The organism is Bacillus sp. FSL K6-2431, from assembly GCF_038005165.1.
In the GTDB taxonomy this organism is placed as follows: Bacteria; Bacillota; Bacilli; order Bacillales; family Bacillaceae; genus Bacillus; species Bacillus pumilus.
In genome coordinates this window covers 2,590,462-2,648,132 of record NZ_JBBOSQ010000001.1, presented here as the reverse complement: position 1 = coordinate 2,648,132, position 57,671 = coordinate 2,590,462, and the positions used below count along the sequence as shown (strand labels likewise).

Sequence of the window (57,671 nt, the reverse complement as noted above, 5' to 3'; positions counted from 1 at the left end):
GTTCGTTGTTTGTGGAATACGTAATATCAGCGGCATACGCTTCTCTTTTTTCATCTTTGTCTAAGCTGTTTAAGTTTAAGCCAACCGTTAAGCCAAGAAATTCAAAAATCTTGCCCATTTCCTCTGCATCACGACTTGCCAAATATTCGTTGACTGTCACAATGTGGACGCCTTTTCCAGAAAGAGCATTTAAATAAACAGGCATTGTTGAAGTCAACGTTTTACCTTCACCTGTTTTCATCTCAGAGATGTTGCCTTCATGAAGCGCGATCCCCCCCATGAGCTGCACCTTAAATGGGAACATTCCTGTCACGCGGCGTGATGCCTCGCGAACCGTTGCAAATGCTTCAACCAACAGGTCATCCACGGATTGTCCTTTTTCAAGTTTTTCTTTAAATTCGATCGTTTTATTTCGTAAAGCCTCGTCAGATAATTTCTCGAAATCTTGAGCGAGAGCTTCAATTTCATTTGCTTTTTTTTCATATTTGCTGATCGTACGTTTCGTAGGATCAAACACTTTGTTTAAGATTCCAAGCATATAATAACGCTCCTCTATTTCATGCAATTTTTCGGCATGTCCAAAAGATTGACAGGTCCATATTTACCTGCATTTATCATACCATACCTTCCTTCATTTCCAAAGAATTTGCAATGATTTCACACAAAAAACCCGCCCCTCATAGAGGGAACGGGTTTACTTTTTTTAGGTTATTTTTAGATCAGATTAAGCGTTTGGCTCAATGAGTCCATATTTTCCATCATTTCGGCGATAGACCACATTGGTCAAATTTGTCTCAGCATTTGTGAAGACGAAGAAACTATGACCTAACATGTTCATTTGAAGGATGGCCTCTTCGCTATCCATCGGTTTTAAATTGAAACGTTTTTGTCTGACGATTTCTGTTTCATCAATTTCTTCGTCATCTTGAACAGCTACGTCAGCCGTCCCATTTCCTCCAGCAAATAAGTGCTTTTTGGCACCTTGTTCGCGGAATTTACGGTTTACTTTTGTTTTGTGTTTTCGAATTTGACGTTCTAATTTACTGGCTGCTAGGTCTACTGCATTGTACATATCTTCATTATGCACCTCAGCTCGAAGTGCTAGATCAGTCATTGGAATGGTAACCTCAACTTTAGATTCTTGATCATTGTAAAACTTCAAGTTCACGTTGACTGAAGCATCTACGTCTGTCTCAAAATAACGCTCCAGCTTTCCAATTTTTTTCTCGACATGATCTCTTAGTGCAGGTGTTACGTCGATGTTTTCTCCTCTGACATTGTAATTCATGTAAAGAACGCCTCCTTTAAAATTAAGGATATGTAAACCTATTTCTACTTTTCCCTCCTTTTCTCCTGCTCAAACGTAAAAAAAATGTGAATTTTTATTGAAATTTGTCGAATTTTGCGGTGCATCAATTGTTACTTGATAGGTGATGAATATATATTCGGCTCATTCTTGAAAAAGACCAGCGCACATTTAAATGGTGAAAGATGATATTGATGTTTTCAGCGATTGAGATAAGGTTTTTAAATCCTCCGCCGCTGCTTTCATTTCTTCATTTGCTGCCAATGATTCTTCAACAGCCGCAGACATGTACTCCGTCTCTTCTGAATTGCGTTTGGCTCCTTCTTCAATGACCCCAACCGTCTGAGATATTTCCTCTGTACTAGCTGAAATCTCCTCTGCAGTAGCTGAAAGTTCCTCTGCTTTCATCGAAATATCACGAATAGATTCCAGGATTTCATGAAAGCTCTGTTCTGACAATTGCGATACTTTCACACCTTCTGCTACATCCTGCTCAACCTTTTTCATCGAATGTGATGATTTTTCAGTATCTTTGTTCACGTTCGCGAGCAATTGACTAATTTGATCTGTCAGCTGACTAGATTCTTCCGCCAGTTTCCTCACTTCATCTGCTACCACCGCAAAGCCTCTCCCATGCTCTCCTGCTCTTGCCGCTTCAATAGCAGCATTTAAAGCAAGCAAATTCGTTTGATCAGCGATGGCATGAATATGACCTAACAAATCTTCAATGCCTGTAAACTGGGCTTGTACATGAGCCATTGTGGAATGGTGCTCATTCACAGACGCTTTGATAGAGCTCATTTGTTTTACGAATTGCTGAATAAGCGCTGCACCCTCTTCAGCCTTTTCAGTCACTGAAATTGAGTGACCCGAAACATCGGATGTGTGTTTAGCTGCATTTTGCATACCAGTCGAGACTTCTTGAATGGCAGAAGCTACTTTTCCGACCGCGTCTGATTGTTCACGTGAAGCTTCACTGACCTGTTCAATCGAGCTAGATGTCTGCTCACTTGCCGATATGGTTTGATGAATCGTTTCCTCAAACTGAGTAGCAGAATCAGCTAATTGTCTTGATCCATGTTGCACCTGTAAAATGAGCTGACGCAAATGCTTTGTCATTTGATTAAAAGCAGTACCGAGTTGACCAATCTCATTTTTAGAGGTCACTTCAATCTCTTCAAGTGTAAGGTCACCATCTGCCATCCTTCTCGCAGCATTTGTGACAGACACAATCGGCTTTGTCATACGATAAACGAATCTTGTCCCAATCAACAAAAAGCCAACAATAATGACCGCACTAACTAGAATGAGAGTAAATAGTAATTGATTACTGTCTTGGTTGAGCTGATTGATTTTTTGGTCACGTTGCTTCAACTGGGTTTGAGCAAATTCTTTTGTAAAGGTATGTATTTCTTGTTCGATAGGTTGTAATTCTTGATTGAGGCGTGTGTTGAATTCTTTTTGATTTTGCATATTCAATGAATTAAATAGTCGGTTCGTTGAGGTGTAGTAGAGATAATTCTTTTCTGAGATTTGATCTAATAGATTTTTTGCTTGTTTGACAGAGCTCATTTTTGTAGCTTCCGTTGTTTTTTTATTAATCTCTTCATATGTTTGCTCAATTTTCTGTAAATTTTCAGCATCTTGCACGACAACATATGTTTTAATTTGTGCTTCCTGCTTTTGCAAAAGTGCCTCTAATTCCAGTGAGGTTTGATAAAGCTTTACTTCTTTGCTAAGAAGAGTCTTATAGGATTGATCTGTTTTGTAATAGATAAAGCTTGAGAACCCTAAAATACTGACAAACAATATACATATGACAATAAGCCCAAATAAAAATTGATTTTTTAGTCTCATAATTTCCTCCGAAAGTCTGAATTGAACAAAAATTAATGAATGACATACGGCCTCATACAGGCATGTATTTCATCCATCCACTTTCTATATTCAGGTATAAAATATGCTTTAAGGAATGATTGGAAGTGTATTGAAGGGAATGTATAGAAAGCTAGTATATCAAAACTTAAAAAAATTTGATCAAACGAACGAATCGTTTTGGCAAAGTGCTCATTTTCTATAATTGAAAGCAGAAGGGGATGTGTTGTCTCTAAATGAAAGAAGGCATGGATCAGATCATTAAAGATCCGATCCCCTTCTGTTTTAGCAAAATCCTTCTCAATTTCATCTAAATATTTTAGACTCTCTTCTATCGTAAATAGAAGTTCATAATATGTGGTTAATAAAATATAGTCATCTGAACGATACGCCACAGGTCTCACCTAATTATTTCCGTTTATCGTAATATACGCCGTCACTCGTCATAGGCTGGTATGGATTTTGATAATTCAGCTGTTTCGTTTTCTTTTTTTGAATGGCTTGAATATCTGCTCTTATGCCGTTTTGGATCACAGTTAATTGCTTCGCCATCTGTTGATCTGTTTGGATGATTTCTTTGATTTTTTCTTTTTCTTGATCCGTCAGCTCATGCTGAATATCTCTCATTAATTCATCTCTCTCAATTAAAAAGGCATCAAAGTCTTCAACCAAGGTGTCACTTTGCGGATTTGCCGTTATTTCGGCTGCCATTTTTAATGTTTGGTCATGCAGCTGGTCCACAATACTCATAGAGATCCCCCGATAGAGTGGTGGCGCCCTTTTCGATCGGTTTGAATAACTTCCTTCCACGCATCACGAAAATCAGTTACGTATTGCTCTACTTCATTCAACATCTCTTCGTCATTTTGAAGATTGGCTTCAATCAATCTGCGATAAATGTAATCATACATACTTGCCATACTATTTGATACGTCATAAGAACGATTTAAGGTGACATTTAATTCTTGAATGATGTTTTGAGCCTTTTTCAGGTTCACATTTCTCGTTTCTGCATCCTCTTTTTGAATGGCATACTTCGCGAGTCTAATGAACTTTAAGCAACCTTCATAAAGCATAAGCGTCAACTCGGCAGGTGTTGCAGTCTCAATAGAATTTTTCTGATAGGCGGCATAAGGGTTCTGAATTGCCATATGTTATAAACCTCCAATTATTGTCCAAGCAGTTGAGAAAGATAGCCCGATTGGTTGTTTAGCTTTTGAATCGCGCTATCCATGGCGTTAAACTTTTTGTAGTAACGGGCTTCAACCATCTTCAAACGGTCTTGGAACGTACCCATTCGTTTGGTCAAAGAATCAAGGTCCTTACCAAGTCCGTATTCCTTTAATTCCATCGTTGTGCTTCCCGCCTTTGTTTGAATGCTCTTCGTGAAGGCAGTTAAGGAATTTTTGACACGATAAATGATTCCTTGTTCTTGATATTGCTGCTGGGCTTTGTCTTTATCTTTTGAATCCACATTTAAACTACCTGAGATGAACATTTGTCTGACTTTCTCCGGGTCTTCTTCAATGGCTTTTCTTAATTTCTCTACTCCATTAAGATCCTTACTAAATTCCAGCTTTCCACCATCTTTATACTTGGATGATGTCTCAATACCAATTTGTGTGAGGTGAATTTTATTCGCATCACTTGTCGTAATATTAGCATAAAAATCACTTCTTATTTTAGAGGCACCAGATCGTAAAATGGAATCACTTCTCAGCAAGCCAGACTTCGCGGTCGTTTCCCATAGCTCTATTTCTTTTTCAGACATCCCTTTTTTCTCTTCAGCCGTTAATGGTTGATAGTCTCTGTTTTTCTTTTCATTGACTTTACCATTAATTTGCTCAACGAGCTCATTGTATTTATCAACAAATTGTTTAATTTTATCAAAGATTGCATCCACATCTGTTGAAACGTTTAAGCTGACAGGCTGATCCGTTGTTCCTTTAAGTTCGTACGTAATATCAGCCTGTGTGAATGTGTTGTTGTTATTTTCCATTTTCAGACCGTTAATCTCGTATTGTGCCTTCTGTCCTTGAGTGGTCGCAACTAATTTGTTATCTCCATCTACTTGGAATCCTAATTGCGTTAAAAATGAAGCCGAATTGCCATCAGCTGCTTTAATACTGACACCCTCACCAGTTATCCGAGAAGTAAGAGCAATTGTATCCACGTAGTTCGTTCCATCAAAGATTTGGCCTTTGTAAGCCGTCACACCTAATTGCGCGTTGTTTAGCTTTGACACAATGTTATCAATTGTATCGGTATCAGAAGTATTGATCGTCACCATTTTCGGTTTTGTCGAATCTGGTGTCGTCACCTCAAAAGTAAACGTGCCGTTTGCTGGTGTAAATCCAGATGTACCAGAAGATTTGAAGACGGAAGCTGTCGCTAGTTGAGTGACATGAATAGAGCCAGAGGTCGCATTTGTTGACCCAGTTGCTGTGACAGCAGATTCATTAGAGCTTGTCACCTTTTTTGCGCCATATGTACTTGGACGCGTTAAGTTTAAACTGTTGATCAAATCATCTAATTCTTTGATTTTCGAGTTAACCTCGCGATAGCTGTCTCTTTGCCATTCAAGTGTTTGTTTCTGGCGTGTCATTTTATCAATTGGTGCTTGCTCAGTTTTCATGAGTTTTGATACGATTTCATCAATATCAAACACATTTGAAAATCCAGTAATTCGATTGACCATTTTTTATGTTCTCCCTTCACTTACATTCTTTTATCTACAAATAAACCGACAATTTCTGTCATTGCCGCATAGAAATCAAGCCATTCCTTGGAAGGAATTTCTCTAATGACTTCTTCTGTTTGGTTATCTACGACTTTGACATAATATTCATTGAGTTTTTCATGTAATTCAAATTGCAGATGAAATTGAGTGGGTTCAATCAGCTTGTTTGCGCCTTGAAGCGTTTTTTCAATTTCTTCTTTTGAAACGACCTTGCCATTTGCTTGTAAATCAGAGTTTGCATTGTCATTCTGGTTATTAGAAACACGGGTTTGAAATGCATCGATAATTGGCTCTAGCGATGTCAACTTACCAACAGACATAGTTATTCAGCTCCTGTGCTTTAATCTACCTTTTATATCGGCTTGGAATTTTCAAATTAAATATAGATGGACCGATTTGTTAAAGTTTCATATAGATGGTGAACATCCACACAGAAACGTGGAGAAGGATAGCTGAATCAGATAAAAAAATCCTCACTTTTTTTGTGAGGATAATTGAGAGAGGAGATCTACGGATAAACTCGCAGCACGACTGTTCTCTTCTTGAATAGACAGGTACACTTCTTTCCTGTGAATATCAATGTGCTTAGGAGCTTCAATCCCGATTTTCACTTGATCGCCTTCGATCGAAATAATCTTGACTTCAATATCATCGCCAATTTGAATCGACTGGTTTAATTTACGCGAGAGAACTAACATGAGGATGCCACCTCTAACAAATGTTTTGTATGATAGGATGAATCATGCAAAATCACCTGCTTGGCTTTCATGTTTTTCCGGTTCACAATAATAGGCGCTCTTAAATTGGCTGTCGTTTTTTCAATAGAAGATTCCATTGTTAAAATCACCATAACTTCCACATCATTGGCATCTTCTACTTCTAGAATATCTACGACCGTTTCGTCTAGATCGAATTCATATTGATTGAAAAATAAAAACGGACTGCTGACAATAAAGCCTAACTCTGCGTTTTTCAATGATTGAAGAACTAAAAATGGAGACTCTTCTGATAAAGGTAAAATGACAAACTGTTTTTGATCCAGAAATCCTGGTATTCCATTAGAGAAGTTGATGATTTGCTCCTCTTTGATTGTCACTTCACCATGGTATTTTGTTTGAATGATCATAATTCACGACCTTTTTCATTTTTCTTAACTATACCTTATCACCATTTTGGCCCGTTTCGTCAACTTCTATTTTTAAATCTGGGTATTGTAACATATCAATATTGACCTTACCTGGCTGGTAGTTAACGATTGGTTTATGAGGCGTTGCCTCTATAATAGCTTTTTGAGGCTCCACTTCAATTTGAAGCTCAGATGGCTGATAGTGAATTTTCACACTAAAGAATGAAGGGATCACACCAATATTGAATTGTTTGGCTGGAGGAGTGCCATTGATTTTGGCAAACTCGGCAATTGCATTCCCACCATTCTCGATCTTGATGAGTTCACTGCCTTCTTCCGCTCTTCGGCCCATTCCCTCTCCAACAGCACGTTTCCCCTCAGCTGCCCATTCTTCAGAACGCCTAAAAATTGACTTGATATCCATATCGGCAAATGCTTCGGTTTGATCTATTGTTAACTTTGACGGTGTCCTTGTCATATTCATGACGGCTCTGGGCTGCTGAATCTCAAGGTCTGCTCTTGGCTGCTCTACTTCTTGCCGAGAAGGAGTTGTCGACATTTGCAGCTTTGCATAGGTTTGTTGCATTAACAATCTAGGGATTTGCATATAGGTTCACCTCCATGATGCAAAAAAGCACCCAACGGATGCTTTTTATTATCTTAAGAAATCGACAAGGGATGGCTGAATAACTTTAGCCGTCGTTGCTAAAGCAGCTCTATTCACAGTCTCTTGTTGAAGAAGATCAATAATTGCTTTTTCACTTTCTACATCTTCATTATCTGATTTGGCATTTTTCAGTACTTCGAATTGTGAAGTCAAGCGACTGCCTACTAAGTCAACACGATTTGAACGGGCTCCTAAGTCCGAGCGCTCAGCACTCATCACTTCTTTAAACTGATCGATACTTCCTAACGCATCATCAGAATTTGCGAACGTTCCATTTTTCAATGAGTTTTCTAAATCCGTCAGCATTTCAATGACATTTTGACCGCTGGCAGACTGTCCACCAAACGCTGAAATTGGATTTGAGTTCACATTTAAAGTGATACCATCAGAAATGTTCGACTTAACAGAATTTGCATCTGTATAGTTTTCAAAGTTAAACGTAAACGTACCATCTGCGTTCTCAACAACTGGTTTGACATTTGTATTTGTTCCATTAAATACGAACTTACCTAACATCTGAGTGTTCATCGCGTCAATGATTTGTTTCTTCATCTGACCAATTTCCACGCCGACAGCTGCTAAATCTTCTGGCTGCTTTGTTCCATTAGCCGCATCAAGCACTTTATCTCGTACATTTGACATAATATCAATGATTTCAGTGACACTTGTTTCAGATGTATCAATCCAGTTCTGTGCTTCATTTAAGTTTTTTTGATATTGATCATTTCGAAACATTGCTGTGCTATATTGAAGGCTTTTTACTGCTGCAACGGGATCATCAGACGTTTTTGTGAAACGTCTCCCTGTTTGTGCTTGCTCATTTATTTTAGAAAGTTTTTCATAACTTTTACTAATATTACGAAGTGAGTTTTGAGAAATCATACCTTGTGTGACTCGCATCAGTTATACCTACCTTCCTACGACACCCATGCCGTTTATTACTTTATCCAATATTTCATCTTGTAATGTCACAACTCTCGCAGCTGCATTATATGCATGCTGAAATTGGATCATATTCGTCATTTCTTCATCAATGGAAACAGCACTCGTTGACATTCTACGCTCATTGGCTGAATTGACAAGAGCGGCTGAACTGCTTTCTAGCGTTATGTTCTTTTTCCCTTGAATCCCCATCTCAGCAATGACATTTTGGTAGTAATCCTGGATCGTCGTTGTATTGCCGCCGATTGGTACCTTTAAGTCTTGAATACCAGCTAATTTCGTAGCATTCGAACCGTCACCTTTTGTTTGATTGAGAGATGCTGCAATATTATCTGTTGATGCTAAAATAACATCACTCACTTTGATACGAGCAGCTAAACCTTTATTCAGATCATTATTATTCTCGATATCAAAAAAGTCTTGTCCACTTGTGCCATTTAATGTGTAACCCTGCTTATGCACATCATTAAATGTATCCATGAAGACTTGTGCTACTTCATCAAGCTCTGCAAGCATGTCTGGATACATGCCTTTTTCAGCACCATTTGACATGTAGCCATAAGCCTCAACAAGTGCTTTTACTTTACCATTCACTTGAAGCTGATCTGCTGCAATGGTTGTTGTTCCGAATTGAAGTGAGTTAACAAGTCCCGTTGTATTATCATACGAGATTTGCAGTTCAGATTTTTCGTTCGTAATGCCATTCAAAATCGTTCCAGCAGATTGTCCATTTGCACCGATAATGTCGATGTTGACAGTTCCTTCTGCAATTTTGAGTGCATTTCCGCCAGATGGATTGTAGCTCACTTTAATATCAACAAGTGAAGATAATTGATCTACCAACGCATCACGCGTATCATATAGATCATTTGGAAGATATCCGTTTGGCTCAACTGCTGCAATCTGTTTGTTCACTTCATCTATTTGAGATAAAATCGTGTTCACATTTTTGGCTGTTGAATCGAGTTCTGTTTTTAAATTCTTCTGTATCGTTGTTAAAGAAGAATTAAGTAGACGGAATTGATCTACTAAAGCCTGTGCACTGGTTTTAACAACTGTACGCGCAGACGCTGTATCAGCATTTTTGGTTTCGGATAGGACCTGCAATGATTTCCAAAGGTTATCAAAAGCTCTGTTTAAGCCTTCATCCGTCAAATCATTCATGACTCCCTCCATTTGCGAAAGGGCATCAGATTTTGTTGAGTAGTAGGACAAGTTATTGTTATGATCTCTGAATTGCAGATCTAAAAAGCTGTCTCGAATTCTTTCAACGGTTCCAACTTGAACTCCTGTCCCCATTTGGCCATATGTCTTGCCGTCATAAACTGAAATGACTGGATAAGGATTATCTGCTTTAAAGGTAACTCTTTGTCTTGAGTAGCCATCTGTATTTGCATTGGAGACGTTGTTTGATGTGACATAAAGCCCTGCACGCTGGGCTGTGATTCCTCTTTTTGCCGTTTCTAGTCCCATGAATGTAGAACCCATTGGTATCCTCCTTGTTTACGCCTTTGAATCAAACAAAGCCCTCTGCTGTTTAGGCTTTGAACTCTCAAGACCATTTTGTCCGTAATTCATATTTTCTTTATTAGGGTTAACGAGATCGAATGTCAGTGAAATAAATTGAAGCGACTGCTGAATGAGCTGTTTGTTCAGTTCATTTACATCTTTCAGTTCCACCATGATGTCTTTTAATTTGTCATATAACGAAATGAGCTCTTCTTGATCCGAACCTTCAGCCTTTTCGATACAAGCGGTGATGGTTGGCGGTTCATCATTTTGTAAAAATTGAACTGTCGCTTCAATTCTTTTTTCTTCTAATTGAGAAATGGCCTGAATATATTTTTGCTCTAAATTCAGAACCTCTGAAAGAGCATCAATCTCATTACTTTTCAGCATTTCTGTTTTATCTTTCGACAGCTTCAAAAGCTGTTCATGCAATCCATAGAGACGATGCAGCTCTTCAATGATTATTTTAACTGACATTCACGCTACTCCCTTTTGTTATTGTTGTTTATAAAAATTCAGCATTTTATCAGCAATGCCCTTTGTATCTACTTGATATGTTCCAGCTTCAATGCTTTTTTTAATTTGGTCTATTTTATCTTGGCGTTCTTTCATGATATTCGGCACCTTTTGCATTTCGATTGCCTTTTTAGAAATTTCGACTTTATCAGTTGATTTTGCTTGATTTGATTGCAACGTTTGTTTCTCATATGTTTTCTTGTAAGGATTTACTGGTTGTGTTCCATATCGATTAATTTTCACGGGATTCCTCTCGCTTTCCGTTACAGTCTGTCTTGATTCTATCCATTTTATCGACCAAACTGCAACTTAGTTTAGGGAATCAATCGTTTTTAGGATTAATGGCATAATAGGTGTCTTTTTTCCTAGATTCAATCTCCCTTTTACGCTCTTCTTCTTGGTTCATTTGACTCATTTGCGACTGAATGTCCTGTTCACATTGACTGCACAGCTTGTTTTTTCTGATCGGTTGGCCACATCTTTCACAAGGATAGTTGATATTCGGAAATTGGCTAATTTGAAGTCTTTTCAAACGGATAAATTTCAAGATTAATTCTTCATCAACTTCTGTTGCATCTACTATTTCAGCAATGGTTGATTGTCTATTACTTTGCTTTCGCAAGAATTTATAAACGATATCAAAAGAACGTTCTTCTTCTTCAAAGCATTTGTTACAAACCGTTTGGATGGTCGTTTTTAAAAACAGCTGATTACATTGCGGGCAGTTTGCCAATTGATTCATAACCAAAACCCCTTACGTTATTTTCTCTTCTTATTATCGGTTAATTATCCTGAATTTTAACTACGGATCAACGTAAAAGAGGAAACACTTTTGGCACCTGCTTCTTTTAAAATTCTCGCCGCATCATAAATGGTGGCCCCTGTTGTATAAATGTCGTCAATTAAGATAACATCCCTTTGAACGATTTCATCTGCCTGCTTGATTTGAAACATTCCTTTTTGATCTAAACGTTCATTTTTCTTTTTCTTGGACTGTTTGCTTTGATGTATTTTTACAAGTGGCTGAAGGATCGGCTCACCAATCAAGGAAGCAAGTATGACGGACTGATTAAACCCTCTTTCCTTTAGTCTTTCTTTACTTAAAGGAATCGGGATCAGGACAGGTTCTTTCATTAAAAAAGAGCGCTTAAATACTGCTCGGACATCTTGTTTAAAAAGCTCAGCTAAAGCTGTATCACCTCGAAATTTAAAGCGGGAAAGGACATCTTTCATCAAATCGTTGTAAGCATAGACAGACCTATTTTTCACAAGTACTGTAGTAGAATCAGGGCGTTCTTTCCACATAGAACAGTCTTGACATAATTGATCGTTCGACTGTGCTCTCCCGCAGGCTGGACAAATCGGGCGTTGAATTTTTTCTAGGTGATGCTTACATGCTATACATAGACGATCATCATTTAATAGAAGTAATGATTTCCATGTAAAAGAAGCGACAAAATGCCCCTCACAAATGAGGCAGATCAATTGTTATCCTTATTTATTGGCAGACGATTTTCGCATCTTGGAAATGTGGAGACCTTTGAAGCGGCTTCTGTCAGAATGACCAGCATGGCCGTATTCTTCTGTTTGTCCACCATCTCAGATTTACTGTAAGATATTTTATTGATATCTGTTATATACTGAGGCTTCACTTGATTTAGTGAAATCGCTAATACATCTTCTATACACTTTTCACAGTGACAAATCATGTTTAACTGGTTGAGATATTGATAGAGGATTTCCTTGAGTAGTGTTTCTTTTGCATTGAGTAGCATATTTGTCTCTCCTGCCATTTGTGTATTGTGAATATAACTGTACCATGAAATTTAGTTGAACCTACATTATTTTTCGGAGAACTCTTTTTCAGCTGTATCATTCATTTTTACAATATGCTTCTTTGCTTGCTTCATACTTCTCGTTAAACCAAAATGAAAAAAGAAAACATCTCCTTTAAAAAAATCGGGATGTCTACCTGCTCTACCAGAAATCTGAACAAGTGCACTTTCTGTAAAGATAGTAGATTCTGCACCTAGTACCCCCACTTGCACATTTGAAATGGTTACACCTCTTTCTAGAATTGTGGTTGTAACTAGTACATCGTATTTGTAATCTCTGAATTGCTGGACCTTTTGTTTCCTATCTGGATCATCAGCAGACACCCCTTCTACATTTAAATGGTGCTTTCTAAGAACCTTCGTTACCTTCTTCATAGTAGAAATAGAAGGAACAAAAAGTAAAACCCTTCTCTTTTTTGTAATATGTTTCTGCATCCAATTCATTACTTTAGGTGGGAGCTGATTCTTTTTTAATTTCTTCTTCCAATGTCCAATCCATTGAAAGGATGGGACCGGTAAAGGTTGTTGGTGAAAGCGCAGAGGAATTTTTATGGCTTCTAGTTGTCCACGAGATACATCTCTTATCATTTTCTTAGACGGCGTCGCACTTAAATAAACCCTAACCCCTTTCTTTCTCATTGCCTTTAAAACAGCAAATTGGAGACGTCCATCGATTGAATAAGGGAAGGCGTCTACTTCATCTATAATGAGCACATCAAATGCGTGTTTATATCTCATCAACTGGTGAGTTGTAGCGATTACTAACGGTGCTATTTGGAACCTTTGAGGACTTCCTCCATAAAGAACAGCTATTTTCATTCCTTGAAAAGCTTTTTTAAGCCGCGGCTCTAGTTCAAGGACAACATCAGTTCTAGGTGTCGCAATGCAGACACTCATTCCTTGATGTAAGGCATATTCTATTCCGTGAAAAAGCACCTCTGTTTTCCCTGCCCCGCAAACTGCCCAGATGAGTAGATCAGATTTGTTTTTTATCGCTTCGATCAATTTCTCTGACGCTCTTTTTTGTCCTTTCGACAGGTTTCCCTGCCATGTTAATTCCGAGTGACATTCTTCTTCCATTTGTGGACCCGTCCATTCATAAAGAAAGCCACATTCCGTTGTTTTCCCCATCATGATGCATGATCTACAATACACACAATCTTTTTGACACTTGTCACACGAAGAGTGGGCAAAGTACCGATTTTTTGATACACCACATCTGCAGCAAATAAGACCATTTGCTTTCCTCTCAATAGCAGGTGTTCGGATAACTAACCCCTTCTTCTCCAGCCAATCCAAATCAGACTGTGAGCATCTTGTTTCAGCAGTAAGCAGGTGGCGTGACTGCAGGTGTTGCCCTAGTTCCATTGCTTTGTCCATGTTCAATTTCAACAAACACCTTTCAACTGATGTTTGCCTATTATGCGCAAAGACATGACCTTTCGTCCAACAACTAAAAAAGAAAAACAAAACCCCTTTTCTAAGAGAAAAGAGGTTTTTAGGATTTATCTAATCAGCCAGCCAAGAGCTAAAGAGCCTTCGCCTAGATGAGTGCCGATTACGGCACCAAAATAGCTTTTATAAAATTCAACATGAGGATATTTTTCTGATAAGTGCGCAATCAAATCGTCTACTTCTTCTTCTCTATTACCATGTATCACTGTTGCTCTCATCGGGACACCACGTGATGCATCTTCATCAAATAGTTCAAACATACGTGAAATGGCTTTTTTCCGTGTACGAATCTTCTCAAAAGGGACAATTAGCTTGTTGTCAAAATGCAGTATAGGCTTTACCTTTAAGAGGCTCCCAATAAAAGCCTGAGCACCATTTAATCTGCCGCCTCTTTGTAAATGAGTTAAATCGTCTACCATAAAATAAGCTCTCTGATTCTCTTTCAGGTAATTGAGATGGGCTAACACTTCTTCTGGAGAAGCACCAGCTTGGATTTTCTCAGCAGCTTCTATCACATAAAAACCTTGCGCCATACAGCTAGTTTCTGTATCAAACGGATAAATGTTAATTCCGTCAACTAGGTCATTTGCTGAGGCTGCACTATTATATGTTCCACTAATTCCGCTAGAAAGGTGAATACTAATCACGGCATCATATGTTTCACTTAGTTTTTCATATAATTCTATTAGTTCACCGAAAGCAGGCTGAGAGGTGGTTGGAAGGTCTTTATGCTTTTTGACTTCTTCATAATATGTCTTCCAATCCATTTCTATTTCTTCACGGTATGATTCATTGCCAAAGATGACATTAAGAGGGATCATATGAATATGATGTTTATCACGCAGCTCTTGTGGTATATAAGCAGTACTGTCTGTTACAACGGCTATTTTCATTCTTAAATACCTTCCTTATCCGTTAAGTTGCTCTTTTTTATTTTCAAAGAATGATCATTGTTATTCATTAGATTTATAATAGTAATCAAAAAAGCCTGCCTAATCAATAGGCAAGCCCGTTATATCCGAAAAAGACTCCTTATCTACCTATCATTTCTCTCAAATTAACATGTGAGAGAATCAAAAACAGGCGAAAAAGGAGTACTTGTCCGGAATATTATCTCATTTCTACCCAGCCGTTCTTAATTGCTACAACAACAGCTTGTGTACGGTCGTTTACATTCATTTTTTGCAAAATGTTACTCACGTGGTTTTTGACTGTTTTCTCACTAATAAAGAGCGACTCACCAATTCCTCTATTGCTCTTTCCGTCAGCTAACATTTGAAGTACTTCGCACTCACGTCTCGTTAAGATATGAAGTGGTCTGCGAATTTCAGGATATACTTCATGCTGTGGATGTGCTGAAACGCCACTAGTCGCTAGGCGTCGGAATTCATTTACTAAGTTATGAGTAACTTTCGGATGTAAATAAGATCCTCCGTCAGCTACGACTTTCACTGCTTCAATGAGCGTGTCTGCATCCATTTCTTTTAACAGGTAGCCTCTTGCTCCTGTTTTCAATGCATGTGTCACATAGTTTTCATCGTCATGAATAGATAGAATAATGACTTTTGATTCGGGATAAAGCTCAACTAGCTGCTTTGTAGCCTCTACACCATTTACATTCGGCATATTAATGTCCATAATGACAACATCCGGATGATAGTGTTCTACGATACGTGCAGCTTCGTCTCCGTCGTCTCCTTCTGCAACTACTTCAAAAGTAGGTTCAAAATCTAAAATCCGTTTGACACCTTCACGGAATAATTGGTGATCATCAATAATTACAATATTTACTTTAGTCACAAGCTACGCCTCCCCATGTTTATTGTTCTACACCTGAACTTTATGGTCAATATGTCTTTTGTCTCTATTTTACAATTTTATTTTGCAATGTTAATGGCACGCGAATCATGATGAATGTCCCTAGACCTATTTTTGAGTCTATGGTCATTTTACCTTCAAGTAAGTCTACGCGTTCTTTCATGCCAAGTAAACCGAAGGATTTGTTTTTGTTTGTTTTCACATCTTTCATATCAAAGCCTTTTCCATCGTCTTTGATAATTAACGTAACAAAGTCTTTCGTCACTTCTACTTTTACAGAGATTTCTTCAGCTTCGGAATGCTTTAGTGAATTTGTGACAGCTTCTTGGGCTAGTCTAAACAGTGCCACTTCAAATTGAGAAGCAATTCTTTCGCTTTCTGTATCCCCTAGGCATTGGAACGTGATCTTGGTTTTTCCATCATACTCTTCGATTGTGTTTAAATATTTTCTTAGCGTCGGAATGAGACCCAAATCATCTAAAGCCATTGGTCTTAAATCATAAATGATTCTTCTCACTTCGTACAGAGCATTTCGCACATTCTGTCTGAGACTTCTAATTTCTTTAAAGCCTTCTTCTGTCCCACGGTCTCTGAAAATACGTTCAATTAATTCGGAACGCATCATTACGTTTGCCAGCATTTGGGCCGGACCGTCGTGAATTTCACGGGATACCCTTTTACGTTCTTCTTCTTGGGCTTCAATAATTCTAAGTCCAAAATCTTGTTTTGCTTGAGCATCTTCAAGTAACACGCCAACTTGACGTAAGTCCTGATTGAGATAGTTGAGAACAACTGTGATCTGACTCACAAGCGTTTCAGAGCGTTCAATGACGTCTTGTAGGCTTAACAATCGTCTTTCCAGATCGTCTCTTCTTTCTCTCAGCTGCTTTTCGCGCTGCTGGATCATAGTGAGTTCCACTTGCAGATTATGTGCTTTTTCGTAGGCCTCCCGTATTTCTTCTTCGCTAAATTTGTTGAAGTTTCTGCTGACCTCAGATAAGCGATTTCTAGCATGTCTCGTATGGACTTCTAGTTTATCCCCAAAATCAATTACTTCGTTTACTTGCTGCTTGATTTGCTTCAGCTCTTCTACAAGGCTTTCATATTGTTGACGGGACTGTTCGCCTATCCTAAATACTTCGTCCTTGCTGCCATCAACTGTACTTAGCATTTTCATGATGATTGAATCCAATAATTTCGGATCCATTTTAGGTGTTGTCATGGCTTTTCCCTCCCGTAACAGTGATGTCATCTTTTTTTATTATAAATGTCATTGATCTGCATTTTATGTCGAATTATAATGAAAGAATGCGTATAAATCATGAAGTTTTTATGACGACCCTTTTTCTACCCCTATCATCATAACAAAATACGCTGTAAAATTCTAAAATCAATGCAAATTTTCTCTAGTCTTACAATTTGCTTTTCAGGAGGGTATGTCTTTTGCTGCATCGCTATCTTACAGTAAAAAGTCGTGGCGAGCATGAGATCGTCATTGAAAAATCACGTTTTATTTGTCATATACAGCGTGCTGTCTCAGAAGAAGAAGCACAAGCATTTATACAATCCATTAAAAAACAACATTGGAATGCCACACATAATTGTTCTGCCTATCTCATTGGAGAACATGACCTGATTCAAAAAGCGAATGATGATGGTGAACCAAGTGGTACAGCAGGTGTGCCAATGCTTGAAGTGTTAAAAAAACGGAAGCTGAAAGATACAGTCGTAGTAGTCACTCGTTATTTCGGCGGTATTAAGCTAGGCGCCGGTGGTTTGATTCGTGCCTACGGAAAATCTGTATCAGAAGCCATCAACCATGTTGGGATGGTAGAGCGCTGTTTAATGCGTACGATGCACACAACAATAGATTATACATGGCTTGGAAAGGTAGAGAATGAGCTTAGAGCCTCATCTTTTCAGCTAAAAGAAATTCATTATGCAGAAGATGTTATTTTTGAGACGTATGTAGAAGAAACACAAACAGAGCAGTTCATTGAATGGATGACTGAGCTGACAAATGGAAAGAGTGTTACAAAAGAAGGCGAACTGATTTATTTAGAAAAGGACATTGGTCCGATAAAGGAGACAGATGAATGGCACAACGAGTAAAAGTGCGTGTACGAAAGAAAAAGAGTAAGAAGAAGAAAATTTTCAAACGTATCCTGGTTTTATTTTTGCTTCTTATCATCTGCATGGGCGGATTTGCAGTCTATAAAATAGTCAATACACTTCAAGCCGCTGACAAAACATATGACGAACTAAACCGCGGAGAGAAATCGAAGCTTCGTGATGCGGTCATTGATATTAAAAAGAAACCCTTCTCTGTACTTTTTGTCGGAATTGAGGATTATGCCACAGATGGTGATCATGGCCGTTCAGATTCACTTATTGTCGCAACAATTAACCCTCAAGACAAAACGATGAAAATGGTTAGTATCCCCCGTGACACACGCGTACAGCTTGCAAGTGACACGACAGGAAGTAAAGAAAAGATCAATGCAGCATATGCTAAAGGCGGTAAAGACGAAACGATCGAAACTGTCGAACAATTCTTGAATATTCCGATTGATAAATATGCGACCGTTGATTTTGACGGATTCAAGGATGTCATTGATGAAGTCGGTGGAATTGATGTTGATGTTCCATTTGACTTCAATGAAAAAAGTGATGTGAAAAAATCGAAAAAGATATATTTCAAAAAAGGCAATATGCATTTAAACGGGGAAGAAGCACTTGCTTACGCACGGATGAGAAAACAAGATCCACGCGGTGATTTCGGACGTAATGATCGTCAGAAACAAATTTTACGTGCAATGATTGATCAAATGTCGAAGGCAAATAACATCGCGAACGTGGATAATATCGCTAAAGAAGTCAGTGATCATATTACGACCAACTTCCGTATCACAGAAGGTCTAGCGCTTCAGCAAATCTACAGCGGGTTTAAGGGAGACGACACAGAAACACTTTCTATTAAAGGGTCGGATCTTTATTTAGGGCCAAATCGAACGTATTACTTTGAGCCAGATCAAACCAATCTAGCTAACGTACAAAATGCATTACGGACGCATTTAAAGCTTCCTACTGAATCTGGTGAAACAGGATCAAGTGATACAACTAATCCTTCCAGCACATCAGGACAATAATAAAACAGCCCAGTTCCTAGGAACGGGCTGTTTTTTATTGTCTTTTCACCATTCGTTTATAGAATTTCGTAAATGGTTTGAACTCTTCGTTGACCAAACCCGTGACTTCCGCAATCACTTGCATAAACATCACCAGTAAAAAGATAATGATCAGCGATAACCAAATGGTCGCGCTTGTCAGCAAAATCGCACTTAAGCTAAAGACTAAGCCAATCATGTAAATCACGATGACAGCCATGCGATGGGACAAGCCAAAGGCCATTAGTCTATGATGAATATGGGATTTGTCCGGTGATGAAATGGGCTGTTTGTTTAATATGCGTCTAATGATTGCAAAGGTCGTATCAAATATAGGAACACCTAGAATGATCACAGGAACAACAACACTAAACAAAGTGACACTTTTGTATAACCCTAAAAGTGACAGCACCGAAATCATATAGCCTAAAAATAGCGAACCGGTATCTCCCATAAAAATCTTCGCCGGATGGAAGTTGTAAAAGAGAAAGCCGATCGTACTGCCAATGACGACAAGAGATAAAGAAAGAATCAGAATCTTATCAGCAGAAAATGCCATCACTGCAATCGTTGATAAACCGATGACAGAAATACCGGCAGCTAGTCCATCAAGGCCGTCAATTAAATTAATGGCATTTGTGATACCCACAATCCATAGCACGGTGAGGGGATATGCCATCCAGCCTAACTCAATTCGATCTGTTAAAAAAGGAACAGAGAAGAAGTCCATTTTTAAGCCCGTGCTCACAATCAAACAAGCAACTAGGACTTGTACGAGAAATTTAAATCTTGCACTTAAATTATATTTATCATCAAATATACCTAAAATGACGATGAGTACGGCACCAACTGAAATTGCTGTAATTTTATTATGTAGAAACAGCCCGCCTGCTAATGCTCCAGCCGCTACTCCAATAAAAATTGCCAAACCACCCATTCGAGGCATTACTTTATCATGAACTTTTCGTTTATTCGGCTGGTCCACTGCACCAATCTTAATTGCAAACTTTTTGACGATTGGTGTCACAATTAAAACTGTAGCCAGAGAGACAAAAAACGCTAATAAGGCGCGTTCGTAATCCATAGGTCAGTCTCCTTCTAAATTGAAATCTGTATTTTGTATATTGGCCGCTCTTTCCATTATACAATTGAATAGAGGATGATCACAAGCTCCCCCTGTGAGGAAGAAACAAATAAAAACGCACAATCCCGAATGAATTATGCGTTTTCTTTAATATTCGTTAGTTCCACCATGTTTGTGAACAGCGCGTGCCAATCTTTTTTCTTCGCTCGGCTTTGTCTTAGATGTCTATAGCTCGTGTCGTCTTTTTTGCTGATCACTTTCAGGCAGGCTTCTACGAAGAGCACAGGATCGTCGCCCTCTAAATATTCATACACATCCTTCTCTTTTAGCCTTTCCGTTGATGGGAGATTTAAACCGACAACCGGTATTCCAGCGGCTAAAAATTCATAAAGCTTGAGAGGGAACACCGCTTGATTATAAGGGGATTGTTTATATGGCATCATACCTACATCAATCAGCTTCATATAAGCAGGCACTTCTTCTGGAGCAACAGCACCTGTCCAAATCACATTAGGCAGTTTGAGTGCATGCTGAAAAGATGGATCTCCATTCGTTCCATCCGGACCGACAAATAAAAATGTCCAATCAGGCCGCATACGAGCAGCTTCAGCCATCATGTCAAAATCGAGCTTTGGCTTGATTCCTCCGATAAAACCAAGCACAGTCCCTTCTCTTCCTTCCAGCACATCTTCTTTGCACGGAAGATTGCTTTTCGCAAACACATCGTATTCGACGCCATTTTCCACCGTAAACACATCTTTCGGTTCTCCCATAAGACGTTTTTTGATTTGATCGTGTAAATATTGAGAAGAGCATGTAATGCTGTGTGCGTATTTAATGATTCGATTTTCTGCTTTGACAATGACACGCTGCCTCATATAAGAAAGGATGTTATGGTTGCCGCTTATCGGCTCTCCCCACAGGTCACTGCAATCATAGACAATATGTTTCCATTCAAATAAAGAAGATAAGAGCGGAAAGCCCGGAAACGTATACCATAAACAAACAGCGATCCCCTTCTTCTCCTCATGCCGCAAATGTTCAAGGAGAGGGGATAATTTATGAATATAGAACATGTCTTGATATCGACCAAAGCGAAATAATTTGCTCTTGAGCACATCAGGAATGGTCAATTGCTTCATTCGATCTGTTATGGGCTGAAAGGGAGCTGTATGACGAGATGATGACGGGCATACCCAGATGACCTCTTTTGTTTCTGGATCAGATGCTAGAAATTCGGCCAGCCGATGCCGTCTGTACCTCAGTCCGTCCTGTCCCCATTCTCCCGTCGCTACGACAACATGTATGATCGAGTCTGCTTTCACCTTTATCACCTTTTTTCCCTTCTGTTTATAAGCGCTTCTTCACAGCATTTGTCGCATAGTGCATAAAACACCAAGACGCTTTGACAAAATGAAGCTGCTCAATTTCTCTGTAGACAAACCACGTTTTTTTCGCTGCTTTCCACTTGTTACTAGAGATGGAGTTCCCAACGATGCGATATTCACTGAGCGGTTCACTCATACCATAGGCTGTAAATCCTCTTTTTAATATAGACAGCCATGTAGCTAAATCCTGCCTTGTGCGAATGTTCGGCATTTCCACATGTCCTACCTTTTGAAGATCAAGCATGACCGTTAAACAGCCGATAATGGTGTTTTTCAGGGCTTCATTATAGTCTAATCTCGCTGGCGCAGTGACGGTTTTTTCTAATGGTTCTCCGTTTTCTGCAATGATGTCATATGCCGTAAATGTAAAGGCATAATCATTTGTCAGCATGAAGTCTACCTGTTTTTCAAGCTTCGTCTCTTTCCACATATCATCGCTGTCTAAAAAAGCGATAAAGCGTCCTTTTGCCTGTTTGATGGCTGCGTTTCTAGCAATGGCAGCTCCCCCATTTTCCTCTAAATAAATGACGTTGATTCTGTCGTCCGCTTGACTTAAATCCCCTAATAGCTTTCTAGTTCCATCTGTAGAACAATCATCTGCAATGATCAGCTCCCAATTGGAATAGGTTTGGGCAAGGACGGAATGAACTGTATCCGTTAAATAACGTTCCGCATTATACGCAGGTGTAATGATGGATACTAACGGTTGATTGTTCACCTAAGACTCATCTCCAGTTCATTATTAAGATTCTTTGAACACTTCGGGTAAGACCACAAACATAAGCGAGATGCTAAAGCCAATGACAAGCCCAAGAAGTGCCCGTTTTTTAGCTGACATGCCTTTATTGCCTTCATCAAGTACTTGTGCAGGATCAACAATTTTTGCCTGCTTCATTCCAAGCTTTGTTGACTCCAATTCATATAAGAATCGTTCTTTATCGACTTTGGAATCATTGCTGACCGATTCGTCTTCAAGAGCAGCTAATCTACTTTCAATCACCTGCTGCCTTTTTGTAAATAATGCTTTATCTTGCTTGAGAAATGTATCCGACACCTGCTTCACGACAGCCAAAGCATGATCCTTATCGGCATCCGTGAAAGACAGCTGTAATTGTGTATCTGATTGATTGGTAAGGATGAGACGAGTTTTCACATCCTGTCTTTCTTCTTCTTTCACATCACTGAGTGCTTCATTTAGAAATGCATCGCTTTTTAATAGAGATGTCACTTCTGCCATGTTGTTATACACCCCATCATCATATTTACCGAGAGTGAGGGTAACAGCAGCTGTGTAACTAGATTGCTGCGTAGTTCCTTTAGCAAAAAAGAAACCAAAGGCACCTAATACGACAGGCAGCAGTATGAGCCATACGATGTACTTTTTGATTCGCTTCCCTATCCTAGATATGAAACCAGACATGTTCATTCTCCCAACATTGACGTATTTGCTCTTTCACTAGTGTAGCCATACAAACGCAGCATCACACACGGTTTACCATAGCTTGAGTCGTTGTTTGTTTTTCAACATATTCACCGCTGCGATCACCAGTCCTAAAAATACCCAATGGAAATATAAATTCGAGACAGAGCTAGGACTGATACTTGAAACGAGAAAGCTCAGCATGGCTGCAAACAACCCCTCAATGATCATTTTTGCCGATCTTGTGTCAGCCCATTGGTATTGTTTGTACAGTGTGAACATGAGATAGGCGTATACAGAGATATAGCCCAGCATGACTGCAAATCCGAAGTTCGTCATCAATTCCAGTAGCCAATTGTGCACTTCTACGACCTGGTCTGTGTCAAAGATCGAAAAGTGAGCTAAGTAGTAAGACACATTCCCCGCTCCAACTCCGAATCCGTATGAATTCGTAAAGAAGTGCCAAGCATTTTTGATTAAATTCGCTCTCGCGATGTTAGACGGGAGTGGTTCACTAAAAGAATGCGCGACCTGAGAAGCGAGAAACAAGTCATAAAAGACCGAATAAATCTTAGCTGAAAAAACAGCGATACCGATGACGACAAGTCCGCTTGCTGCAATGATTGACCACTTTTTGAGAAAACGCGGCAGCAGCAGCCACACATAGATCGCCACTCCTGCAAATATCCCAAGCAGACTAGCGCGGGATTCGGTTAACAAAATGAGATACAGCGCGGCGATTGCACCTAATAATCCAAACGCTTTGATGTAACCGTTTTTCATTTGACGCATGCATGCTAGATATAAGAAGAAACTAATCGATAAAAACGTTGCAAAGTCATTCTGATTAAAAAAGACAGATGTAGGATAGTGCTGTTTATACGCTGGCCCTAGATACAATGAGGTATTCGGTAAATGGTTCAATGTAAAGTGATTATAGAACCCAATCCCCATTACAAACACAGTCATGACCAGCCAAATGCTATAAAAGGTCACCACTTGATCCATTCGCTGAATATACATGACGACTAGAAAGACAAATCCCATCCCCATTGCCAGAAGGCACATATATTTCAGGCCGTCTGTGACCGAATGAGCCCAAAGCAGTGAGATGAGACCGTAAAGAAACCATACAGCGAAAAAACCAAGAATTCCTTTGACACGAATCTGCTGCCACTGCGATATGTACGTCCCCTGATCTCTCATCCGCCATATAAATAAAGCAAAGGCGGCGATGAGCATGATACGGTAGAGAAAAAGACTAAAGAATCCTGCACTAATAGAAAAGAAAGCGTTGTTGAGAAAGGTCAATGTAATCAAAAGATAGATGACTGACATGAAGATTTGCTCACCATTCATGTACAGCTTCATCAACACGAGAACAACCGACAGGATCAGAAGTATAACCGGAACAGCCACCATCTTCTTTAACCCGACGGGCTGCGCGGCTGCCATTTGTACAAGACCGATCCCTGCTGCAAACAATATACATCCAATCATGATTTGCCATGCTGTATGCTTCACACTCATACCCATTTTCCTCCTAAGCAACCCATCCGATTTGAGGGATTAAGCCTTGACTTCCTGTTCATAGTAGGAAATGGTACGAGCCAAACCTTCCTGTAAACTCACAACAGGCTCCCATGCTAAGACTTGTTTCGTTTCCTCATTTGCCAATGTACTATGCACAATATCTCCTGCACGCTGCGGCTTGTAAATTGGTTCAAGATGTGACCTCGTCACTCGCTTCATCGTTTGAAACAGCTCATTCACAGTGATTGAATCCCCACATGAGATATTTAAACAAACGTTTGATTGAGCTGTTAAAGCCGCAACATTCGCTGCTGCTAGATCACCTACATAGATGAAATCTCTTGTTTGTTCCCCGTCTCCGAAAATGAAAGGAGCCTCATCCTTTGCAAACTTATCAGAGAAAATAGAGACAACCCCGCCTTCGCCAAGTGCATCTTGTCGCGGACCATAAACATTGCTATACCGAAGAATACAATAGTCCACATCATACAATGATTTTGCCATTTCTAAGTATCGCTCTACTGTGAGTTTCGCTAAACCATAAGGCGAACCAGGCTTTAGACGGTGAGCGGTATCCACTGGCAGATACACTGGATCTCCATAGACAGCTGCCGATGAGGCAAATACCACCTTCTCCACCCCCGTTTCAGCAGCTGCTTTCATGACGTGCAGGGACCCTTTGATATTGACCTCTTCGTCATAAACGAAATTCTGAACAGACACGGCGACACTCACCTGCGCTGCAAGGTGAATGATATAATCCGGTCTTATTTGTTTGATCAAATCGACCGTTTCTGTTTTTGTGACATCTGCCTCAATGCATTGAACGGAAAGGTGGGCAATATTTCCCCGAGATCCAGTTGAAAAGTTATCAAGAACGATGGGCTCGTAGCCTTTTTCTAGTAAAGCCTCTACCGTGTGTGATCCAATAAATCCGCTTCCCCCAGTAACCAATACTTTCTTCATCCAAGCTCCCCCTGTTATTGTGCCTTTGATACCAATTCTGCTTCCCATACGCCTGGGCGGCCGATAGACTGGTAAATAAATCCTCTCTCTTTCATTTCTGCTGGATCAAACAAATTCCTTCCATCAATTACAATCGGTGAACGAAGCAGCTGCTTGATTTGATCTTTATCCATCTTCTGTACGTCATCCCATTCTGTTAGGATGAGGCAAGCATCCGTATCTTTTACTGTTTCATACAGGTCATTACTGAAGACTGCTTGCGGGCCAAGCTCTCGTTCTGCTTCTACATAAGCAACCGGATCATAGGCCTTCACAAAAGCACCCAGCTCTCTCAGCATTGGGATAATGTCTAATGCAGGTGCAGAACGCATATCATTCGTATTCGGTTTGAATGCGAGACCTAAAACAGAGATGGTTTTTCCTCTAATATCACCGAATACACTCATCAATTTGCTGACAAGGTGCGCTCTTTGGTGATTGTTCGTTTCAATCACGGACTCGATCAGCTTGAACCGGTAGCCAGCTGTTTCGGCAATTTTGAGAAGAGCCATCGTGTCTTTCGGGAAACAAGACCCACCAAATCCAATGCCCGCTTTTAAAAATTTATGCCCGATACGGCTGTCTAATCCAACGCCTTCGCTAACTTTTTCAACATCAGCGCCCACCCGCTCGCAAATATTTGCAATGTCATTGATGAATGAGATTTTTGTGGCAAGCATGGCATTTGCAGCATACTTAATCATTTCAGCACTTTCTAAATTGGTCTCCACAACCTCTGTTTGAAACGGATCATGCAATCTTTTGATGATGGTCGACGCATGGGTGCTTGTCGAGCCGATTACTGCCCGCTCCATATTCATCGTGTCTTGGATGGCAGATCCTTCTCTGAGAAACTCTGGATTGGATACGACATCAAAAGGATATTTACTGCGCGATGCTTTTTCGACAATGGCTTGAACGAGCCGGCCTGTTCCAACGGGTACTGTGCTTTTATTGACGATGATTTTATAGCCATTTAGATGTTCACCAATTGTTTGAGCGACAGCTTTCACGTATGTTAAATCTGCTTCCCCTTGTGCTGTCATCGGAGTCCCTACAGCAATATAGATAATCTCTGATTCCCGGATAGCAGCAGGAATATTGGCTGTAAAAAACAGTCTTCCTTCTTCCGTATTCTTTTCAATCAATTCCTTTAAACCCGGTTCATAAATGGGAACGACACCACTTTTTAAGCTGTTGATTTTTGATTCATCGATGTCACAGCAGATGACACGATTTCCGATATCAGCAAAACAAGTACCCGATACTAACCCGACATACCCTGTTCCAATCACAGCAATTTTCTTCAACATTTTTCATCCTCTCAGTAAAAGCATATTGTCCGTTCCAAGCTGTTTATCTATCTATCATTCTTTGCACATTTCATCTTGTTTAAACGATGGATCTTGATTGATGAAGCACCTTTTCATATTGCTGTATGAGCTGCTTCGTATTATTTGCTGATGAATATTCTGTATGAACGATTTGATGAAGATCGCTTTTCACTTGCTCATTCCATCTGTTTTCATAAAGGTAGGCGTGAATGGCCTTTTTCAGCTGACTTGTCGAACGTGGTTCAATGAGCAGGTGTTGATAGCTAGAAAATAAGGTTGGGAGACCGCCAACTCGTGTCGCAATGACAGGTACTTTTAAAGCGAGCGCCTCTAGGACGACGGTAGGCATCCCTTCACTATAAGAAGGAAGTGCAAACAGGTCGGATGCGATTAAGTAGTCTTTCACCTGCTCATTCGGCACCTGCCCTGGGAGTAGAATAGATGCTCCAGCCCGTTCTGTGAGCTCCTTTGCAAGGGGGCCTTTTCCAACAAAAACTGCTTTCACACCATCCAATCCGCTGACAGCATCAGCTAATTCAAGTAAGCCCTTCTCTTTGACTAATCGCCCGACGAAGACAACGAGCTTGTCGTGAAGGGGTAAGCCTAACTTTTTCCTGATGACTTGTTGATCTTCTTCCGTTTTAGAAAATGACTGGAGCGGAATACCGAGCGGGAGGCATTTCGCTTCTACCTTTGTCATGTCATTTGTCTTTTTAGCAAGCTCCTCGCTCACCGTCAGAACAGCAGATGCCTGTTTCACCGCCGTTTCAAAGGCTGCATGTGCCCCTTTGCTATAGCCCGGATACACGTTCACATCACTGCCATGTAAGGTCAAAAGATAAGGAATTTGCGTTTCTTTCTGAATCACAGCCGCCGCTCCGCCAGACGGCATCGCAAAGTGTGCATGGATAAAATCTGGTGACAGCTGGTAACGCTGCATGGCGCTGAGAACAGTAGAAGCTATTCGTTTACTCGGCTGTGCCCATTTCAGCTGTCCAGGGAGCGCTGTATAGGGCGGCCTGTATACGGTCACTCCGTTTCTCACTTCCTGCTCGGGCAGATCTTTTTTCTGCCGATAGGACGCCCTAAGCATCCGCAAAACCGGTGGATTGACCGGGTTGGGACAGATGACGGTCACTTGTATTCCTTGTTTGAGCAGCTCCTGCACTTGCGTTTCATGGAATACGCCTTCACTTGGATGTTTTTCACTAGGATATACACTTGTCAGCCACAGCACCTTCATGACGAACGACCTCTTCTCAATAATTTGCCTGCCACCTGCGGATACATTTTGATGAGCAGCAAGCCATACAATGCTGCGCTGACACAAATCGTCAATCCTAATTGAAGTAAAATGTCGGCTGACGTCAGCTTCATGCCTTGATGCAGGGCTACCGCACAGGCGGCCATCAATAGCGTCATAGCAGCAGGCTTGCCAAGTGATTTTAAATAAACCTTCATATCTAGCTGAATGACATACGCCATGAGCCATCTGCCGACAATGAAGTTGAGCAGGCTGACACCTGAGTAAACCCAAGCTACTGTGAGCAGACTGCCTGTGCTGACACCTGCGTATAAGGCGCATCCATACACAAGAAGCATCCCCGTATCCCAATAAAAGGCTAAGTCCGCTCTCCCTTTTGCAAGGAGTATTGACCCGTTTGGATTCATCAGCACACGCAGAAGGCCGACAATGCACAATATATTAAGAACCGGAACAGCTACGAGCCATTTCTCGCCAAACACTACTTCTATAAAGCTATCTGATACGGCAGCAAGACCGATTAATAACGGAAAGCTAATCAATGCGAGCATATTCGTCATACTGAGGAAGCCCTCTCGCAGCATGGAGTGATCACGCTGACTTTTTGCGAAAACCGGGAAAGCCACTCTCGTCACGATTGGGTTAATCTTTAGCACGGGGATCGTCACGATTTGATACGCCAAGCTATAAATACCTAACGCTTCTGCTCCTAGAAACCGGCCGATTAAAATCATGTCTATGTTCGATCCTGCTCGATTGACTAGTCTGGATGCGAGCTGGAATGCACCGAATGAGAAAAATTCTTTCACTTCTCCTAATGCAAAAACAGGTGCTGGGCGCCACTTCTTCCAATAAGCTGCGGCATACATAAGCCCTTTTCCAGATTGCAGAAGCACTTGAGAAATGACATAGGCTACAATCGGATTGATGAAGAAGGCCAAAGCGAGTAAAACAAACAGCGATATCATAGTTGCAATGGCTTCAATGGCACTTAATGTTTTAAAGGCTAAGTCCTTTTGCATCATGTATTGGTATTGCTGGCCAATGGGTGCAATCAGAAACATGATCGATAATAGTTTGAGCAACCCCTCCAGCTCTGGCCGGTTATAAAAGGCGGCAATCATTGGGCTTACAAGAATGAGTAAACAGAATAAGACAACTCCAGTGAGTAAGTTGATCCAATATAATGTGGATAATTGACGTTCTGTTGTTTGTTCCTTTTGGATGATCGCTGCCCCAATCCCTAGATCAAGTAAAATCTGCGTAAATATTGTGACAGTTGTGATCATGCCAACGAGTCCAAACTCTTTCAGTGACATCACGTTCCCTAAAAAGGCGAACTGTGCAATTTGGATGATCGTAATGATAAATGCGGACAAGCTTGTCCATTTTGCCCCGCCCAGCATGTGTTTTTTCATACTTGCCATTTCTCTTCCCTACTTTACTTATCTGGCTCCGTCACCCGTCATGATGACTTTTAACGTTTTTACCATAATCTTCGTGTCGAGAGAAAATGTCAAGTTTTGAATATACTGTAAGTCGTGTGTTAATTTTTCACTTGGACTCATTTCATATCCTCCATTTACTTGTGCAAGACCTGTCAGTCCCGGCTTGACCGTTAATCTTTTCGTAAAACCTGGAATCGTCCGATTAAATTCTGCGGTAAACATCGGTCTTTCCGGACGCGGACCTACGATACTCATTTCTCCTTTTAACACGTTGATGAATTGAGGGAGTTCATCGATTCTTGTTTTACGAATGAAGACTCCCACTTTGGTGATACGTGGGTCGTTTTTTTGTGCCCATTTCGCTCCTCCGCTTTCAGCATCGGTTCTCATCGATCTGAGCTTCCATAATTTAAAGTAAACACCGTCTTTCCCGACCCTCTCCTGCATATAAAAGGCTGGTCCCGGTGTTTCCAGCTTAATCAAAAGAGCAAACAGCAAAATGATTGGCGTACTCAACATCAATCCGATGAACGAGAACATTAAATCTATGAAACGTTTTGCAAATAAATAACGAACCATATGTTCTGTTAAGGCAAAAGAGTGGTTTCGTCTCACTTCATATTCTCTATAAAGATTCATCGCTTTCTCTGCACTCACTGACCTGCACCTCACCATTCAAAGTAGTTGTTGTGTAAAGAGATGTTCTATGAAAGTCAGTTTAGCAGAGCAACATTAAGCAAATGTAAATGCGCTGTTAAGTCTTGTAAAACTGTGTTAAGAATGTGCACTTATATCAAGTTATGCCCTTTTCAACGTAAAAAAGACCCGCAATTCTGCGGGTCTCGGGGTCTTTTTTTATTTTGCTTTAACGGATTCGATCGTTTTTAATCGAAGGGTTCCGTTTGCATCTTTTGTATAAGTGACTTTCACTTTTGATTCTTCTTTTAAGCTGTTCACTTGTTTAGAAAACGTATTTCCGAATTGAATAGCAACTTCTTTGCCATCAATGTTCACAGCAATGGTATGTCCATCAGCCAAGCCGACATATGTGCCTTCCTTGGTGACTTCATTTTTCTTATTTGTTGTTGATTCTTTCTTTGTTTTAGAATCAGTTTTTGATTGTTCCTTAGTAGGTTCTTCTTTTGTGATTTCTTTACTTGAGCTGTCTTTTGCGTCTTCATCAGATTGACCAGATTGCTCTTCTTTTGGAGCAACTGTTTCTTTGCTTTGATCATCTGCTTTTTCATTTGATGACTGATCTTCTGTTTTTTCCTTTTTCTCTGAAGCATTTTCTTTCTTTTGATCAGCTGCTTCGGTTGTTTCCTTTTTGCTATCATCCTTATTGTTGTCGCTTGATTGATTTGTTGTGCCGCATGCTGTGAGTAGTACACCTAGAAGCAATACTAGAAACGGCATTGTGATTAATTTTTTCAAAATTGTCACCTCTTCATGATTTGTCGATTGGCTGTCGCTTAGATTCATGCGTAAACCATTCACCTTTTATGTTTCAATTATAACAAAGATAACTAGAAATGAAATGTATTTTTAACTTGACACATTATTAATGACCCGATCACTTCATAGACTTTTGAAAAAAGGCTGCCGAGAGACGTTCTCGAGCAGCCTAAGAGGAGTATCTGAGGCACCCCTCATGTTTGTATTTTCTTATCTAAAGTAACCTGACACACCGCTTGAAATGCCTGACGCTAAACGATCTTTATACGTAGCCGATTTCAAGATGTTTGAATCAACTGGACTTGACACAAAACCAGTTTCTAAAAGAACACTTGGCATTTTAGAATATTTAATCACATAGAATCCAGCTGTTTTCACACCACGGTCTCTTGTACCAAGTGCACTGACCATTTTCGGCTGAATGTTTTGCGCAAGCTTCAAGCTGTTTGCAGACGCATAAGTTTTGTCATAATACGTTTCTGTTCCGTTTGCACTGCTGTTATCATTTGAGTTTGCATGGACACTGATGAAGATATCTGCATTTGCTGACGCACCTTTGCTCACTCGTGTTTGAAGACTGTCAAATGTGTCTGATGTTCTTGACATGGTAACAAGTGCACCCGCGTTGTTTAATTTCGTATTTAAACGCTTGGCTACATCTAAATTCAAGTTCTTTTCATATAACCCGTAGCCTACAGCTCCTGAATCATGTGCGCCATGACCTGGGTCAATGAATACTTTTTTCCCGACGACAGGGTTTTTCAATTGATTCACGACAGTTGGTGTCACCGTATTTGCACTGCCTACGACAGTGAATTTGGTGATTTTTTTACTGCTAATGGTTGCTCTTGTTACTTTTGGTAATGTTTTTTCATTCGTTAGAAGCAATGCTTTGTTTTGCTTCGCTGCGATCCCTGCAGCAGAAGATGAAGTGGCGTAGCCAAACCCTCTTCCTACATAGGTATTGTTCGTGCTCATATTATACTTTTTCACAATATTAGCGGCAACGTCATAACGAGTGGAGCCTTTAATTCGTGTTGGAGATTTCAATTGATTATAAGCTGCTTTTGTGACGTAATTTTCTCCGCCGACTACAATGGTTTGTTTGACATTGCTTGCTTTTGCAACAGATGCGATTTCAGAACGAAGTCCCTTTTTATCTGTGTAGAGAATCGGGAAACCTTTTTGTGCTGCTACCGGTGCAATTGCAATCCCATGAGCATAGAAGGAACCTTCAACGACAACGACGCCTGCTGGCTTTTTCATTTTCTTCGCGATATTTGCAGATAGCTCATATCGATTTTTTCCTGAAATACGTTGTGTAGAGATGCCCATCTTCTTCACTTCATTGATTACGTTATTTGACACACTTGATGTACTGCCTAAAACGATCACTGTCTTTGTTTTTAAAGCCTTTAGGGCTTTTTTCGTATCACCTGAAAGACTCTTACTGTTTGTATAAAGAACTGGTCCATTTTTTTGGTGTGCAAGTGGAATCCCTGCTGTGGCATCTGCATACGCAGTTTTCCCTACTATTACGACTGTACTTGCAGTTCCCCATCCCTTTTTCGCTACGTTTGCTGCTACAGCATATCTGCTTCCGCCATCAATTCGTGAGACTGAATTATCTGCTAAAGCTGTTGGAACAATAACGAAAATGGCGATGAGGCTGAGGATGGCTGTTTTCATGATTGAGCGCATCATCTATGTCCTCCTTTAACCCTTTAATAGTTTGTTAGTTTTGTACCTGGATAGTAGAACGAAAGTATGGAAGAATATGAGTTTCCAGATTCTGCTCTAGCTTTGGCACCGTATTGGCTCATGCCAATGCCGTGACCATATCCTTTTCCTGAAATCGTAAAGTCATTTGTATTGTTTTTGACTGACGCAAATGTGCTCTTCACCTTTGTTGCGCCCATGATGGATCTAAACTCGGTCATCTTCATACTTGCCGTTGTACTTTTGTTTACTGCATATGTGCCTGTTTTATTTTTCAGATGATATGTCAGCTTGATTGATACCGTCTTCGCACGTTGTCCTTTTGTTTTTCCTGAGAACGTCAGGCTTGAGATGGATGCAATCTTCATATCAGATGCAGCTGTTTCTTTGTTTTTGAGCAGCCATGATTTGAGACCAGCAAGATCCGTTGCATTTGTCTCTTTTGCCTTAGACCACTGAGATGCTGCTGTACTAGCAGTCAATGTTGTGCCTAGCTGTTTTTTAGAGAGTTTTAATGTCCATGCATTGATCGGATCTTTTGTATCCTTTTTGGCCACTAAGTACGGCAGTGCATTTGCCCACACTTCTTCACTTGCCTCTGTATATCCGCCATTACTAGAATAATAGGTGGCTGAAATGAGCTGATTGTTGTATTTCAGTACTTTCCCTTTTGTGGCATCGACAGCTTTTGTCGAATTTGTGTACCAGTTATATCCTCCATATACTTGGAAGGCAGTTGTATCAGGTACGACTTTTCCAATACTTTTCACTGAATACGTTCTAGCGGCCACTGCCTGTGCTTTTAGCGCTTCAACATGCCAGCTTGCAGGCATTTCATTTGGTACCACGCCTTTTAGATAGTCTTCAAATGGAATATTTTCGAGAGTCGGCCTGATATAACCTGATTCAATTGCAAAATTGACGCTGCCTAGGTAAGGCTTCCCTGCAATTTGAAGGATATTTTTCGTTGAATATTTCTCAGGAACAACTCTTACATTGTTATACGTCTTTATGCCTTTTAATGAAATTTTTCCGTTAGAAATATTCAATTGGTAGTTTTGATTTTTTTTCAGATAGACTTGTTTGGCTAATGAGTTCTTCAAGCTATCTTTAATCGCACTTGTGCTACCAGCAAGGTGATAAGCATATGTACCCTTTTCTTTCAGCAGTTTTTTTAGTGACGCTGTGACAGAATCCGGTTTCACATACACAACAGTACTATTAGACTTTGCAGCCAATTGAGACAGTGGCATAGCATAAATATAGCTAGAGGCTTTTGCCAAATAAACTTTATCTGCATTGATATTTAATTTCTTCATTATATTCACAGAGAGTTCATAGCGATTGGCACCACTGATTCTTGTTACCTGTGACGTTTTTTTAATTTGATTCTCTACTTTTTGTCCCGTACTTTTCGTACTGCCGATGATGATGACTTTGCTTGGCAGCTTGTAAGACGGAATGGAATCTTTTTTTGTTAACAGGATTGGGTATCCCTTTCTCGATGCATAGGATGCAATCGCAATCCCATTCATAAATGAGTTTCCACCGACAACGACAGCTTGCTTATAGTTACCCATTTCTTTAGCAATTTTTTGGGAGATTTCAAACTTGTCTTTTCCACTAATGCGTCTGACTTTCCCATACTTTTTAATAGATTTCTCAGCAGCTGTTGAAATACTTTTCGTGTTACCAACGATCAGGATGTTATCCGGCTTCATTTTCTTCAGCTGGTTTTCAGTTGTTTTTGTTAGTTTTTCAATGTTTGTATACAAAATGGGTGCGCCTAGTTTGTAAGCTAACGGTGATACAGAAATGGCATGATCAAATGCATCACGGCTCACAATGACAACTGTTGATGGATTCTTCCAGCCGGCAGATGCGATGCTATTGGCAACTTCGTATCGATTTTTGCCATCATATCTTTTCGTGACAGCCACATTCGATCCTGACAGCTTGTATTCTCCAGCTGTGGATAGATCCATCGTTTTTTTATTTCCGATATAATTAGACAATTTCACTGAAATTGTCGAGCTAGCCATGGCAGACTGAAAGGGTGCGATTAGTAGAGTCATTGTCATGAGAACAATAAGTGTAAAGCCTGTTTTCTTCAATTTTGTTCATCCCGCCCATCTTTTTTACTTCTGTTTTTCAATCTTTTGAATTTCCTTTTGACCACTGTCATTGATAAAGTAAGAGATTTCTACTTTGTCTCCTGGTTTGAATTCATTTAACACATCTTTAAAATTATCCGTAAATTCATAGCTTAAGGTCGTATTCACTTTTTTCACTTCGACTGTATGTGCATCAGCCATTCCAATAAATTCAGCTTTTTCTTCCAGCACCTGAGGAGTTGAACTGCTTGTGTTGTTTTCTCCCGAGGACTGCTCAGCCGTTCCACATGCTGTGAGCACGATACCAAGTAGTAGTATTAAGAACGGTAAAACGACGATTTTCTTCATTTTTTTCACCTCATGTCTTTGTATCGTCTTATAACTTAATATTTTAAGGTAAATTTAAGGTTTTTTGAAACCTTTTTTTTGTTACAACGTCTATATCTAGGTTCAGAGTAAAAAAATAACTTGTTTATCAAGATTCGTAAACCTATAATCATGGAAGAATCATAGAAAAGGTGAGGGACATTATGAGAGCTGAAAGAAAACGAAAGAAGAAAAAGGTTCTTTGGATTGTTTTATCGATTATTGGCTTATTCGTATTAGCAACTGGCGGATATGCATATCATCTTTGGAATACAGCAGCATCAACCGTGGCAGGCATTCAGGAGAATTTAAAGAAGTCAGATAAGCGTGACAAAGATGTCGATTTAAATAAGAAAGACCCGATTTCTATTTTAGTCATGGGTGTTGATGAAAGAAAAAATGACCGCGGCCGTGCGGATACATTAATATACATGACCGTTAACCCAAAAACCAAAACGACTGAGATGGTGAGTATCCCGCGTGATACGTATACGAAAATTGTCGGAAAAGGCACAATGGATAAAATCAACCACTCCTATGCATTCGGCGGCACACAAATGGCAGCTGATACTGTAGAGGAATTGCTTGATGTACCTGTTGATTACTTCGTGAAAGTCAATATGGAAAGCTTTAAGGATATTGTCGATACACTTGGCGGCATTACAGTGAACAGCACATTTGCTTTCAGCTATGATGGTCATTCATTTGGTACAGGAGAAATTAATCTAAATGGCGATCAAGCCCTCGCCTACACAAGGATGAGAAAACAAGATCCAAAGGGTGACTTCGGACGTCAGCAAAGGCAGCGTCAAGTCATTGAAGGCATCATTGCTAAAGGGGCAAACATTTCATCTATTACGAAGTTCGGCGATATGTTCAAAGTCGTGGAAAACAATATGAAGACTAATATGTCATTTGATGATATGTGGACGATGATGAATGACTACCGTGACGCAAGACAGCGTGTGAAGCAGCACGAGCTGAAAGGAACGGGAGCACGCATCAATAATATCTATTATTATCAGCTTGATGATAGCAGTTTGGCTAAAGTGAAGAAGGAATTGAAGGACAGTTTGGAGCAGTAAAAAAAGAAGACTACATGAATGTAGTCTCAGATTGTTGACAAAGGGCTAAAATGGTTTTTATTTTAGCTCTTTGTCTTCTTTTTTTATGATTTAAATGGGGCAGGTTTTTCTTCACTTAATCCAAATCGATGGAGGAGCTCCTCGACAATTCGTCTCGATGCTTGTCCGTCACCATAAGGGTTAGACGCCTTCGACATGCTGTCATACTCCTTCTGATCTACTAGCAGCTCTTTAGCCATTTTGTAAATGGTCTCTTCATCCGTACCTGCAAGCTTAAGTGTGCCTGCTTTCACGCCTTCTGGACGTTCTGTTGTATCACGGAGCACTAAAACTGGCTTCCCTAGAGAAGGCGCCTCCTCTTGTACACCGCCAGAATCCGTTAAGATAAAGTGCGAAGCGGCAGCAAAGTTATGGAAATCAACGACTTCAAGCGGTTCAATTAAGTGTACACGATCGAGACCGCTAAATTCTGTCTGAGCTGCATCACGTACGGCAGGGTTTAAATGAACAGGATAAACGACCTGAACATCTTCAAACTCTTCTACAACACGTCTAATGGCTCTAAACATATTTTTCATCGGCTGGCCGAGATTCTCTCTGCGGTGGGCCGTTAACAAAATCATTTTATCCGTGCCTATTTTCTCTAAAATAGGGTGCTGATAATGCTCAGTAACTGTAGTTTGCAGGGCATCAATCGCTGTATTCCCTGTCACACAAATGGTCTCTTCTTTTTTATTTTCAATTAAAAGATTCTGCTTCGCTTCCTCTGTAGGAGAGAAATGAATATCGGCAATAGTGCCTGTCATTTGACGGTTCAATTCCTCTGGGAACGGCGAATACTTATTGTGTGTTCTCAATCCTGCTTCGACGTGCCCAACTGAAATTTGGTGATAAAATGCTGCCAAGCTTCCTGCAAAGGTTGTTGTAGTATCCCCATGGACAAGGACAATATCAGGTTTTTCTTCTTGGAATAATTGGTCTAGCTTTAACAGTGCATTTGATGTGATTTCAGATAATGTCTGGCGCTGCTTCATGATGTTTAAATCATGATCTGGCGTAATTGAAAAAGCCTCAAGAACTTGATCAAGCATTTCTCTGTGCTGGGCTGTCACAGTGACAATCGAATTTATCAGTGGATGTTTATTTAATTCAAGGACAAGTGGTGCCATTTTGATCGCTTCAGGTCTAGTACCGAAAATAGTCATTACATTTAGTTTTTTCACTTGTTTAATCCTCTTTCCTAGTATAGTACTTTCAATTATACACAATTTGGAGGATAAATTTAATGGTATAAAAAAAGAAATTTACATTGAATTAACGTTAAATTTCTCTTTCCTTTACATTTAACATATAAAATATGAATTATCTAAAATTCATTTTAGTGAAATCATTTGTCTTTCCTATGATTTGTAAGTTACACTTTAAACAGACGACCACGAACAAACATTGAGTGATTAAATCGGTTATCTATGTAAGGAAGGTGCAAAGTTCATTGAAAAAAGTACGTAAAGCCATTATACCAGCTGCAGGTCTTGGGACACGTTTCCTCCCTGCAACAAAAGCTATGCCTAAAGAAATGCTGCCAATCGTTGATAAACCAACCATTCAATATATTATTGAAGAAGCTGTTGAATCAGGAATTGAAGACATTATTATCGTCACTGGAAAAGGAAAAAGAGCCATTGAGGATCATTTTGATTTTGCACCAGAGCTAGAGCGCAACCTAGAGGAAAAAGGGAAGAGCGAGCTTTTAGAGAAGGTGAGAAAATCCTCTAACATTGCTGACATTCATTACATACGTCAAAAGGAACCTAAAGGACTTGGACACGCTGTTTGGTGCGCACGCAATTTTATCGGTGATGAGCCATTCGCCGTTTTATTAGGTGATGATATTGTTCAAGCGGAAACACCGGGGCTTCGCCAACTGATGGATGAATACGAAAAGACCCTTTCATCTGTGATTGGTGTTCAGCAGGTAGCAGACAGCGATACGCATCGCTACGGGATCATCGACCCTCTTACACAAGAAGGACGCCGCTACCAAGTGAAAAACTTTGTGGAAAAGCCGCCGCAAGGTACAGCACCATCCAATCTAGCCATCTTAGGACGTTACATTTTCACGCCAGAGATCTTTATGTACCTTGATCAGCAAGAAATTGGTGCAGGCGGGGAAATTCAACTGACAGATGCCATCCAAAAGCTGAATGATATCCAGCGTGTATTCGCCTATGATTTCGAAGGAAAACGCTACGATGTCGGTGAGAAGCAAGGCTTCATCGAGACAACTCTCGAGTTTGCCCTTCAAGATGAGGATCTGAAAAAGAAACTCATTCCATTTATGAAACAGCTTCTCGAAAAAGAAGAAGTGAATTAAAAAAAGCTGCCGGAATCGGCAGCTTTAGATTGTTGACAAAGTGCTAAAATGATTTTTATTTTAGCACTTTGTCTTCTTTTCAGCGTGATAGAAAACCTTTGAAGTCTAGGAAGGGCGAGCACTGGCTGAATATTCGTGAGCACCAGCGCGCAGACCTGACAACGAATGCGAGGGTTTGTCTACACGCTGAAGCTGTCGGAATCGGCAGCTTTTTATTTCATCACTGAAATCGTCAGTGTATGCTGTTCATTATCAATGACAAACAGATTGCTTTCGCCCTTTACTGCGAATTTCGTTTGTTTCTCATTCATCCAAACCTTCTGTTCTGTCAGTCCAAGTGTCGAAGGAGAGATCGGCATCACCTCATGAAAGACAATAGCATTTGCTTGACCATTTTGAATGACATAGTCAGTTTTCTCTGTGGTCAATCGCTCGATCGTACCGCCTTGATCACTTTTGATCGAGCTCAGCGTCTGCATTTTTTGCTTAAGCACCGATTTTTCTTTTCCGAGGAAAGAAAGTAAATACTCATACGAGCCAGCAGATGCGGGCGATACATACGAGTTGAACTGTCCAGGTCCAATGGATAAAGACTTTAATTCCTCTGCAGGTTGAAGCCCTTCAGGTTTGACAAAATACGTCTCTGATGCTGTTTTGATTTGAACGGTTTGTTTATTTTCAGCGACAGCTTGTACTTCTTGTCCGAATGGCAAAGTGACACCTGCCTTCTTTTTCATGGCTTGATCTTTGTACACCGTGAGTGGATCTGCCGTGACAAGCGTCTGTCGATCCATCTTTTTCATATCAGGCGCCCCTTTTGTTAGCTGGTTCTTTGACTGAGGCGATTCTGTCTTATCTGCTGGGATGGCGCCAAACGTCGCCAGTGTACGAAGTGGACGATCCGAAAACATCGATAAGGCAAGTAAAATCGTTAAAACAGCTATTATCGTCACTTGAAAGGCTGGTCCAAAAAAGGAACGTCGTTTTCCGTTCTCATCATATCGAGACACCTTCTCTGTCTTTTTTTGTACACCTTTGCGACCTTCTTTGTGTTTCAATTGATATTCTTTTTTTTCTTTTTTAGAAAGCTTGTTAAACCATTCAACAAACTCCTTATACTCTTTCACGACCTTCTTCGTCTCATCAAACATACGAAGCTCACCATAATGCATCCAAGCCACTCGGTCACAGATTTTTTGAATTTGGCTAATGGAATGGCTGACAAAAAAGATCGTCTTCCCTTGTTCTTTAAATTCTGTGATTCGATCCACGCATTTTTGATAGAAGGTTTGGTCACCAACAGACAACGCTTCATCAATAATCAAGATATCTGGATCGATATGCGCTGAAATGGCGAAGCCAAGACGTGACTTCATTCCGCTTGAATAGCTTTTCACAGGCTGCTCAATAAAGTCACCAATATCCGCAAACTCTACGATTTTTTCATATAGTTCGTCTATCTCTTTATTCGTCAGCCCCATCATCAAGCACTTGAGGCGAATGTTGTCTTTCCCGCTTAATTGGTTGTTTAGCCCTGCCGCAATGGCAATTAACGAAGGCTGACCGTCCATATCAACTTCACCACTTGTCGGTGGAATGATTTTCGCAAGAAGATTCGACATCGTTGATTTTCCAGATCCGTTGATCCCTACAAAACCAATCGTCTCGCCTTCATATACATCAAAGGACACATCACGAACAGCAAAGAAACCTTTTTCATTTTTATTAGGAAAAAACAGCCCTTTAATCTTATCTGACTGCTTTTTATATAGGACGTATTGCTTGGATACGTTTCGAAACGAAACCTTTAGTTTCATCGTATAATCTCCTTACTTTTTAAAGAAAATCGACAAATTTATCCCTAAATTTCATATGAAGCAATGAACCGACTGTTAAAAGAAGTAGCGTGATCAGCCAAAAATAAAGCGTATATTTCACATCATGGAAGAACCATTCTCCCTTTAACAAGCTATTTCTAAAACCATCAATAATGTAGAAAAGAGGATTCAATTTTAGTATATCCCCGATCCATGCTTTGTCTCCAGTGAGCTTCTCTGAGATATTCCAAAAAATCGGTAGCAAAAAGAAAAGTAAACGTGTCACTGATTGTAAAAGAAATTGATAGTCTCTCACGAGTACGCTAATCGTGGAATTAAACAAACTAAACGAAAACATAAACGCGATCATACAAATAAGATAGTATATATATTGTAGCCAGTGCGCATCAGGATATATGCCATAGGAAATCAGCACAATCAGATAGACACCCATCATGACAAAGTAGCTGAACAAGTTGGACATAATCACTACAGACGGCAGCGCACTAATCGGGAAATTCATTTTCGATACCATATTAATACGTTTAAACACACTGTTTGATCCATCAAGTATCGTCGGACTAATGAAGAACCAAGGGATTAATCCAGCCAGCATCCAAATGATAAACGGAACTTCCATCCCTCCAATGACAATTGGCTGTCCTCCGCGAATTCCCAGACCAAAAACAAACCAGTAAGCCAGCATTTGAATCAATGGATTTAAAAACTGCCATAAAACACCTAAATAATTCATCTGATATTTTGATTTTGTTTCATAAACAGCAAGTCGCATAATCAGCGGAAATGAGCTGATTTGCTCCTTTAATATCGTCAACATTGCGTTCATTCTAATCTTCCTTAGATATAAGTTTTTGGGATTACTTTTTTAAAAAGCACCGCTCATAATTGTAACAGATAACGATGCACATTTCATCTTATAACAAAAGTCATGCACGTCAAACTAGAAGACAAAAACCCCCTGAATCCTTTCAATCGTTGATTCAGAGGGTCCTCACATATTAGATAATTTGGTGTTCTTTTAAGAAATCCGTAATTCTTTTCGTATTCTGATTATCGTTAAAGCTGTTGATTTTCAGGTATTTTTCTTTATATTCATCTTCCACAACATACTGACAATCGATCGCATGTTTCACGATTCGAATCAGCTCTTGTGTATTATATGCTATCGGTCCTGGTGCATTTTCATCGTTTACAGGAGGAATCGCCTTATACTGTCTAATCAAGTAATCTTTTTCTTCCCAATAAAAAATAGGGTAGGCACCTCTATATTGTGCATCATAAATAGCAGATGAATAATCAGTAATAAACACTTTTGACACTTTTAGCGCTTCCGATGGGTTATCAGAAATAATATGTTTATACTGAGGCAGATTTTGATAAACGTACTGTGAAAATTTGTTATGCGGTACAATTAACAGACGATCAAGAAGACCTGCTTCTTCAAAGCTTTTGATGATTTTGATTAGAACTCTATAGTAAGATGTTTCTTCAATTCTATTTGTATAAATAAGTCCCTCTTCCCAATATCGGTAAGTTGGCATAAAGGCGATCTTATCTGCACCGTCTACTAATTTGGCATGATCAAAGGTTGCCAGACCTGTCAAAATCAAATCCTCACGATCATAGTTCATTTTATAAAATTCACCGGCCTCTAATTCAGAGCTGATGACTGATTTATAAATATTGTATTGATTCTTGTCTTTATGGAATCCAAAGGCCATTGGATTATCAACCGGTTTAGCAAACATAATGCCATGCTGTAAAAAGACGAGTGGGACACTCATGATTCTCTCTCTGAGATGGTCAATATACAACCTATCATTCAGAACATGGTTAGATAATTCACTTGATATAAAATAACTGGCATTAAATATACTTAAATAATGTCTGAGACTGTATTTCGGTATGATACCCTTTCCATATTTCGCTTTCAATGCTGGATATGCGTTTGATTTCTTATTAAGAATAAAGTAATTTTTTGAGTCTGTTTGACAATTTTCCTGTACATAGTCATACACTCTAATAGCTGATTCATCTGCTTTATCACTCTTTTTCTCAAAAAACAAATTCACACGATACTTTTTGTCTTTATAGAATGATGATAGGATACTCGCTATTTTTATTTTCACTTTACTAAATAAAGAATATTCCTGTGAATAAGGAATAATGGTTGATGTCACATTTCCAAATAGATTGGTTCTTAGGACTTGCAGCTTGTCCCCATTCTTTTTCGTGATATATGTTTTGACCTTTTTATCCCTCTTTCTCAACCTTAAACTATGGATAATTCGGTGATCATTTCCTACAAACAAGTTATTGTGGATTCTGCTATCTAAATCAAGATCGTTTAACGAAATTTTAAAGAAACCATATCTTTTCAAGAATTTAATCTTTCTAAATGGTCTTATAAATTTCGCCAGCTGGTGCTCAGAGTTTCTAATGTAAAGATATTCATATTTTTGGTCTGAATTATACGCATAATGCGTCAATCTTCCATAAACATAAAAACTATTAAACATACTAAAGATGCGTAATCTCGACGTATGTTTTGTAACGAGATATGGGTTTCCTCTCACTAAGTAAACGCCATTCGTTCTGACATAGATGTAATATCTTTGCTTATTAATCACCAAGATATTGAGAATATTGTCATCTTTGAACTGCTCCAAGGTATCTTTACCAAAAACTTTTAGCGGCTGATATCTAGGAACGAGTCTAAAGTTGACGATTTTCTTTTGATCCGTCACTTTATTTGATATTTTGATTTGATTACGATTATTCACAGTCACTTCAATATCTTTATGTTCCTGCATCACATCAAACAAAATTTTCCTTACATTTAGCTCCTTATTCTGACAATCATAGGTAATCACAAAATGGAAAATACTGTATCCGATAAAGGAGATATCCACAAATCGTCTATCTACCTCTTTAATGGGCAAATCTATTTTATAATTCCGATTGATCTCATCTACATTCAGTAGCCCTGAAAATAATAACAGTTCCTCTTCGCCGCTGTATAAGCCATAGCGATCTAACCCTAATTGCTTGACAAAGATATCCTCGAATTGATTATTAATTTCAATGGGAAGTACTTGATCTCGCTGGACCATGTCTGAGCTTTCTTTGACAATATATAAGTGATGATCCTTCGCATAGAGATAGATCATTTCATTAGAATTGTCTATTGTGGATTCAAAAATCATCTGATCCTTTACATCAATTTCGCAAATCCACTTTGATTCATTTACATTTAGCTCTTCAAATTCAAAAGTGCACAACTTCTCTATGTTATCAATATATATAACTAACTTGTGTTCATCTAAATTAAGAATTTCTAAAAAATTATGATAAAGTTTGTACATTGAAGCACCTCTATATTATTTTCAGCAAATTTACATTACCGGATAATCTTATCTAAATTTAGCATGTTTACTGTTAAAATTCTATGTTTTTTTATTTTTACCATAACTTTTAAATATGTGTACATTGGAATAAAAAACACAAAAAAGTACCGTTCAAAAGGGGAAGAACGGTACTTTTTAAACTATTTTTCAGAAAACACTACTTCCACCACACGCTTCGAAGACTCCCCACTCTCTAAATAGCAGAATTTTTCATAAAACGGTGCGAATGAAGCTGGCAAAGTAAAGGTTGGCTGTTCTGTTTCTCTTACCCAGTCAATGACGCTGGCTGTTTCTTTCACAAGAGGTCCAGGTGCTTCCTGTTCAAAGTCGAAGTAGAAGCCTCTCAGCTTGTCACGATATGTTTCGATGTCTGGCACATAGAATAGCATCGGACGTTTAAGGTTTGCATAATCAAAGAATACAGATGAGTAGTCAGTGATGAGCAGATCAGAAATCATATAAAGATCCCTAATATCTTCGTAATGAGAGAAGTCATAGGCAAAGCCTTCATATGGTCCTAAATCAAAGTTTTCAGCGACTAGATAGTGCATACGCAGAATGATGATATAGTCGTCTCCGATAGCGGCTCTCAGCTCATGCAAATCAAGGTCTAAATCAAATTTGTACTGCCCTTTTTTATAAAATTGATCGTCTCTCCATGTCGGAGCGTATAAGATTAATTTTTTATCAAGCGGCAGGTTCATTTTTTGTTTGAGTGCTCTCATCGTTTCTTCATTGTTTTGATTGTGAAGGAAGTCATTTCTCGGATATCCTGACTCAATCATGGTCTTTTGAAATTGGAAGGCACGTGTGAAGATTTCAGTCGAGTAAGCATTTGGTGAAATGAGATAATCCCAATTCGACGCTTCCTTCGTGAAATTCTTTTTGTATTTTTTCGTGTTTGTTCCAGGCATATGCACCTCGTCCATATCCATCGCCAGTCGTTTTAACGGCGTACCGTGCCATGTCTGCAAGTATGTTGTATGCTCTGGTTTTGGAATCCACAGCGGCAAACGGCTGTTGACGACCCAATACTCAGCTCTTGCCATCGCAAAAATCCATTTCAATGACAGACGATTGATATAGTAAATATCCTTTTCCTTAAACGGTGCTTCGTGCCCTTTTTTCACGCTCCAGATCAACGTATATTCAGGATGATTTTCTTTCATATACTCATAGATCCCACGTGGGTTACAGCTAAATTGTTTTCCATTAAAGCTTTCAAACATAACGGTTTTCTTTTTCACAGACAGCTTGCTCGCCAGCTGAAAGGTCGTTTTAAAGGTCCTTGTTACAAGACGGTTACGGACTTTTTTGATTTTACCGATTTGCTTTTTGAACTTCTTCCACTTGCTTTTGACATAGTACTTCGCACGTGTTTTCATTGTATAATCATTAATTCGAATACCAAGCGTTTGTCTTTTTTTCTTTCGATACACCTCATATCGAATCGGTACATCATTTCTTTTATGAATTTGAACAAGCCCTTTGAGTTTGTTTGAGCGATCTCCAAGGACTAAAGAAGTGGTCGTTAAAGTCTCCTCTACTCCACCTACATCGCAAATAAATTCAAAATAGAAACGATATACAAAACGTTTGTTTAACGAATAGGTCAATTCCTCTAAAGGAACTTCTGCTAGAAATTGATAAAGCTGAGGTACCTGTTGATCATCACGGTATTTGACCACTTCATCTTTTATTGGGGTCATATTTACCGGAAAGCGATGCTCAATTGGCTCTTCGCCATTTCTCTTCACTAGAAGCTTTACTTCCTTGATTTCATAAGGATGCTCTGCACTGAGAACGCCTGCATAACCAGATAAAGATAACGTACATTCTTTGCTGAGCTCGATATGATTGAATTTCACAACCTTTAGCTCACGCTTGATTTTAAACGATGCATTTCCTTTATCCGTACGATACGGGATGACATACAGCATCGCGTCTTTATTTTCTAAATAAGTCAGCTCTGGCTTCTCTATTTCCATTTTTAAACGGCGTTTATAGTATGACGTCTTCTCTTCTACTTCGGCATGATCCGTTTCTTTAAGTTCTTCTTCCTCTTCTTCCGAATCAGAATCATAGGTTGAGTCCTCAAGCTCGTCCTCATCCTCTTCTTTGTTTGCACTCAGATAGTCCGTCACATACAGGTTGTATGTCTGACCCTGCTCTAATGCAAGCGGAAGCGATGGTTCACTCAATACCAATTTGAATAGATTGTCTTCTTGATGAACAAGCGGAAGGAAAAGCTCTTGTTTTGATACCCTTTCCCTCATAAACAAATAAAATTCTCTATCTGTTAATGGCATGTCATCGTCGATGCGAATAAGCATTTCTAGTTTCTCATGATGATTTTTTAACCCTTCAACGACACTCTTCTTATGAATTCCCTCTTCAATCATTAATCGTTAATCTCCTCTGTTCAGAAATCTTACCGTTGTGTTGTCACATTATTTTACTTTCCAAGAATAGTTTCCTTGTTTCGTTTGATACGACCACCCATCGATTGACGATGGTTTATTGGTGAGCAGCTCTTCCTCTACTTCTAGACGCTGCAAAACTTCCTGAAGTTCTTCTGTTTTAAAACGAATGTAAAAATCAACGTATTTTGTTTGATTGGTTTCAATGTTTTTCTTTGTTTGAAAATGCCCAATTGGGAAGCTGACTTGATGGTTTTCATCGATTGTTTGAGATATGATTTCAGCTCCATTCACTCGATCATATCCTGCGAAATCGATTTGCACATGATCTGCATGACTCATTTCGTCCTTCAGCTCAAGCTGAAGATGAAGAACATGATGTTCAGCGCTTAGATCACGCAAAACCCATTTCATGCGGTCCACGATCCTTCTCAGTTCATCTTTACGCTCACGATTTTCGAGCATATGATGTAGCCTTGTATTCCAAAGAGACATTTCATCAGAAGGCACAAGATAAAAATAGGCTTGTTCTCCCAATACCTTCTCAACATCTACCTTATGCTTAGTATCTCCAAAGAAGACGGCATCCACTTGCTGTTTTCTTATTTGTTTAAATAATTCTTCATATTGAGAATTGAGTTGATGCGGATCTTCTTCATAATGTGCGTCATGTACAAATGCAGCGTAATACGTTGTTTCGGGCTGATTGATTTTAAACAGGTGACGGTCTTGATCCCGGTCTTCTGTAATCATCAGTTTCAAACGGTCATTTTGTGTTTGAATACTAGATAACCATCGTTGCTTTATATCTGTCTTCTTTGTAAAAGTTTGAATTCCTGTTTTTTTATACCAATTAATATGCCGCACTGGATTCTTTTTTGTATCTCCAGGGTAGATGATCTCCATATAGATATTGCCATCGTCATTGATTAGTTCTTCCAAGTATAGGGCACCTGTATGAGGAACAAAGCTTTGTACTCTGCACAAAACGCCCTGCCAATTGTACTCTTCCCTCTTTACTAATTCCTGCTCTTCATTATATTGATCAATATAACAAATAGGGGAAGATGGCAGTTCATATCTCGTCACCTGCACTGTTGATTCTTCTGCTGGCATCACTGCTTCATTGATCGATTGAAAAGATGTACCGATGATAAATTCCGAGTAACGCCTTTTACTTCCGCTTTCCGGTAGAATATAGTGCTCAAATACATTCAAGATGTCAACTTGGTGCAGAAGGGTCTCCTCCAAGCTATGAATATGTTCTTTCACATTTGCATCATAATTCAAAGTTAAAATGGCATTACGTTTATGTTTGTCAGCCAATGGCTTTAATCTTGCTTTTAAAGACTTCGTTAAGTGCTCATCCTGTTTTGGTACATCACCCATGATAAAGTAGTAGTCCATATCAGGCATGTCAACTGATGTCATTGTTTCATGTTGTTCAGGTTGATCCAATGTGTGTTCAACTTTTTTCTTCATCCAATTTTGAAACAAAGGAAGCTCTCCTTAAAAATAATGATAACTTGCTCATTGTATTTTACATGAAAAAGCACTTCTCACCAAAAGATAAGAAGTACTTTTTTTGATCTATTAAAGTCCAGCAATTTCTTCCTTAATTTGTGTTGTCGAGATGCCTTCTGTTCTTTTCAAGTACACGACTTCGCAATGCTCTTTTAAGAAATCGAATTTACCTTCCCAGTCATCTCCCATGACAAACACATCAATATCGTGCTCTTGCACGTCACGGACTTTTTGATCCCAGTTGTTTTCTGGAATGACTTCGTCTACATAACGAATCGTTTCAAGAATGAGCTTTCGATGCTCGTAGCTATGATAAGCCTTTTTTGATTTTTGTAAGTTAAACTCATCTGTCGAAATGGCCACCACTAAGTAATCTCCAAGCTGCTTTGCACGTTCGAGCAGCTTAATATGCCCCCAGTGTAATAAATCAAATGTACCGTAAGTAATAACTTTCTTCATCGCAAACATGAACTCCTTTCTTCATTCCTTATTCAACTGCTTTCATGCAGTAACGTTTATCCGTAATCCTATGATCTTCGTTCGTATTTTTTCGCTCTTCGGAACCTCATTATATCACAGCGCCCATCAAACGTTAAGCAGATGTAAAGACAAACTATTTCCAATTTATTGGGCGCAGAAGCGAAAGTCCGAAGAATCAATGTTTTTCGCAGCAGCCTCCTTATGAATTGATGAAAATGTCATGAAATTTAAAGGTTTGTAAAGTTATTGTTAATATTTCATGGAGCATCTGTGATAAAATGATGAGTAGACGAAGAATGAATTTACAATGAACGTTCATAGATAACAAGATGAAAAAGGAGGTCTAAACAATGCAAACAGAAGTGGTCTCTAACCTTTCTTATGTAAATGGCGACCTAGATGAATTTATTAGCTATATGAATCACCATCATATTTCTCAAAGAAGAGGCGCCATGATTGCGACTGTCAATCCAGAGATTGGCTATGCTGTTATGAAGGATCAGACGTATCATCAAGTTGTCTCTTCTGCGGATTATGTGCTGCCGGATGGTGTAGGCGTCGTCTTAATGTCACGTTTGACACAAAGTCCGCTGAAGTCAAGAATTGCTGGCTTTGATGTCTTCATGTCTATGCTTGATCTAGCAAACAAGCAGTCTAAAAGTATCTTTTTATATGGGGCGAAAAAAGAAGTGCTTGAGGCTGTTAAACAGCGAATTGATACGGAATATCCAAATGTGGTCATTGCAGGCAGCTGTGACGGTTATCAAGCCGATAAACGTTTCGTAGCAAAACAAATCGCTCGCTCGAAAGCAGATATGGTGTTCGTTGCTTTAGGTTATCCAAATCAGGAGAACTTTATTTATGAATACCGTCATTTATTCCCGCAGGCTGTTTGCATCGGTTTAGGCGGAAGCTTTGATGTATTTAGCGGAACAGTGAAGCGTGCACCACGCTGGATGATTAAAACAAATACAGAATGGCTGTACAGACTTATTGTGAATCCATGGAGATGGAAACGAATGTTGAATATTCCTAAATACGCTTTTGCCGTATTGAAAGAAAACAAAGGGAAAAAACGTTACTATCCTGAGCAAGTAAAGGATCAGACGAAGCAGCTGTGAGAGACTGACCAATGATAAATATACGCTCAATGATCATTTCAAGCTATGCAGCTTTCGTTTCTTTTATTGGATGGCTGATGAGCGGCGTGAAACCACGGGAAAACCAGGTGACGCTGCTTGTTTCATTTCAAGAGAATGCAGCTGCTCTTATTGATACTTATCAACAACAGGCGAACATGACGATGAAGCTTACTGTCCTCTATACGAAGCATGCTTCTGCGATAGAAAAGGACGAATCTCATCTGTCATTTCGCTATTTTCATGAAAAAAATCCTCTCCATCTCATTCAATGTATTTACACGATGTTTAAAAGCAAGGTTGTCGTAACAGATAATTACTTTCTCATGACAAGCGTACTCAAAAAACGTCCTTCTACCACCTGTATTCAAGTATGGCATGCCAATGGGGCGTTGAAAAAATTCGGTCTTGAAGATGCTTCAAATTCGGAACGAAGTCCTCGTGACATCAAACGGTTCAAACGAGTCTATGCGTCTTTCGATTATATCGTTACAGGCTCAGATCATATGCGCGAGATTTTTAAGTCTTCGTTTGGGGTGAATGATGAACGTTTTTTACCAACAGGTGTACCGATGACGGATGTGTACTATGACCAGCGCCCGTCTTCCTTGAAGCCGAATGATTTTCCTAAAGGGAAAAAGATCCTGCTTTATGCACCGACCTATCGAGACTTTGCAATGGACAGTCTTGTCCTGCCTTTTTCAAAGAAGCAATTACAAACAGAGCTAAACGGAGATTATATTCTGCTCGTCAAGCTTCATCCTGCGGTCAAACATTTAGCGAAGGCGGAAACAGACGATGAATGGATATTTGATGTGTCCGATCAGCCGCTTTATCCATTGCTTTGTGCATGCGATGTCCTGATCACAGATTACTCATCGATTGTGTTTGAATATGCACTGCTTGAAAAGCCTGTTTTGTTCTTCACTTATGACTTAGACACTTATCGAGAGAAACGCGGCTTAGTCGATCGGTATGAGGACATCATTCCTGGGAAGGCTTGTATCACTCGAGACATGCTCTTGAAAGAGCTGTTTCATCTAAACGAATCAGATTACCAAGAACGAATCAAAACCTTCGCCGAGGAATGGAATCAATATTCAAAGGGAAGGTCCAGTGAGCAGCTCTTATTCTTTATTGAACAGCAGCTCTTACACAAAAAACGTCCGGCTTCTCATTAGGAAGCACGGACGTTTTTTTATTTGTTATAAACCGGGATATCGTAATAGAGCGTATAGTTATCAAGTAAGTTATACAAGCTATACATACGAGTGACTTGCTTATATGCCCAGCCAATATCTGTTGCATATTGATGAGTCGCTGAACTAGACCAGCGCATTTTATAAATCGTATCTTGTTTGTATGTGGCGTGATTGATATAGCTGTTGCCAATGAATTTTGCCCCGCCAATAATGGCTGCCTCTGGCGTGAACCATTGCTGTTCATACGCATATTTTGCACCGAGGTAATTCGGATTGCTGTCGTATGCGCCAATGCCATACATATTATATACTTTCTTTCCATTAAACATCGTACCATTCGCTAAAATGGAACCTCCGTTACCTGTTTCAAGCAACGCGTGAGAAATGAGATAAATTTCGTTGATATGATACGTTTTCGCTGCCGTAATAAAGGCTTGTCCTTTACCTGCAAGAATCCCTTTGCCTGCTAGAATCTTTGAATTGACTTCTGCCGGATTGAGATTCGCAGCTTCAGAGAGTTTCAGAAATTGAAAATAAGATTGAGTGCCCTCAGCAATATTGGCTGGGTCTACATATTTTTGCACCTCTGCTGAGCTTGCATTTCTCCAGCCAAGGCTGATCTTGATCCAGTTTCCTTCTTTCCCAAGCTGTTTCACTTTTGCTCCTTTATTCAGCTGCGCCACGATGTTGCTCGCAGAGCTCGAATCAGGTGTCGAACGAACATTTAAGCCGTCCGTATTCACAGTTGACGTCGCCGTGTCAACATATGGTGCATAGACATAGGCTGCACCATCTGTCTGTGGTGACACCTTCATTTGCTTGTTCACCATCTCATTGACAGTGAGGTTGTAGTTCGTTTGCATGACCATTGGGCCATTTTTAATTTTTACAGCTGTAGCTGTCCAGCCATATTGACTTTTCACAAAAGCAATCGCTGCATTTACAGTTGGTAATCCTGTGAATTGCTGCGTAATGTTGATTTTGTAGGTTGGTTTCGTTGTTGTTTGATAGGCAGCTGATTCATTCCGTTTTTTGAAAAATGCCATGCCTTGATCGCGCAATGCAGCTGTTGAGATGGCACCTGTTTTGATCTGATATTGACCATAATCAGTTGTCCCTGTTTTTTGAGCAGCTGCTTTCATTTTTTGTTTCGTTAAATAGCTTAGCGCTTGATTCAGTTTAGTCTGATTCACCGTCGGCTCTGTCGTGATCCGGTATTGTTTAACCGCTTCTGTCAACGTTTTTGTACTGCTGGCAACGCCATTTTTCTTGATAATCTCTTGAGCCTGCTTGACTTTACTTTGCTCATATACAGGTGTTGTCTTGAGGCTATACGTTTTGCTGACAGCTTGGCCCTTACCAGTTGTAATGCTGCTTGTCACTTTCTGCGTTTTTAAATATGCGGCACCTTTATTTATTTTGGCTTGCTCCGCTGATTGATTGACGACAAGTCGATACGTGCTGTCAGATGCTTTACCTGTTTTTTTCGTTGTCGCTGATACCTTTTTCTTTTGGAAGAAAGCTGCTGCTTTTTTCGCTTGATCATCTCCCAATAGGTTTCCAGTCACTACTTGATATGGCTGTGTAGAAGAGATCTTTTTTGATGTGTAGCGCCATTTCTTTTTCTTGAAAAAGGCCACCGTTTTTCCGTATGCTGTATCGTTCAGTTGATTGAGCTTCACGATATAATTTTTTGTTTTTCCCACTCGCTGCACAGTCCCTGTAGCGCCGGTTTGTTTCTTAATCTGGGCCGCAGCTGAGGATGCTTGTTTGTTGTCTTTGAAATAGCCTGATTCCAAGCGATACACATTTTTTAAAGCGCCTGTCTTTTGAATCTTCCCGCTGATCTTCGCTTCTCTTTGGAGCTGGGTAAGAAGCGTCTGTGCTTTTGACTGGCTCACTTGTGTAGCTGATGTGACGATGTAATATGGCTTGCCTGCTGTCACCGTTTGAAGCACCGCTTTTAAACCAGACTCTTTTTGAAAGCCTTGCAGGATCGTATTCGCCTTACTTTGCCCAACGATACCGCCTGAAATCAGCTGATACACAGTGCCTGCTTTGTTTTCAGTTTGGTATGTACTAGTGACACCGGCCTGCTTTTGTAATTCGGTTTGAATATTTTTGACTTTCGTTTCAGAATCAATGGTCCCTGAAATGACCTGATAAGAAGGTCTGCTTTGATTGATAACTTCATAGGTGCTATTGAGTCCTGATGTTTTCGTTAGCTCGAGTGAGAGCTTTTTCGCCTGAGCTTCATCATTGACGGGGTCAGATACGACCTTTTGTAATGGAAGGCGGTCACCTACTGGCGACACCGTACCGCTCATACCCGTCTCTTTTTTTAATGCAGCTGCACTTGCACTCGCTGCTGCTTGTGACTCATATCCTGAGGCAGTGAGCTGATAGGTCGACGTGTTTCCTGAGGTTTGATAAGTGGCTGTCCACTTTTTGTCCTTCTTCAATGTTTCCACTGCTTTTTTTACTTCTGATTCTGTTGTAAATACCTTTGAGGTGTTCATCGTGTAAATGGATTGATCGACATAGGAGGCTGCTTGCACTTCTTTGCCCGTCTGTATTGTCATACCAAAGGCAGCTGCGAGTAACATAATCTTGATGGTTTTTTTCACGTTCACTGTCCCTCTCTTACTTTGCATAATAGTCTACTAATCTCTTTATCGACAAAAACAAGTACTCTTTCAAGTCATTTATGCAATAGAAAAATAGAGGACCCCTTCAAAGTCCTCTTTTTCTTTATATATGCGATACAATCAGCTCACAAGTTCCTTCAATTGAGAAGCTTCCTGTTTCAGCTGGCAGGATAAAATGAGCTCCTTTAGGCAATGGATATGTATGTCCATCATGCGTTAGAGCCCCTTCCCCGCTAATTACACTGCACAGCAAAAATGAATAATCTTGCGAAAGCTCCACTGCTTGATCAATTTCCCATTTATACACAGAGAAATACTCTGCTTCAACAAACGTTCGAATGGTCAGCCCACGGCGTGTTTCAACTGATTCATCTGCATACCCGTCTACATGGGGAACCGTTGTGACATCAATGGCTTGCGCAAAATGAAGTTCACGTTCATTGCCATTCTGATCTTTTCGTTCATAATCATATACCCGATAGGTGGTATCTGAGCTTTGCTGCGTTTCGAGGACAAGCGTTCCTTCGCAAAGCGCATGAATGGTACCGCTTGGCACATAATAAAAATCACCAGGCTTTATCTTCACACGACGTAAAAGACCTTCCCAATCTCCACTGTTCATCATGGTCACAAGCTCAGTTCTTGTTCTTGCATTGTGCCCATAGATCATTTCTGCTCCTTCTTTGCAGTCAATGATATACCAGCACTCTGTTTTTCCAAGCTCGCCATTTTCATGTCTTTCCGCATAATCATCATCTGGATGAACTTGAACGGATAAGTCCTGGTTTGCATCTAAAATTTTGGTTAACAGCGGGAATCGATCGCCTTCTATTCCCCCGAACAATTCTCTGTGATTGTCCCATAGTTCGATCAGCGTTTTCCCTTTATATGGACCGTCTTGCACGACACTTGGTCCGTTTGGATGAGCAGAAATTGCCCAGCATTCTCCCGTTTGATCAGAAGGAATATCATAGCCAAATTGATCTCTTAAGGCTGTACCTCCCCATATTCTCTCCTTCAATTCAGGCAGTAAAAAAATTGGTGACTGCTTCATTCAGGATGACTCCTCCCTTTGCTACCCTTTGATAATCCTTGTAAGGCTTGATGAAAACTAGCAAGTCTCAACTTTTATTATGACGCTATCTAAAGAGAAGTCAATCCTTTCAGTACACCAAATGAAAACGATAACACTAAAATGTTTCATCCTTTAACAGAGCCTGCGAGAAGCCCTTTGACAAAGTATTTTCCGAGCAGAATATAGACCAAGAGTGTCGGCAATGCGGCCAATATTGCCCCTGCCATTTGGACGTTCCATTGCACAATTTGACTGCCCGATAGATTTTGCAAGGCAACCATCACTGGCTGATGCTCCGCAGTGGTCATCGTGACTGCAAATAAGAACTCATTCCACACATTTGTGAACTGCCAAATGGCGACTACAACAAATCCTGTGATCGAAAGCGGAAGAATCATATGTCTGAAAATCCCGATAAACCCTGCGCCGTCCATTTTTGCCGATTCAATCATTTCATCAGGAATGCTCACATAGAAGTTTCTAAACATGAGCGTTGTGATTGGGAGTCCATATACGACATGGACAAGCACCAAACCTGGAATCGAATTATACAATCCGACTTCGCGTAAAAATTGAATGAGTGGAATGAGGATACTTTGATATGGAATAAACATTCCAAACAGCATCAGCGTAAAGACCACTTCTGATCCTTTGAAACGCCATTTTGATAGGACATAGCCATTCATCGCCCCTAAGACAGCTGACAATAAGGTAGCCGGAATGACTAGATAAAGAGAATTCATTAAATTGGGCGCTAGCTTTTCAAATGCGATTTGATAGCTTGAAAAATCGAGTGTTGACGGCAGCGCCCACATTTTCTCAAGGGTCACTTCACCTAATGGCTTCAAGCTTGTGACGAGCATGACATAGACTGGCATCAGAAAAAACAGACTGCACAAAATCAATAAAGCATAAAGGACTGGACGGACAAACCATCTAGCTGTCATGATGACGCCCCCTTCCGGCTCGACAGGAGATATGGCACGATAAAGACCGCAACAGAGATCAGCATCACAATCGCGATGGCGGCACCGCCTGCATAATGGTTTCCTCTAAAGGTCATTTCAAACATGTAAACGCCCGGAACATCTGTGACAAAGTTTGCACCCGGTCCTGTCATCGAGTAAATCAAATCGAAAATCTTTAATGAAATATGAGCCATGATGATAATGACACTTGCAGTAATCGGTTTTAATAGAGGAAAAATAATCTTCCAGTAAATCTGCCACTCGGTTGCGCCATCCATTCTAGCAGCCTCTCTTACTTCCTCTGGAATGCCTCTCAAACCCGCCAAATACATTGCTAGAGAAAATCCAGTCATCTGCCAAACAGCTGCAATCACGACTGCAATCATTGCTGCAGGGACACCAAACTCAATTTTCCCCCAGACAAATCCAGCTAAAATGTTCGTATCCGTGTACCACTTAGGCTGGATACCAAGCGTCTTTAAAAATAGATTCACCCCTGTGGACGGGTTTAAAATCCATTGCCAGACGACCCCTGTCACAACGAAGGAAAGGGCCATTGGAAAGAAAAATAAATTCCGAAATAGAGATTCACCCTTGATCTTCTGATCTAGTAAAATCGCAAGTGCGAGCCCAGAGGCAATAACGGCTCCAATAAAGAATAGAGTGAAAAAGACCGTGTTTCGAAGATCTGACTGAAAGCGGAAATCTTGAAACAGCATCATATAGTTTTGAAGACCTGCGAAAGAGAAATCAGGAACAAGCGAGGTCCAATTTGATAATGACACATACCCTGTCCAGCCAATAAAGCCGTAAACAAAGATGAATAATAAAACAGCCGACGGGGCTAAAAATAGAAGCGCAAGCAGCTGATCCCCACTCCATTTTTTCCGCACACGTTTGACTTTGGGTGTTGCTGCTTTTGTGATCGGCGATGTATCCATACGCATGAAGCTACACTCCTTTTTAAAAAAGAGGCGGTGCTTAGTCGCCGCCTCCTCGTCTTTATTTCATTGAATCTTTTAAAGATGAAACAAACTGGCTGCTGTCTTTTTGTGTGACGAAGATATTGACGGCTTGATTCGCTTTTGTCACAAACCCTTCTTCAGCAGCTGAACCATGTGCGAGAGACGGCGCCAGCTTTGATTCTTTAAATGCCTTCATCGCCGATTTTCCGTATTCATCATATTTAGAAACATCTGCATCCACACGTGCTGGAATCGATCCCTTCAGCGGATTAAATGCATCCTGTCCTTCCACAGATCCTAAGACAGATAAGAATTTCTTCACGTTTTCTGGCTGTTTCACGCCCTTCGGCAGTCCAAATGTATCGGTGATCACCATAAAGCTTCCCTCTGTGCCAGGAGTCGCCACGTATCCAAAGTCTTTATTCACCTTCAGATCCAGATCATTCACAAAGTACCCCTTCGCCCAGTCGCCCATGACATTCATTGCAGCGTCTCCTTTTGCTACGAGCTGCGAGGCATCCTGCCAGTTACGTGAGCTGTGGTCATCATTGACGTATTCAAGCATACGTCCAAAGATGTCTGCCGCTTCCTTCACTTTTGCGTCATCAATTTTCATGTCGCCAGCCCAAAGCTTTTGATAACCGTCAGCGCCTAAAACGCCGAGCAGCACACTCTCAAACAAATGTGTTGCTGCCCAAGGCTCTTTATCCCCAAGTGCGAGCGGTGTAATGCCTTTTTTCTTTAATGCATCTGCTGTTTTGAAAAATTCATCAAAGGTCGTTGGTGGCTCTAAGCCTGCATCGTCAAATACCTTCTTGTTATACCAAAGCACATTGCCCCTGTGAATATTCACTGGTACTGAATAGATTTTCCCATCTTTGCTGACAAGGTCGATGAGTGATTCTGGAAATTTGTCCTTCCAGCCTTCTTTTTCATATAGATCATCCAGAGGCTCCATTTTGCCTGCTGCGACCCAGCTCTCATTCAGCTCCGCTCCGCCATGTACTTGGAATGTAGCTGGCGGGTCATTTCCTTGCATCCGGCTAGTCAGAACAGCCTTTGCATTTGTACCAGCACCACCTGCGACGGCTGCATTTTCAATTGGGATGTCTTTATTTTTCTCTTCAAACAATTGAATGAGTGCTTTCAGTCCGTCCTCCTCACCTGCTCCAGTCCACCAAGAGAAAATGTCGAGCTTCTCTGCTCCGCCCTCTTTTTTCGCATCTGAGCTCGTCGATGAACTACAGGCAGTGACGATAAGCATACAGAGTACTAACAGCGTAAAGCCTAATTTAACCTTCATGATTGATCCCCCATCCTCATTTTTGTAAGCGTTATCATAATAAGTATAATGGCAGATCCTTTCTTTTTTTTAGGCAAACTTCTTCACTTTTTTATGAAATTCTTCATTTTTTTACGGTCTGTTTTCGATATTCCTTCGTTGAACAACCCACCATCTT

Annotated in this window: 55 protein-coding genes and 1 pseudogene (2 of these 56 only partly in view); 6 read left to right on the top strand and 50 right to left on the bottom strand. The window is 40.0% G+C overall.

The window, feature by feature from the left end; all coding sequences use genetic code 11:
- The 23 genes and pseudogenes from secA to MHH40_RS13105 all read right to left on the bottom strand — a co-directional run.
- Nucleotides 1–538: the 5' end (the start) of a preprotein translocase subunit SecA gene (secA, locus tag MHH40_RS13215; protein WP_012011417.1), read on the bottom strand. It extends 1,988 nt beyond the left edge of the window; only the first 538 of its 2,526 coding nucleotides appear in the window; its start codon is at nt 536–538; its stop codon lies off the left edge, out of view.
- A 186-nt stretch (nt 539–724) separates the two neighbouring features.
- Nucleotides 725–1,288: a ribosome hibernation-promoting factor, HPF/YfiA family gene (hpf, locus tag MHH40_RS13210; protein WP_003213481.1), complete on the bottom strand. Its 564-nt coding sequence runs from the start codon at nt 1,286–1,288 to the stop codon at nt 725–727.
- A gap of 189 nt (nt 1,289–1,477) precedes the next feature.
- A complete protein-coding gene (locus tag MHH40_RS13205) occupies nt 1,478–3,163 on the bottom strand; it encodes a methyl-accepting chemotaxis protein (RefSeq protein WP_050944335.1) in 1,686 nt (561 codons plus the stop codon).
- 32 nt (nt 3,164–3,195) lie between these two features.
- Nucleotides 3,196–3,576: a hypothetical protein gene (locus MHH40_RS13200; RefSeq protein WP_003213093.1), complete on the bottom strand. Its 381-nt coding sequence runs from the start codon at nt 3,574–3,576 to the stop codon at nt 3,196–3,198.
- A gap of 13 nt (nt 3,577–3,589) precedes the next feature.
- Nucleotides 3,590–3,931: a flagella biosynthesis regulatory protein FliT gene (gene fliT / locus MHH40_RS13195; RefSeq protein WP_050944337.1), complete on the bottom strand. Its 342-nt coding sequence runs from the start codon at nt 3,929–3,931 to the stop codon at nt 3,590–3,592.
- Nucleotides 3,928–4,332: a flagellar export chaperone FliS gene (fliS, locus tag MHH40_RS13190; protein WP_003212886.1), complete on the bottom strand. Its 405-nt coding sequence runs from the start codon at nt 4,330–4,332 to the stop codon at nt 3,928–3,930. Before fliS ends, fliT begins: the two co-directional genes overlap by 4 nt.
- Before the next feature lie 17 nt (nt 4,333–4,349).
- The gene (locus tag MHH40_RS13185) at nt 4,350–5,879 is read right to left on the bottom strand and encodes a flagellar hook-associated protein 2 (protein WP_050944338.1); all 1,530 of its coding nucleotides are present in this window, start codon (nt 5,877–5,879) and stop codon (nt 4,350–4,352) included.
- Nucleotides 5,880–5,899: 20 nt separating this feature from the next.
- Complete coding sequence (flaG, locus tag MHH40_RS13180; RefSeq protein ID WP_003213002.1) at nt 5,900–6,241, bottom strand: flagellar protein FlaG; 342 nt, start codon at nt 6,239–6,241, stop codon at nt 5,900–5,902.
- 153 nt (nt 6,242–6,394) lie between these two features.
- Nucleotides 6,395–6,619 (bottom strand): carbon storage regulator CsrA, encoded by a 225-nt coding sequence (gene csrA, locus MHH40_RS13175; RefSeq protein ID WP_003212955.1) that lies wholly within the window; start codon nt 6,617–6,619, stop codon nt 6,395–6,397.
- On the bottom strand, nt 6,613–7,047 hold the full coding sequence (gene fliW, locus MHH40_RS13170; protein ID WP_050944340.1) for a flagellar assembly protein FliW: 435 nt from the start codon (nt 7,045–7,047) through the stop codon (nt 6,613–6,615). Before fliW ends, csrA begins: the two co-directional genes overlap by 7 nt.
- A gap of 28 nt (nt 7,048–7,075) precedes the next feature.
- Complete coding sequence (locus MHH40_RS13165) at nt 7,076–7,654, bottom strand: DUF6470 family protein (protein WP_003213106.1); 579 nt, start codon at nt 7,652–7,654, stop codon at nt 7,076–7,078.
- A gap of 48 nt (nt 7,655–7,702) precedes the next feature.
- Nucleotides 7,703–8,614 carry a flagellar hook-associated protein FlgL gene (flgL, locus tag MHH40_RS13160; RefSeq protein ID WP_050944341.1) on the bottom strand — a complete coding sequence of 304 codons (912 nt, stop codon included), beginning with the start codon at nt 8,612–8,614 and terminating at the stop codon, nt 7,703–7,705.
- 9 nt (nt 8,615–8,623) lie between these two features.
- A complete protein-coding gene (flgK, locus tag MHH40_RS13155; RefSeq protein ID WP_003213544.1) occupies nt 8,624–10,144 on the bottom strand; it encodes a flagellar hook-associated protein FlgK in 1,521 nt (506 codons plus the stop codon).
- A gap of 15 nt (nt 10,145–10,159) precedes the next feature.
- The gene (locus tag MHH40_RS13150; RefSeq protein ID WP_050944342.1) at nt 10,160–10,642 is read right to left on the bottom strand and encodes a flagellar protein FlgN; all 483 of its coding nucleotides are present in this window, start codon (nt 10,640–10,642) and stop codon (nt 10,160–10,162) included.
- 18 nt (nt 10,643–10,660) lie between these two features.
- Nucleotides 10,661–10,924: a flagellar biosynthesis anti-sigma factor FlgM gene (flgM, locus tag MHH40_RS13145; RefSeq protein WP_003213252.1), complete on the bottom strand. Its 264-nt coding sequence runs from the start codon at nt 10,922–10,924 to the stop codon at nt 10,661–10,663.
- A 79-nt stretch (nt 10,925–11,003) separates the two neighbouring features.
- Nucleotides 11,004–11,423: a TIGR03826 family flagellar region protein gene (locus tag MHH40_RS13140; RefSeq protein ID WP_003212865.1), complete on the bottom strand. Its 420-nt coding sequence runs from the start codon at nt 11,421–11,423 to the stop codon at nt 11,004–11,006.
- Between the two features lie 56 nt (nt 11,424–11,479).
- Nucleotides 11,480–11,986, bottom strand: coding sequence for a ComF family protein (locus MHH40_RS13135; RefSeq protein WP_050944695.1), 507 nt, complete (start codon nt 11,984–11,986; stop codon nt 11,480–11,482).
- Nucleotides 11,987–11,998: 12 nt separating this feature from the next.
- Nucleotides 11,999–12,166: pseudogene (locus MHH40_RS13130) on the bottom strand (ComF family protein); the annotation flags it as partial.
- Nucleotides 12,163–12,456 (bottom strand): late competence development ComFB family protein, encoded by a 294-nt coding sequence (locus MHH40_RS13125; RefSeq protein WP_050944343.1) that lies wholly within the window; start codon nt 12,454–12,456, stop codon nt 12,163–12,165. The gene MHH40_RS13125 and the pseudogene MHH40_RS13130, both read right to left, overlap by 4 nt.
- A gap of 66 nt (nt 12,457–12,522) precedes the next feature.
- Nucleotides 12,523–13,902, bottom strand: coding sequence for a DEAD/DEAH box helicase (locus tag MHH40_RS13120; protein WP_152908379.1), 1,380 nt, complete (start codon nt 13,900–13,902; stop codon nt 12,523–12,525).
- Nucleotides 13,903–14,021: 119 nt separating this feature from the next.
- A complete protein-coding gene (locus tag MHH40_RS13115; RefSeq protein ID WP_050944345.1) occupies nt 14,022–14,864 on the bottom strand; it encodes a DegV family protein in 843 nt (280 codons plus the stop codon).
- A gap of 217 nt (nt 14,865–15,081) precedes the next feature.
- Nucleotides 15,082–15,771, bottom strand: a complete 690-nt coding sequence (gene degU, locus MHH40_RS13110; RefSeq protein WP_008348273.1) for a two-component system response regulator DegU — start codon at nt 15,769–15,771, stop codon at nt 15,082–15,084.
- Nucleotides 15,772–15,835: 64 nt separating this feature from the next.
- Nucleotides 15,836–17,011: a sensor histidine kinase gene (locus tag MHH40_RS13105; protein ID WP_003213166.1), complete on the bottom strand. Its 1,176-nt coding sequence runs from the start codon at nt 17,009–17,011 to the stop codon at nt 15,836–15,838.
- Nucleotides 17,012–17,232: 221 nt separating this feature from the next.
- On the opposite strand from MHH40_RS13105, the gene MHH40_RS13100 reads away from it, so the two are divergent.
- Both MHH40_RS13100 and MHH40_RS13095 read left to right on the top strand, forming a co-directional pair.
- The gene (locus MHH40_RS13100) at nt 17,233–17,901 is read left to right on the top strand and encodes a YigZ family protein (RefSeq protein ID WP_003212936.1); all 669 of its coding nucleotides are present in this window, start codon (nt 17,233–17,235) and stop codon (nt 17,899–17,901) included.
- Nucleotides 17,886–18,938 (top strand): LCP family protein, encoded by a 1,053-nt coding sequence (locus MHH40_RS13095; protein ID WP_050944346.1) that lies wholly within the window; start codon nt 17,886–17,888, stop codon nt 18,936–18,938. Before MHH40_RS13100 ends, MHH40_RS13095 begins: the two co-directional genes overlap by 16 nt.
- A 34-nt stretch (nt 18,939–18,972) precedes the next feature.
- Here the strand turns inward: MHH40_RS13095 and MHH40_RS13090 are convergent, their stop codons facing one another.
- The 14 genes from MHH40_RS13090 to MHH40_RS13025 form a co-directional block, all read right to left on the bottom strand.
- On the bottom strand, nt 18,973–20,040 hold the full coding sequence (locus tag MHH40_RS13090; protein WP_003212692.1) for a glycosyltransferase family 4 protein: 1,068 nt from the start codon (nt 20,038–20,040) through the stop codon (nt 18,973–18,975).
- Between the two features lie 134 nt (nt 20,041–20,174).
- Nucleotides 20,175–21,371 (bottom strand): teichuronic acid biosynthesis protein TuaH, encoded by a 1,197-nt coding sequence (gene tuaH, locus MHH40_RS13085; RefSeq protein WP_050944696.1) that lies wholly within the window; start codon nt 21,369–21,371, stop codon nt 20,175–20,177.
- A gap of 19 nt (nt 21,372–21,390) precedes the next feature.
- Complete coding sequence (gene tuaG, locus MHH40_RS13080) at nt 21,391–22,146, bottom strand: teichuronic acid biosynthesis protein TuaG (protein WP_050944347.1); 756 nt, start codon at nt 22,144–22,146, stop codon at nt 21,391–21,393.
- A 24-nt stretch (nt 22,147–22,170) separates the two neighbouring features.
- On the bottom strand, nt 22,171–22,848 hold the full coding sequence (tuaF, locus tag MHH40_RS13075) for a teichuronic acid biosynthesis protein TuaF (RefSeq protein WP_050944348.1): 678 nt from the start codon (nt 22,846–22,848) through the stop codon (nt 22,171–22,173).
- Nucleotides 22,849–22,920: 72 nt separating this feature from the next.
- Nucleotides 22,921–24,378: a teichuronic acid biosynthesis protein TuaE gene (gene tuaE / locus MHH40_RS13070; protein ID WP_050944350.1), complete on the bottom strand. Its 1,458-nt coding sequence runs from the start codon at nt 24,376–24,378 to the stop codon at nt 22,921–22,923.
- Nucleotides 24,379–24,417: 39 nt separating this feature from the next.
- Complete coding sequence (locus MHH40_RS13065) at nt 24,418–25,347, bottom strand: NAD-dependent epimerase/dehydratase family protein (RefSeq protein WP_050944352.1); 930 nt, start codon at nt 25,345–25,347, stop codon at nt 24,418–24,420.
- A gap of 14 nt (nt 25,348–25,361) precedes the next feature.
- Entirely contained in the window at nt 25,362–26,699 is a 1,338-nt protein-coding gene (gene tuaD / locus MHH40_RS13060; protein WP_050944353.1) for a UDP-glucose 6-dehydrogenase TuaD, read from the bottom strand.
- A 79-nt stretch (nt 26,700–26,778) separates the two neighbouring features.
- On the bottom strand, nt 26,779–27,963 hold the full coding sequence (gene tuaC / locus MHH40_RS13055; protein WP_050944354.1) for a teichuronic acid biosynthesis protein TuaC: 1,185 nt from the start codon (nt 27,961–27,963) through the stop codon (nt 26,779–26,781).
- A complete protein-coding gene (gene tuaB / locus MHH40_RS13050; protein WP_050944355.1) occupies nt 27,960–29,411 on the bottom strand; it encodes a teichuronic acid biosynthesis protein TuaB in 1,452 nt (483 codons plus the stop codon). Before tuaB ends, tuaC begins: the two co-directional genes overlap by 4 nt.
- Before the next feature lie 18 nt (nt 29,412–29,429).
- Nucleotides 29,430–30,089, bottom strand: coding sequence for a sugar transferase (locus MHH40_RS13045; protein WP_050944357.1), 660 nt, complete (start codon nt 30,087–30,089; stop codon nt 29,430–29,432).
- A 198-nt stretch (nt 30,090–30,287) separates the two neighbouring features.
- Complete coding sequence (locus MHH40_RS13040) at nt 30,288–30,875, bottom strand: hypothetical protein (protein ID WP_223251195.1); 588 nt, start codon at nt 30,873–30,875, stop codon at nt 30,288–30,290.
- Nucleotides 30,876–31,097: 222 nt separating this feature from the next.
- A complete protein-coding gene (locus tag MHH40_RS13035; RefSeq protein ID WP_050944697.1) occupies nt 31,098–32,588 on the bottom strand; it encodes an N-acetylmuramoyl-L-alanine amidase in 1,491 nt (496 codons plus the stop codon).
- A 23-nt stretch (nt 32,589–32,611) separates the two neighbouring features.
- Nucleotides 32,612–34,720 carry a SpoIID/LytB domain-containing protein gene (locus MHH40_RS13030; RefSeq protein WP_050944361.1) on the bottom strand — a complete coding sequence of 703 codons (2,109 nt, stop codon included), beginning with the start codon at nt 34,718–34,720 and terminating at the stop codon, nt 32,612–32,614.
- Nucleotides 34,721–34,744: 24 nt separating this feature from the next.
- Nucleotides 34,745–35,068, bottom strand: a complete 324-nt coding sequence (locus MHH40_RS13025; RefSeq protein WP_003212891.1) for a hypothetical protein — start codon at nt 35,066–35,068, stop codon at nt 34,745–34,747.
- A gap of 182 nt (nt 35,069–35,250) precedes the next feature.
- On the opposite strand from MHH40_RS13025, the gene tagU reads away from it, so the two are divergent.
- Nucleotides 35,251–36,171 (top strand): polyisoprenyl-teichoic acid--peptidoglycan teichoic acid transferase TagU, encoded by a 921-nt coding sequence (tagU, locus tag MHH40_RS13020; protein ID WP_050944362.1) that lies wholly within the window; start codon nt 35,251–35,253, stop codon nt 36,169–36,171.
- Between the two features lie 83 nt (nt 36,172–36,254).
- On the opposite strand, the gene wecB is transcribed toward tagU, so the two are convergent.
- On the bottom strand, nt 36,255–37,394 hold the full coding sequence (wecB, locus tag MHH40_RS13015) for a non-hydrolyzing UDP-N-acetylglucosamine 2-epimerase (RefSeq protein WP_050944364.1): 1,140 nt from the start codon (nt 37,392–37,394) through the stop codon (nt 36,255–36,257).
- Between the two features lie 269 nt (nt 37,395–37,663).
- On the opposite strand from wecB, the gene galU reads away from it, so the two are divergent.
- The gene (gene galU, locus MHH40_RS13010; RefSeq protein WP_034660174.1) at nt 37,664–38,545 is read left to right on the top strand and encodes a UTP--glucose-1-phosphate uridylyltransferase GalU; all 882 of its coding nucleotides are present in this window, start codon (nt 37,664–37,666) and stop codon (nt 38,543–38,545) included.
- A 212-nt stretch (nt 38,546–38,757) separates the two neighbouring features.
- Here the strand turns inward: galU and tagH are convergent, their stop codons facing one another.
- From tagH to tagD, 6 genes are all read right to left on the bottom strand, one after another.
- Nucleotides 38,758–40,362, bottom strand: a complete 1,605-nt coding sequence (tagH, locus tag MHH40_RS13005; protein ID WP_050944365.1) for a teichoic acids export ABC transporter ATP-binding subunit TagH — start codon at nt 40,360–40,362, stop codon at nt 38,758–38,760.
- Between the two features lie 19 nt (nt 40,363–40,381).
- Nucleotides 40,382–41,209 carry an ABC transporter permease gene (locus tag MHH40_RS13000; protein WP_003213689.1) on the bottom strand — a complete coding sequence of 276 codons (828 nt, stop codon included), beginning with the start codon at nt 41,207–41,209 and terminating at the stop codon, nt 40,382–40,384.
- A gap of 172 nt (nt 41,210–41,381) precedes the next feature.
- The gene (locus tag MHH40_RS12995) at nt 41,382–43,748 is read right to left on the bottom strand and encodes a CDP-glycerol glycerophosphotransferase family protein (RefSeq protein WP_050944367.1); all 2,367 of its coding nucleotides are present in this window, start codon (nt 43,746–43,748) and stop codon (nt 41,382–41,384) included.
- Nucleotides 43,749–43,930: 182 nt separating this feature from the next.
- A complete protein-coding gene (locus MHH40_RS12990; protein WP_340901179.1) occupies nt 43,931–46,192 on the bottom strand; it encodes a CDP-glycerol glycerophosphotransferase family protein in 2,262 nt (753 codons plus the stop codon).
- Nucleotides 46,193–46,240: 48 nt separating this feature from the next.
- Nucleotides 46,241–47,707 (bottom strand): alpha-glucosyltransferase N-terminal domain-containing protein, encoded by a 1,467-nt coding sequence (locus tag MHH40_RS12985; RefSeq protein ID WP_340901177.1) that lies wholly within the window; start codon nt 47,705–47,707, stop codon nt 46,241–46,243.
- Nucleotides 47,708–47,803: 96 nt separating this feature from the next.
- Entirely contained in the window at nt 47,804–48,193 is a 390-nt protein-coding gene (gene tagD / locus MHH40_RS12980) for a glycerol-3-phosphate cytidylyltransferase (RefSeq protein ID WP_117732146.1), read from the bottom strand.
- A gap of 371 nt (nt 48,194–48,564) precedes the next feature.
- Here tagD and MHH40_RS12975 point away from each other — a divergent pair, with 371 nt between their 5' ends.
- Nucleotides 48,565–49,335, top strand: a complete 771-nt coding sequence (locus MHH40_RS12975) for a WecB/TagA/CpsF family glycosyltransferase (protein WP_212045598.1) — start codon at nt 48,565–48,567, stop codon at nt 49,333–49,335.
- 11 nt (nt 49,336–49,346) lie between these two features.
- Entirely contained in the window at nt 49,347–50,534 is a 1,188-nt protein-coding gene (locus tag MHH40_RS12970) for a CDP-glycerol glycerophosphotransferase family protein (RefSeq protein WP_340901175.1), read from the top strand.
- A 17-nt stretch (nt 50,535–50,551) separates the two neighbouring features.
- On the opposite strand, the gene MHH40_RS12965 is transcribed toward MHH40_RS12970, so the two are convergent.
- From MHH40_RS12965 to MHH40_RS12940, 6 genes are all read right to left on the bottom strand, one after another.
- Nucleotides 50,552–53,182 (bottom strand): N-acetylglucosaminidase, encoded by a 2,631-nt coding sequence (locus tag MHH40_RS12965; protein WP_340901174.1) that lies wholly within the window; start codon nt 53,180–53,182, stop codon nt 50,552–50,554.
- A gap of 124 nt (nt 53,183–53,306) precedes the next feature.
- Nucleotides 53,307–54,257, bottom strand: a complete 951-nt coding sequence (gene manA, locus MHH40_RS12960) for a mannose-6-phosphate isomerase, class I (RefSeq protein WP_003212875.1) — start codon at nt 54,255–54,257, stop codon at nt 53,307–53,309.
- Nucleotides 54,258–54,403: 146 nt separating this feature from the next.
- Entirely contained in the window at nt 54,404–55,225 is an 822-nt protein-coding gene (locus tag MHH40_RS12955) for a carbohydrate ABC transporter permease (protein WP_050944374.1), read from the bottom strand.
- Nucleotides 55,222–56,187: a carbohydrate ABC transporter permease gene (locus tag MHH40_RS12950; RefSeq protein ID WP_050944699.1), complete on the bottom strand. Its 966-nt coding sequence runs from the start codon at nt 56,185–56,187 to the stop codon at nt 55,222–55,224. Before MHH40_RS12950 ends, MHH40_RS12955 begins: the two co-directional genes overlap by 4 nt.
- 61 nt (nt 56,188–56,248) lie before the next feature.
- Nucleotides 56,249–57,514, bottom strand: a complete 1,266-nt coding sequence (locus MHH40_RS12945; protein ID WP_340901172.1) for an ABC transporter substrate-binding protein — start codon at nt 57,512–57,514, stop codon at nt 56,249–56,251.
- A gap of 103 nt (nt 57,515–57,617) precedes the next feature.
- Nucleotides 57,618–57,671, bottom strand: the 3' end of a protein-coding gene (locus MHH40_RS12940; RefSeq protein WP_340901170.1) for a response regulator. Its footprint extends 1,365 nt past the window's final position; 54 of the gene's 1,419 nt are visible here — the last part of the coding sequence; its start codon lies off the right edge, out of view — the gene reads right to left on this strand; the stop codon is at nt 57,618–57,620.

Excerpts from the sequence above, each read along its gene's own strand:
- MHH40_RS13065 (WP_050944352.1), bottom strand. The coding sequence starts at position 25,347 with ATGAAGAAAGTATTGGTTACTGGGGGAAGCGGATTTATTGGATCACAC.
- tagH (WP_050944365.1), bottom strand. The coding sequence starts at position 40,362 with ATGAAACTAAAGGTTTCGTTTCGAAACGTATCCAAGCAATACGTCCTA.
- tagU (WP_050944362.1), top strand. The coding sequence starts at position 35,251 with ATGAGAGCTGAAAGAAAACGAAAGAAGAAAAAGGTTCTTTGGATTGTT.
- hpf (WP_003213481.1), bottom strand. The coding sequence starts at position 1,288 with ATGAATTACAATGTCAGAGGAGAAAACATCGACGTAACACCTGCACTA.
- tuaC (WP_050944354.1), bottom strand. The coding sequence starts at position 27,963 with ATGAAGGTGCTGTGGCTGACAAGTGTATATCCTAGTGAAAAACATCCA.
- MHH40_RS13035 (WP_050944697.1), bottom strand. The coding sequence starts at position 32,588 with ATGCGCTCAATCATGAAAACAGCCATCCTCAGCCTCATCGCCATTTTC.
- fliT (WP_050944337.1), bottom strand. The coding sequence starts at position 3,931 with ATGAGTATTGTGGACCAGCTGCATGACCAAACATTAAAAATGGCAGCC.
- flgK (WP_003213544.1), bottom strand. The coding sequence starts at position 10,144 with ATGGGTTCTACATTCATGGGACTAGAAACGGCAAAAAGAGGAATCACA.
- tuaB (WP_050944355.1), bottom strand. The coding sequence starts at position 29,411 with ATGGCAAGTATGAAAAAACACATGCTGGGCGGGGCAAAATGGACAAGC.
- MHH40_RS12975 (WP_212045598.1), top strand. The coding sequence starts at position 48,565 with ATGCAAACAGAAGTGGTCTCTAACCTTTCTTATGTAAATGGCGACCTA.
- MHH40_RS13095 (WP_050944346.1), top strand. The coding sequence starts at position 17,886 with ATGGCACAACGAGTAAAAGTGCGTGTACGAAAGAAAAAGAGTAAGAAG.
- fliS (WP_003212886.1), bottom strand. The coding sequence starts at position 4,332 with ATGGCAATTCAGAACCCTTATGCCGCCTATCAGAAAAATTCTATTGAG.
- MHH40_RS12950 (WP_050944699.1), bottom strand. The coding sequence starts at position 56,187 with ATGGATACATCGCCGATCACAAAAGCAGCAACACCCAAAGTCAAACGT.
- MHH40_RS13185 (WP_050944338.1), bottom strand. The coding sequence starts at position 5,879 with ATGGTCAATCGAATTACTGGATTTTCAAATGTGTTTGATATTGATGAA.
- MHH40_RS13135 (WP_050944695.1), bottom strand. The coding sequence starts at position 11,986 with ATGTGGAAAGAACGCCCTGATTCTACTACAGTACTTGTGAAAAATAGG.
- tuaD (WP_050944353.1), bottom strand. The coding sequence starts at position 26,699 with ATGTTGAAGAAAATTGCTGTGATTGGAACAGGGTATGTCGGGTTAGTA.
- flgL (WP_050944341.1), bottom strand. The coding sequence starts at position 8,614 with ATGCGAGTCACACAAGGTATGATTTCTCAAAACTCACTTCGTAATATT.
- MHH40_RS13165 (WP_003213106.1), bottom strand. The coding sequence starts at position 7,654 with ATGCAAATCCCTAGATTGTTAATGCAACAAACCTATGCAAAGCTGCAA.
- MHH40_RS13205 (WP_050944335.1), bottom strand. The coding sequence starts at position 3,163 with ATGAGACTAAAAAATCAATTTTTATTTGGGCTTATTGTCATATGTATA.
- tagD (WP_117732146.1), bottom strand. The coding sequence starts at position 48,193 with ATGAAGAAAGTTATTACTTACGGTACATTTGATTTATTACACTGGGGG.
- manA (WP_003212875.1), bottom strand. The coding sequence starts at position 54,257 with ATGAAGCAGTCACCAATTTTTTTACTGCCTGAATTGAAGGAGAGAATA.
- MHH40_RS13150 (WP_050944342.1), bottom strand. The coding sequence starts at position 10,642 with ATGTCAGTTAAAATAATCATTGAAGAGCTGCATCGTCTCTATGGATTG.
- MHH40_RS12990 (WP_340901179.1), bottom strand. The coding sequence starts at position 46,192 with ATGATTGAAGAGGGAATTCATAAGAAGAGTGTCGTTGAAGGGTTAAAA.
- MHH40_RS13125 (WP_050944343.1), bottom strand. The coding sequence starts at position 12,456 with ATGCTACTCAATGCAAAAGAAACACTACTCAAGGAAATCCTCTATCAA.
- tuaF (WP_050944348.1), bottom strand. The coding sequence starts at position 22,848 with ATGTCTGGTTTCATATCTAGGATAGGGAAGCGAATCAAAAAGTACATC.
- csrA (WP_003212955.1), bottom strand. The coding sequence starts at position 6,619 with ATGTTAGTTCTCTCGCGTAAATTAAACCAGTCGATTCAAATTGGCGAT.
- tuaE (WP_050944350.1), bottom strand. The coding sequence starts at position 24,378 with ATGAGTGTGAAGCATACAGCATGGCAAATCATGATTGGATGTATATTG.
- flaG (WP_003213002.1), bottom strand. The coding sequence starts at position 6,241 with ATGTCTGTTGGTAAGTTGACATCGCTAGAGCCAATTATCGATGCATTT.
- MHH40_RS13025 (WP_003212891.1), bottom strand. The coding sequence starts at position 35,068 with ATGAAGAAAATCGTCGTTTTACCGTTCTTAATACTACTACTTGGTATC.
- MHH40_RS13105 (WP_003213166.1), bottom strand. The coding sequence starts at position 17,011 with ATGACAACACCTAAAATGGATCCGAAATTATTGGATTCAATCATCATG.
- MHH40_RS13115 (WP_050944345.1), bottom strand. The coding sequence starts at position 14,864 with ATGAAAATAGCCGTTGTAACAGACAGTACTGCTTATATACCACAAGAG.
- MHH40_RS12995 (WP_050944367.1), bottom strand. The coding sequence starts at position 43,748 with ATGTACAAACTTTATCATAATTTTTTAGAAATTCTTAATTTAGATGAA.
- fliW (WP_050944340.1), bottom strand. The coding sequence starts at position 7,047 with ATGATCATTCAAACAAAATACCATGGTGAAGTGACAATCAAAGAGGAG.
- MHH40_RS12970 (WP_340901175.1), top strand. The coding sequence starts at position 49,347 with ATGATAAATATACGCTCAATGATCATTTCAAGCTATGCAGCTTTCGTT.
- MHH40_RS13140 (WP_003212865.1), bottom strand. The coding sequence starts at position 11,423 with ATGAATCAATTGGCAAACTGCCCGCAATGTAATCAGCTGTTTTTAAAA.
- MHH40_RS12945 (WP_340901172.1), bottom strand. The coding sequence starts at position 57,514 with ATGAAGGTTAAATTAGGCTTTACGCTGTTAGTACTCTGTATGCTTATC.
- MHH40_RS13000 (WP_003213689.1), bottom strand. The coding sequence starts at position 41,209 with ATGAACGCAATGTTGACGATATTAAAGGAGCAAATCAGCTCATTTCCG.
- MHH40_RS13090 (WP_003212692.1), bottom strand. The coding sequence starts at position 20,040 with ATGGATTACGAACGCGCCTTATTAGCGTTTTTTGTCTCTCTGGCTACA.
- MHH40_RS12955 (WP_050944374.1), bottom strand. The coding sequence starts at position 55,225 with ATGACAGCTAGATGGTTTGTCCGTCCAGTCCTTTATGCTTTATTGATT.